This window comes from Arthrobacter sp. (genome assembly GCF_048266065.1).
In the GTDB taxonomy this organism is placed as follows: domain Bacteria; phylum Actinomycetota; class Actinomycetes; order Actinomycetales; family Micrococcaceae; genus Arthrobacter_H.
The window spans coordinates 54,192-98,083 of the sequence record NZ_JBLXAH010000011.1; the positions used below are offsets into that span (position 1 = coordinate 54,192).

A 43,892-nucleotide genomic window follows, 5' to 3' on the forward strand; every position below is an offset into this window, starting at 1 on the left:
TTGCGCTCGGCGACGCGTTCGGCGGTGAGCTTGGCCTTGACGGTGGAGGCATACGTGTCGACGTATTCCTGGCCGGAGAGGCGCATGAGGGCGTACATGATCTCGTCGGTGACCGAGCGCTGGACGAACCGGTCCTCCTCCATGCCGGCGTAGCGCGAGAAATCCAGTGGTTCGCCGATGATCATGCCCACCCGGCGGATGTTCGGGACGGTCTTGCCGATGGGCTGGACCTTGTCGGTGCCGATCATGGCCACGGGGATGACGGGCACCCCGGTCGACAGGGCCAGCTTGGCCACGCCGACCTTGCCGCGGTAGAGCCGGCCGTCGGGGCTGCGGGTTCCCTCCGGGTAGATGCCCAGCAGCTGGCCGTCCAGCAGGGCGCGTTCACCGGCGCCGAGCGAGTTCGCCGACGCGGCCCCGCCGGAGCGGTCCATCGGCAACTGGTTGGACAGCCGGAAGAACAGTGCGGTGGCCTTGCCCTTGAGCCCCTTGCCGGTGAAGTACTCCATCTTGGCCAGGAAGACCACCGGGCGCTCCACGGCCACGGGCAGGAAGATCGAATCGGAGACGGAGAGGTGGTTGCTGGCCAGGATGGCGCCGCCCTCGGCGGGGATGTTGGACATCCCCTTGACCCACGGCCGGAACAGCAGGTTGACCAGCGGCGCGATGAACAGCCGCTTCATGAACCAATAAAACACGTGTGGGAGCCTTCCGCCGGGCGGATCGTCGGGCGCCCGCATCTCACGGACCCCATGTCGGTTACGCTCTACTCTAGGCACATATCCATTCCGGGGCACCAACCCCGGCCTGCTTGGGAGCGGTATGGAATTCTCGACCCTGGCCCCGTCCGACGCCGCCGACGGCTTCCGGGTGCGCGGTCCCAACGGCGATGCCGTGCTGCTCATCCACGGTTTCACCTCGGGTCCGCGCAGCCTGCGCCCGTGGGCAGATGCCCTGCTGGCCGGCGGATACACCGTGTCGTTGCCGGTGCTCCCCGGGCATGGCACCCGGTGGGAGGATCTGGCCGCCACCGGACGCGAGGCCTGGACACGGGCCGTCGAGGACGAGTTCGATGCCCTCGCCACCACGCACCGCTTGGTCTTCGTCGCCGGGCTGTCCATGGGCGGCACACTCGCCCTGCATCTGGGCATCCGCCGCGACCCGGCGGGGATCGTGCTGGTCAACCCCGCCTTGAGCATGGTCGACCGGACCTCAATGCTGGCCGGTGTGCTGCGGCGCTTCATCCCCTCCGTACCGGCCATCGCGAACGACATCGCCCTCCCGGGCCAGGACGAGGGCGCCTATCCACGCACCCCCGTGGCTGCGGTGCACGAATTGCGCCGGCTCATCACCGCCACCCGCCGCCACCTGGACACCGTGCGCGCCCCCGTGCTCGCCTACCGTTCCCTGGTCGACCACGTGGTCTCCGAATCCGGGATCAATGCACTGCGCCGCGTCCTGGTCGGCATGCACCCCGCGGGCGTGCCGCGCCTCCAACTGACGTATCTGGAACGCAGCCTCCACGTGGCGACCTTGGATTACGACGCCGATGCCATCTTCGCCGGTTCCCTCGCCTTCTTCGACCGGCTGGGAGGGCATGGACATGGGTGAGGACGAACGCCATTCCCCCCGGGACAAGGCGGCCGACGAGGCCGCGTGGCAGGACCTGGTGAACCGGCTCGGAGACGTCGGGGCGGACGTGGAAGCCGAAGCGGCTGCTGCCGACCCGGCCCCGGGTGGACCCGATGCGCCGGCGGAACCGGAGGCACCACACCTCGGTGGCCCCCGTGACTACGTCGCGGCCGACGAGCCGGAGGAGGACTGGGCCCCGGAGGATCCCCCGGCCCTGGGCTCCGGCAACCCGGTGACGGTGCTGGCCTGGATCTGTGCCGCCGGCGGGCCGATCGCCCTGCTGCTGGTGGCGATCCTGTGGCGTTCGGCGCCGATGCCCGTGTGGATCGGGTTGTGCGTGGTGTTTGTCGCGGCGGCCGGCTACCTGGCGTTCAGGCTGCCCCGGCATCGCGCCGAGGGCGACGACGGCGCCCGGGTCTGATCCGCAGGATTCCGCACCCGGGGCCCCGGTTACCGTTGGGCGTCTGCCGCGTCGCGGCGGGCCAGGTCCGCGGCGCCGATGAGACCCGCGTCGGCGCCGAGCCCTGCCCGGCGGATCCGCGCGAAGGGCCGGTAGCCCCGGCCCGTGAGGTGGCGCCGGTAGGACAGTTCCGCCTCCTCCAGCAGCTGTGCCGATGCCGCGCCGAGTCCGCCGCCGATGACGAAGGTCCCGGGGTCCAGGGCGGCGGCCAGGTTGGCCAGTCCGAGCCCGAGCCAGCTGCCGGCCTCGGCGACCAGTTCCCGGCAGGCCGGATCGCCGGCGGCCGCCAATTCGGTGACCAGTGCCCCGTCGATTGCGTCGATGTCGCCGGCGGCGGCGTCGAGCAGCGTGTGGGCGACCGGGGAATGGGCGCGTGCCAGTTCGCGGCCCTCCCGGCCCAGCGCGTTGCCGGAGGCGTACTGTTCCCAGCAGCCGCGGTTGCCGCATTCGCACCGGTGGCCTCCGGGCATGATGACCTGGTGGCCGAACTCCCCCGCCACCCCGTACCGTCCCCGCCGCACCCGGCCTTCGGTGACCAGCGCCCCGCCGATGCCGGTCCCCAGCGTCAGGCACACCAGTGACGATTCGTCCCGCCCGGCGCCGAACCGGTATTCCGCCCACCCTGCGGCGTCGGCGTCGTTCACCACGGCCACGGGCGTTCCCAGCAGCTGCACCAGCCGGTCACGCAACGGTTCGTTGCGCCAGGCCAGGTGGGGGCTGAACAACACGGTCCCGGTCTCGGGGTTCATCCAGCCGGCGGCTCCGACGCCCACGGGTGCGTCAGGGGCCTCCCGGCGCAGCCCGGCCACCAGATCGGCGACGGTGCGTTCGACCAGTGCGGGGCTGGAACCCGGCGTTGCGGCGCGGTCCCGGCGCAGGATCCGTCCGGAGGCATCTACCAGTCCGGCGGAGATCTTCGTGCCGCCGATGTCCAGCCCGATGGATGGCCGGTCCTCGGATCCCGGGGCCATGGCACCGAACCTTTCATCGGTCCTGTTTGGACCATAAGTTACTAGCGAGTACGTTAGTGATGCGACCCACTATGCTTGGAGCAACGATCCAGATCGTCCGCCACCCACTGGTGAATAACTATTGAAGCAAGAGGAGCACACCGTGCGAGAGTTCAGCGTACCCCCGCTCGTGGTCAGCCCGCCGACGGCCAACACCACGGATTTCGTCCTGGAACAGGCCGCCGGGTCCAACCCCATGCTCTTCGCCCGCCCGGACGGGCACGGCGGCTGGATCGACGTCTCGGCCCGCGAATTCTCCGCCGACGCCAAGGCGCTGGCCAAGGGCCTCATCGCCTCTGGCCTTGAGGCGGGGGCACGCATCGGCATCATGTCCCGGACCCGGTACGAGTGGGCGCTGGTGGACTTCGCCGTCTGGTTTGCCGGGTGCATCTCCGTGCCGGTCTACGAGACCTCCTCCCCCAGCCAGGTCGCCTGGATCCTCGGCGATTCCGGTGCCACTGCCGTCATCGTGGAATCGCCGCACCACGAGAACGTCGTCCGCCAGGCGGCCATTCAGGAGCAGCTGGACCAGGTCACCTCGGTGTGGCAGCTCGACGGCACCGGCCTGGACACGCTGCGCGAGGCGGGCGCCGACGTCAGCGACGAACTGCTCGAGGAACGCCGCTCCTCGCTGAACCTGGAGAGCGTCGCGACCATCATCTATACCTCCGGGACCACCGGGAGGCCCAAGGGGTGCGAACTCACCCACCTGAATTTCGTCGAACTCAGCCGCAACGCCCAGGCGGCCCTGCCCGAGTGCGTGCACGAGGGCGCCGCGACGATCATGTTCCTCCCGCTGGCCCACGTCTTCGCGCGCTTCATCTCTGTGCTCTGCGTGGCCGGTGGCGCCAAGGTCGCCCACACCCCCGACATCAAGAACCTGCTCGATGACCTGCAGGGCTTCAAGCCCACGTTCATCCTCGCCGTGCCACGCGTGTTCGAAAAGGTGTACAACTCCTCGATGCTCAAGGCCGAGGACGGCGGCAACCTCAAGGCCAGGATCTTCCACGCCGCGGCGCGCACCGCAGTGGCCTGGTCCCGTGCGGAGCAGTCCGGCAGCGTCCCGCTGCCCCTGAAGCTGCGCTACAACCTCTTCGACAAGCTCGTCTACTCCAAGATCCGCGAGGCCATGGGCGGGCGGATCAAGTACGCCGTCTCCGGTGGCGGCCCGCTGGGTGAACGCCTGGGCCACTTCTTCCACGGCGCCGGGCTGACCATCCTGGAGGGCTACGGCCTCACCGAGACCACGGCGCCCATCACGGTCAACACGCCGAAGCGGATCAAGATCGGCTCGGTGGGCACCCCCCTGCCGGGCAACGCCGTCAAGATCGCGGACGACGGCGAGATCCTCACCCGTGGTGTCTGCGTGATGCGCGGCTACCACGAGCGCCCGGATCTGCGCGAGGAGGCCTTCGACGGCGACTGGTTCCGCACCGGGGACATCGGAGAGCTCGACGCCGACGGCTTCCTGCGCATCACCGGACGCAAGAAGGAGATCATCGTCACCGCCGGCGGCAAGAACGTCGTCCCCGGCCTGCTCGAGGACCAGATCCGGGCCGACGTGCTGGTCTCCCAGTGCCTGGTCATCGGGGACAACCGCCCGTTCATCGCGGCACTGGTCACCCTCGACGCCGAGGCGCTGCCCGGATGGCTGGCACGCAACCAGCTCAAGGGGCTCTCCATCGAGGAGGCCGCTGAGCGCCCCGAGGTCAGGGACGCGATCCAGGCGGTCATCGACAAGGCCAACCAGTCGGTCTCCCACGCCGAATCGATCAAGGCGTTCCGGATCGTGCCGACCGACTTCTCCGAGGCCTCGGGGCACCTCACCCCGTCGCTGAAGGTCAAGCGCGGCCAGGTGCTCAAGGACTTCGAGTCGGTCGTCGAGGAGATCTACTCCGCCCGGAAGCCCGCCTGAGCTAGAGCGGGGCGTCGGCGCCCTGCGGCAGGTCCAGTCCGAGCAGGGCGTTCTCCACGACCTCGGTCAACGCCGGGTGGATCCAGTATTGCCCGCGCGCCATGTCCACGACGCCGAGCCCGGTGGCCATCGCCTGGATCAGCGGCTGGATGAGCATTGAGGCCTCATGCCCCATGATGTGGGCCCCCAGCAGCCGGCCGGTGGAGCGGGAGGCGACGAGCTTCACCAGGCCCTCCTGGTCCTCCATGGCCCAGCCGTAGGCGGTGGAGCCGTACTCCTGCACGACGGCCACCACGTCGCTTTCGTCAGCTGCCTGCTCCCGGGCCTGCGCCTCGGTCAGCCCGACGGCTGCGATCTGCGGGTCGGAGAAGACGGCTGCCGGAACCGCCGTCCGGTCGGTGGCCCGCAGCGCCCGGGGATGCTCGAGGTTGTGGGCCACCACGCGCGCCTCCCGGTTGGCCACGTGCTTGAGCTGGTACTCGTTGGACGCGTCCCCCAGCGCATAGCACCCCTCCACGGGTACACCGCCGGAGAGCACCCGCTGGAAATCATCCACTGCCAGCCGGCCGTCTTCCTCCAGATCCAGCCCGGCGGCCGCGGCGTCGAGCCGATCGGAATTCGGGATGCGCCCCGTGGCCAGGAGCACGACGTCGGCCCGCACCTCGAGTGGCTGCCCCTCCTGCTCGAAGTGGCCGGTGACGGTCCCGTCGTCGTTCCCGGTGATCGAGGTCAGCGCGTGGTCGAGCACGACCTCCCACCGCTGCCCTGCGGCAGCGGTGAAGCGGCGCGAAATCTCCTCGTCGTGGTGGCGCAGCAGCGCACCGGAGCGGTTGACCTGCGTGACGGAGGATCCGAGCCCGTGGAAGACGTGGGCGAACTCGGCGGCGATGAACCCGCCGCCGATGACCAGCACGCGTTCGGGCAGGTCATCCAGGCGCATGATCGTATCCGAGGTGTGGACCTGCGGCAGTTCCACGCCCGGGACATCGGGCAGCACGGCACGCGAACCGGAGGCGAGGACCACCTGGTCGGCGGTGATGACCTCCCCGGAGCCGGTGACCAGTGTGTGCGGGTCGCGCAGCACCACACGCTCCTGGTACACGTCCACGTTGTCCAGTTCCTGGTCCCTGTAGCGCAGGCCGGCAGCGGAAATGGCGTCGATCCGCCCGAAGATCCGGTCGCGGATGCCACGCCAATTGGTGCTCCGGCGCTCCAGGTCGATCCCGAGCCGGCCCGCCTGCTGGGTGGAGGCCCCCAGCGTGGCCGGGTAGACGAACATCTTGGTGGGGATGCACCCGACATTCAGGCACGTCCCGCCGAAGATCCCGGCGTCGATGAGGGCGACCTTCTTGTCATCCCAGTACGGCGTGATCAACGAGTTGCCGGAACCGGAGCCGACGATGGCCAGGTCGTAGCGGGTCATGGGGTCACGCCTTCAGTTCATCGACGACCAGGGCCGCCAGCTCCAGGGCAGCATCCCGTGTTGCCGGCTTGAGCCTCTCCAGGTCCACACGCGATCCCTCGGCCAGATGCGGGTCGTGCGGCAGCCGGACGACCGTCGCCACGCGGCTGCGGAAGTGGGCCTCGATCTCCTCGACGTTCACGCCGCGTCCCTGCCCGGAGGACTGGTTGATGACCACGATGGCGTTCGAGGCCAGATCGGACCGGCCATGGGCCTCGAGCCACGACAACGTCTCGGAGGCCAGCCGGGCCTCGTCCACGCTCGCCCCTGAGACCAGGACGACGGCGTCGGCCTTCTCCAGTGTCCCCTTCATGACCGTATGGACCATGCCCGTTCCCGAGTCGGTCAGCACGATCGAGTAGTACTTGGAGAGCAGGTCGGTCACGGCCCGGTAGTCGGCGTCGTCAAACGCCTCGGCGACCCGGGGGTCGGTGTCGGAGGCGAGCACGTGCAGACGCGATCCCTCCCGGGCGGCATAGGCCGACAGCTTGGAAAACGAATCGACCATGAACCGGTTCTGCACCAGGTGCCGGGCCGTGAACGCCGATTTTCCCGGCGAGCGGTCGCTGAGCGTCCCACGGTCTGGGTTCGCGTCCAGGGCGATGATGCGGTCCTCCCGCAACTGGGCCAGTGACATGCCCAGCAGCGTCGTCACGGTGGTCTTGCCGACCCCGCCCTTGCGGGATAGGACGGGAACATAGCGGGTGGCGCCGCCCAGCGGTGCCGCGATGCGTCGTTCCGTCTGCCGGCGGATCCTCACGGCATCCGAATCCCCGACGTTCACCCGGCCGAAGGTCGCCCGGTACAGCAGCCGCCGCCAGCCACCGGCCGGCTCCCGGTCACGGGGTTCCAGCAATCGGTCGGCCGTCAGCTGGGCCGCACTTTCCGGGGTACCGGTTCCGGAGGGGGCATCCTGGCCGTGTGGCTCGGCGGTGCTGCCGGCCGCAACGGCCGGCTGCCCGACGGGAGCGGCGGGAATGACCTGGCCATCGCCCAGCGGACGCGCAGAGACCACGGCGGAGCCGTCCTCGTCCCCCGCCGGCTCCCAATCGGAGAGCTCGGGGACATCGGCGGCGCCGTGGCCCGCCGTTCCGACAGTGGGTTCTGCTGCCTCGTGGTCCGTCGACGGATCCGCGTCGGGCTCATGCTGCTCCGCCGCGTCGGCCCCGGGTTCCCCGGACCCGGTTTCCACGGCGTCGTCATCATGGTTCTGGTGGGGCTTGGTCATGGAATCCTCTGCACAAAAAATACTGTCAAACGGCTCGTCAGCACTCACCCTAGCGCACCGAGGGGGCGGCCACATGGTGCATGTGACCGCCCCCTCGGTGCGCCAAGGCGCTGGTTTCAGGCCTCGAGAACGACCAGCAGATCGCCGCCCTGGACCTGGGCCGTTCCATCGACCGCCACGCGGGCCACCGTGCCACCGGTGGACGAGGTGATCGCCGCCTCCATCTTCATGGCTTCGATCGTGGCGACGGTTCCGCCGGCTTCGACGGTGTCCCCCACCGCAACGGATGCGGTGACCGCACCGGCGAAGGGCGCCGCGACGTGGCCCGGATTGGCGGTGTCTGCCTTCTCGGCGGATTTCACCGTGGACTCCACGTTGCGGTCCCGCACGATGATCTGGCGCATCTGCCCGTTCAACGTGCACATCAGGGTCCGCATGCCCTTCTCGTCGGGTTCGGACACCGCCTGCAATGTCACCAGCAGGCGCACGCCCTTGCCGAGGGAGATCACGTGCTCGGCGTGCTGGACCAAACCGTAGAGGTAGTCGCGGGTGTGCAGCACCGAGACGTCTCCGTAGTCGGCCCGTGAGGCGGCGAAGTCGCGGGTCGGGCCGGGGAAGAGCAGCCGGTTCAGGGTCTCCCGGCGCGTCGCTGAATCGCCCTGCAGCGCCGCGGCGTCCTCCGGGTCCAGATCCTCCATCCGCACCTTGACGTTGCGGCCTTCCAGGGCCTTGGAACGGAACGGTTCGGGCCAGCCTCCGGGCGGATCACCCAACTCCCCGGAGAGGAAGGCGATGACCGAATCGGGAATGTCGAAGGCCTGCGGGTTCGCTTCGAATTCCTTCGGGTCGACGTTCATGCCGACCAGTTGAAGGGCCAGATCGCCCACGACCTTGGAGGACGGGGTGACCTTGACCAATCGGCCCAGGATCGCATTGGCCGCCGTGTACATGTCCTCGACGTCCTCGAACCGTTCGGCCAGGCCCAGGGCCTTGGCCTGCTGGCGCAGGTTCGAGAGCTGCCCACCGGGGATCTCGTGGCGGTAGACCCGTCCCGTCGGCCCCGGCAGCCCGGACTCGAAGGGGGCATACATGGCACGCACTGCCTCCCAGTATGGCTCCAGCGATGCCGCCGCCTCCAGTTCGATGCCGGTGTCGCGTGCGGTGTTCGCCAGCGCGGCGATCAGTGCGGACTCCGAGGGCTGGGAGGTGGTTCCTGCCATGGAGGCGACCGCGACGTCCACGGCGTCCACCCCGGCGTCGGCTGCTGCCAGCAACGTGGCCAACTGGCCACCGGCGGTGTCATGGGTGTGCAGGTGCACCGGCAGGTCGAACCGCTCGCGCAGGGCGGTGACGAGCTTCGCGGCGGCGGCGGGCCGCAGCAGTCCTGCCATGTCCTTGATCGCCAGGATGTGGGCTCCGGCGTCGACGATCTGCTGGGCCAGGTCCAGGTAGTAGTCCAGCGTGTAGAGGTCCTCGGCCGGGTCGAGCAGGTTCCCGGTGTAGCAGAGGGCCACTTCGGCGACGGCGGTGCCTGTCTCCCGGACGGCCTTGATGGCCGGTGCCATCTGCGAGACATCGTTGAGCGCGTCGAAGATGCGGAAGATGTCGATACCCGATGACGCGGCCTCCTGCACGAACGCGTCGGTGACCTCCGTCGGGTACGGCGTGTAGCCGACGGTGTTGCGCCCGCGCAGCAGCATCTGCAACGGGATGTTCGGCATCTCGGCGCGCAGGCGCTCCAACCGGTCCCAGGGGTCCTCACCGAGGAAGCGCAATGCCACATCGTAGGTTGCACCGCCCCAGACCTCCATGGAGAAGAGCTGCGGCAGCGTGTGGGCGTACGCCGGCGCCGCGGCCAGCAGGTCGCGGGTGCGGACCCGGGTGGCCAGCAGCGACTGGTGCGCGTCCCGGAAGGTGGTGTCGGTCAGTGCCAGCTCGGTGCGCGAACGCAATTCGGCGGCAAACCCCTCCGGGCCACGCTCCAGCAGGACCTTGCGCCAGCCGGCCGGGGGCTCATGCTCCGAGGGGCCGTCAAACGGGCTGCGCATCGGCTGGTCCGACTTGTCCCCGGGGTAGTACGGGAGCTTCTTACGCGGATCGATCCCCTCGATGCGCTCCCCGTTGGGCCGGTTCACCGTGACATCGGCCAGGTAGGTGATCGCCTTCGTGCCACGGTCCTGGCTGCGGTTGCCCTCCAACAGGTCCGGACGGGAGTCGATGAAGTCGGTGGCCACGTCCCCGGCGATGAATTGCGGGTCATCGAGCACATTCATCAGGAACGGGATGTTCGTCGCGACGCCACGCACGCGGAACTCCGCCAACGCCCGACGCGCCCTGCGCACCGCTGCCTCGTAGTCGCGGCCACGGCAGGTGAGCTTGACCAGCATGGAGTCGAAGTGCGGGGAAACCTCGGCACCGGCATAGATCGTTCCGCCGTCGAGCCTGACCCCGGAGCCACCGGCCGACCGGTAGACGGTGATGGTCCCGACGTCGGGCCGGAAGCCGTTGGAGGGATCCTCGGTGGTGATGCGGCACTGCATCGCTGCACCGCGGATCCGCAGGTCCTCCTGGTGGATGTCCAGGTCATCGAGGGTCTCCCCCGCCGCGATGCGCATCTGCGCCGAGACCAGGTCGATGTCGGTGATTTCCTCGGTCACCGTGTGCTCGACCTGGATGCGGGGGTTCATCTCGATGAAGACGTGCTCACCCGCCCGCTCTCCGACCGTGTCGACCAGGAACTCGACGGTTCCCGCGTTCTGGTACTTCAGCGCCTTGGCGAACTTCACCGCATCGGCGTAGAGGGCCTGGCGGATGTTCTCATCGAGGTTCGGGGCCGGGGCGATTTCCACGACCTTCTGGTGGCGGCGCTGCAAGGAGCAGTCACGCTCAAAGAGGTGGACCACGTTCCCCTCGCCGTCGGCGAGGATCTGGACCTCGATGTGCCGCGGGCGCAGGACTGCCATTTCCAGGAAGACCGTGGGGTCCCCGAAGGCCGTCCCGGCCTCACGCATCGCCGCATTGAGGGCGTCGGGCAGGTCCTCACGCTTGTCGACCCGGCGCATGCCGCGTCCGCCGCCACCGGCGACCGCCTTGACGAAGATGGGAAAACCGATCTTGTCCGCTTCGCCGATCAGCCACTCCGGGTCATCGCTGGGCTCGGAGGAGGCCAACGTGGGGATGCCTGCGGCCTTCGCTGCCTTGAGCGCCTGGACCTTGTTGCCGGCGAGTTCGAGCACGTCGGCCGGCGGGCCGATGAAGGTGATGCCGGCCTCATGCGCTGCACGGGCCAGGTCGGGGTTCTCGGAGAGGAAGCCGTATCCGGGGTAGATGGCATCCGCGCCGGCGTCCTTGGCGACACGGATGACCTCCTCGACGTCGAGGTAGGCACGGACCGGGTGGCCCTCTTCGCCGATCTGATAGGCCTCGTCGGCCTTCTGGCGATGGATGGAGCCGCGGTCCTCGTAGGGGAAGACCGCCACGGTCTTCGCCCCCAATTCGTAGCCGGCACGAAACGCGCGGATGGCGATTTCGCCGCGGTTGGCAACCAAAACCTTTGAAAACATGATGCTCCTGCAGGGTGTCTGTTGGTCAGGACGAACGCGACGGTACTCCCGGGTTTCGGGCGATGCTGCTTCCGTGCGCCAGGCGCGATGTGTAGATCCAAGCCTGCCGATACCCTACAGTGGCGCACCACACACCGGTAACTGTGTTTCGTTATGACGTGTGGCACACCGCCGCCGGTGGAGCGGCGAAGCGCGGGGCCACCTTATGATGGGTAGGAGCCGAAACAGCGCAACAACACAGTAAGGTCGTGGTCCGTTCCGTGCAGGTCGTGAGCATCAGCAGTCTCAAGGGTGGCGTCGGGAAGACGTCGGTCACCCTCGGTTTGGCGTCGGCGGCATTGGCCGCCGGCATTCCGACCTTGGTGGTGGACCTGGATCCACATGCCGATGCGAGCACCGGCCTGGGTGTGGAGCCCAATGGCGAGAACGACATCGGCCATCTGCTCAAGAACGCGCGACGTGCCGATATCGCAGCGGCCGCGGTATCCAGCCCCTGGACCTCCCGCGCATCGGCAGCCGAGGACGCCACGGGGCCAGCAGTGTTGGATGTGGCCGTGGGCGGTGCCTTCAGTGGTATCTATGACCGTCCCGACTTGAAGCTGCGCAACCTGCGCCGGCTCCAGACCATTCTGGCCCGCCAGGATCGGTACGAGCTGGTGCTCATCGACTGCCCACCGTCCCTGAACGGGCTGACGCGCATGGCCTGGACCGCCAGCCAGCGGGTGCTGCTGGTCGCCGAGCCCAGCCTGTTCTCCGTGGCGGGTACCGAGCGGACCCTGCGGGCCTTGGAGCTCTTCCGCCAGGAGTTCGTCCCCGGGCTGCAGACGGCCGGGGTGGTGGCCAACCGTTTCCGCGATTCCTCGTCCGAACAGCGCTTCCGGCTCGATGAAATGCGCACCATGTTCGGATCGTCGCTGCTCTCCCCCGTCCTGCCGGACCAGGCGAACTGGCAGCAGATCCAGGGCGCGGCCTACGCGGTGCACCAGTGGCCCGGCGACGCCGCACGACAGGCAGCGGCACGCTTCGACGAATTGCTGCGCGGCATCACGGCCCACTGACTTTCCGGCCATGGGAAGAGCGCGTGTCCCCGTCGGGGACACGCGCTCTGTGATTCCGGGTCAGGGGGCCAGTTCGTGGCTAGCTGGCCGACTTCTTGGCTGCCCGACGGCGGCCCAGTTCATCCCCGGGGAAGATCGCTTCCTCGTCCACCGCGTGCTCGCTCGGCAACTCGGACAGGCTGCCCTCGACTTCGCGCCAGACGCGCCCGACGGCGATGCCGAACACCCCCTGGCCTCCCTGGACCAAGTCGATGACCTCGTCGGCCGACGTGCACTCATAAACGGATGCGCCATCACTCATCAGGGTGATTTGCGCCAGGTCCTCGACACCGCGTTCGCGGAGGTGGACCACGGCCGTGCGGATCTGCTGCAGCGAGACCCCTGTATCCAGCAGCCGCTTGACGACCTTGAGCACGAGGATGTCCCGAAAGCTGTACAGGCGCTGGCTGCCCGAACCGGCGGCGCCCCGGACGGCCGGCTCGACCAATCCGGTGCGGGCCCAGTAATCGAGCTGACGGTAGGTAATGCCGGCCGCCTTGCAGACGACGGTACCGCGATAGCCCGCCCCCTCGTCGAGGACCGGCAGGTCCTCGGTGAAGAGCAGCCCCTGCGCATTCACAGCAGTGGTCGACCGGCCGACGCCGGACGACGCTCCGCTGTGCTCACCTATCGGACTCACGTGGACCCTCCTAGTCAAAAACTCCCCCCATAGGGAGCTTGCCGGCTGCCGGGAACCGTGGAGGCATCGAAGGCCGTCCACTGTGCCGAGTGATGGGACAGCGAAGCAATGGGATTCTTATGCTTTGACGGTACGGCCGAACGGGTCCCACGTCAAAGACCTTCAAGCTTAACTTGAGGGCGTGTCGCTATTCGCCAAAATCCTCGGGCTCGACATCGGCCAGGAATTCGCGGAACTGGCGGACCTGGTCCTCCGCGCCGTCGGCGGTGTTGCCGTCCTCGCTGACCATGACCCCGGCCTCCTCCAGCACCTCGTCGGAACAGGTGATCGGGCATCCTGCACGCAGGGCGAAGGCAATCGCGTCGGAGGCCCGCGAGTCGACACTGGCGCCGCCGTCGAATTCGAGTTCGGCGTAGAAGACGGTGTCCTTCACCGCCACGAGGCGCGCCTCCACCAGGGGATGCCCCAGGGCCGAGACCACTGCCTCGAGCAGGTCATGGGTCATCGGGCGCGGCGTGGCCATCCCCTGCTGGCTCATGGCAATGGCCGATGCCTCGGGAGCACCGATCCAGATGGGCAGATGGCGGGGCCCGTCGATTTCCTTGAGCAGGACCAGCGGCTGGTTGGAGGGCAGTTCGATCCGAACGCCGACGACCATGAGCTCTCGCATGGGTTCCTCCCGCTGTCCTAGTGGTCCATCCGGGCGATGGCTCCATTGACCAGCGCACTGTGCAGTGCCAGGCAGGCATCGCTGATCTCGCGTGCCGTCTCGGCCGCACGGGCGCGGGACGAGACATCCCGTCGGCTGGACAAGGGGGCCACGGCCCGTTCGACCAGTCCGAGTTCACGGTCGGCGGCGGCCCGGAAGCCACGCAGGTGGCGCGGTTCGATTCCGTGGGCGGCCAGCTTGGCGCTGGCCGTGGCAATGCGCACCGCATGCTCGTCGAACCGCTGGTCCTCTTCTGCGATGACGCCATAGGCCAGCAATTCGGAGATGAGTTCATCCGATGCCCCCGTGACACCCTGCAGTTCCGCTCGGGTCAGCGGACGCGTGTGACCTGCCAGCTCCTGGGCCAGTTGGTCGGTCACGCTGCGCGGGGCGAGCGTCAAGCCACCGGCCAGTTGTTCCGGGCGTTCGCCGCGGTCGACGGCGTCGAGGTAGTCCTTGATGACCTTCAACGGCAGGTACTGGTCGCGTTGGAGCGACAGGATGAACCGCAGCCGGTCGATGTCGCCGGCCGTGTATTTGCGGTATCCGGCGGCGGTGCGCTGCGGGGTGATGAGACCCTTCTCCTCGAGGAAGCGGATCTTCGAGGCGGTGGTCTGCGGGAAGTCTGCCGACAGTTCGGTCAGGACCTCGCCGATATTGAGCACGCTCGCCCGGGGGGCCTCAGCGCCCGCCCCGATGCCGCGTCGGGAATGCGCCGATGCAACCACAGAAATTACCGTCAGTCCTGCCGCGAGGCGGTCGTGGGGAGGGTGCCGGCGTAGAACGTCAACCGGAACTTGCCGATGCGTACTTCCGAACCGGTGCGCAGCCGGACCGCGTCGACGCGGTCGCCGTTGACATAGGTGCCGTTCAGGCTGCCGGAATCCACGATCTGGAATCCGGAGCCGTCACGGCGGAATTCTGCATGCTTGCGGGAGACGGTCACATCGTCCAGGAAGATATCCGCCTCGGGGTGGCGTCCGGCAGTGGACACTTCGCCGTCGAGCAGGAAGCGGGCACCACGGTTGGGGCCGGAATGGGCGATCAGCAGCGCGGAACCCTCGGGCAGCGCGTTGACGGAGGAGCGTTCCTCGGTCGACAGCGATGCCTCGGGAACGACCTCGTCCCGCATTGGAGGCAAGCTGATGTTGGTGGTCTCCGCCGCGGATTTCCTACGCTCCGTAGCGCCGTCCTCCCAACGGTGATCGCCACTCATATGCTTCCTCCCTGGAATGGTGAATGCTCGATGCCGGCCGTTTGGACAGTGGTCCAAATGACGCGCCGACTTTGTGTTTTATCCAGCCTAGCCTACCGGTTATCCCTGTTTGCAAGCCGGTTGGCGTCATGATCGCCGCATTGCCTGCGCAGGAGGGTCCGGAGCATGGAGAAGGGGCCCTGCGGAAACGGAATTCCGTTCCCGCAGGACCCCTTATCGCCGGTCGGGCTAGCGGGATTCGAACCCACGGCCTCCTGACCCCCAGTCAGGCGCGCTACCAAGCTGCGCCATAGCCCGGCGGTTCCGCAGCCGTTATCCCGTCCGTGAGGGCGGGTGCCGTCTGCGAAAAGCTCCTCAGCTACTCTACCGCATTTCCGGAGCTACTTTGACCGCCCACGCTTCTCACGCACGCGCATGCTGACCTCGATGGGCGTTCCGGTGAAACTGAACGTCTCCCGCAGGCGGCGGGTGATGAACCTGCGGTACCCGGGGTCCAGGAACCCCGTGGTGAAGAGCACGAAACGCGGTGGGCGTGACGATGCCTGGGTGGCGAAGAGGATGCGCGGTTGCTTGCCTCCACGGACCGGGTGCGGGTGCGCCGCCACCAGTTCGCCCAGGAAGGCATTGAGCTTGCCCGTCGGGATGCGCCGGTCCCACGACTCCAGGGCCAGGTCCAGGGCGGGAACGAGCTTTTCCTTGTGCCAACCGGTGGCCGCTGACATGTTCACGCGCGGGGCCCAGGCCACGTGGGCCAGGTCCTGCTCGATTTCACGTTCCAGGTAGCGTCGGCGTTCGTCGTCGAGCAGATCCCATTTGTTGAAGGCCAGCACCAGGGCGCGGCCCGAGTCGATGCTCGTCTGCAGGATCCGCACGTCCTGTTCGCTGAGCACCTCGTCCACTGCCAGGAGCACGACGGCGACCTCTGCCTTTTCCAGCGCCGACTGCGTGCGCAGGGAGGCGTAGTAGTCCGAGCCCTGGGCCATGTGCTGACGGCGCCGGATGCCTGCCGTGTCCACGAAGCGCCAGGTCCGTCCGCCGAGTTCGACGAGTTCGTCCACGGGGTCGCGCGTGGTGCCCGCCGTGTTGTCGACGACGACGCGTTCGGCGCCGGCGAGCTTGTTCAGCAGCGAGGACTTGCCGACGTTGGGGCGCCCGATGAGGGCGACGCGGCGCGGACCGCCACGCGGGACCATGCCGCCGAAGGCCGAGTAGGCGGGAAGCTTCTCGAGCAGGTCGTCCAGCAGGTCGGCGGTGCCGCGGCCGTGCAGTGCCGAGACCGGGTAGGGCTGGCCGAAACCGAGACTCCACAGCGACGCGGCATCGGCTTCCTGCGCTTCCCCGTCGACCTTGTTGGCGACCAGGAACACCGGCTTCTTCTGCCGGCGCAGCATCTTGACGACGAGTTCGTCGGTGGCCGTGGCCCCGACGGCGGAGTCGACGACGAAGATGACGGCGTCGGCCAGGTCCGCGGCGACCTCGGCCTGCTCGGCCACGCGGGCGTGGATGCCCTTGGCATCGTGTTCCCAGCCGCCGGTGTCCACGAGCGTGAAGTCACGCCCGCTCCATTCGGCGCTGTAGGTCACCCGGTCCCGGGTGACGCCCGGGACGTCCTCGACGACTGCCTCGCGGCGGCCGATGATGCGGTTGACCAGGGTCGACTTGCCGACATTGGGGCGTCCGATGATGGCCACCACCGGGGGGACCCGATCGTCCTCGTCCTCGAAGTCGTCGTCATCGACATGCGAGAGCAGCCGGGTGTCCTCGTCGTCGAGGTCGTAGTCGGCGAGTCCTTCGCGCAGCGAGGCGGCGCGTTGCTCGGCCTCCTCGTCGGTGATCTGGTTGAGTCGTTCGGCGACGTGGTCCTCTCCCGAGGGGACGTATTCGTCTCCGTCGCCGGGAACGGCGGCGTGATCGGTCATGTTCAGGGATTCCTTTGTTCGCCGCTTCCGCCGTACGCGGAAGCACTTACCATTTTTGCATGCCGTGGGCTGCCCGGCCTTCAGGCCGGGGCGTCGGCTGCTTCCACGACGGAGAGCACTGCCTGGACCGTCTGCTCAAAATCCAGGTCAGAGGAATCGACGGTGACGACGCCGTCGGCAGCAGTGGTGAAACTGGTGACCGTTGAGTCCTTGGCGTCGCGGGCCACGACCTGGCGTTGCAGGTCCTCGCTGGTCTGGGTCCCGCCGAGTTGCAGCCCGCGCCGGGCCATGCGGACCTCCTCGCGGGCGGTCAGCAGGATACGCGCCGGTGCCTCGGGGGCGACGACGGTGGTGATGTCCCGTCCCTCGGCGACGATGCGTGCGTGTCCGGCGATGATCTCCTGTTGACGGCGAACCAGTTCGGCGCGGACATCGAGGATGACTGCCACCGTGGACACCGCCTCGGAGACATAGGGCTTGCGGATCTCCGCCGTGACGTCCGCCCCGTTGACCAGGACCTGTTCGAGGTCGGGGTCGACGCCGATCTGCACGTTGGCTTCCCGGACGGCAGCGGTCACCGCGGCCGTGTCGGAGAGATCGGTCCGCGCATCCAGGCACGCGAACGTCAACGCCCGGTACATGGCCCCGGTGTCGAGGTAGGCGGCGCCGATCCGTCGGGCGACCTCCTTGGAGATCGAGGATTTTCCGCTGCCGGAGGGGCCGTCGATGGCCACCACGAGGTTCTTCACTTACTGCACTACCTTCCATGAGCGTTCGGTGAGGGCTTCCATCAATTCCTGGCTTCGCCCGGGCAGGACCGATACTTCGACCATTCCGACCTTGTGGCCGGAGGAGTGTTCCATACGCAGGTCCTCGAGGTTCACCCCGATGTCCGCGACGTCGGCGAGCAGCTGGGCGATCTGGCCGGGACGGTCATCGACGATGACGGTGACGACGGCGAAGGCCTGCGGGGGTGCCCCGTGCTTTCCAGGGATGCGCGCCTGTCCTGCGTTGCCCTCCCCCATCAGTTCCGCCAGATCCAGCAGGGCACCGGGTGCCGCGGGGTCCTCGAGGGTGGAGATGAGCCGGTTGAGGTCCTCCCGCAACCCGTGCAGGATGCCCACGAGCTCCGGGGCGTTGTGGCTGAGGATCTGGATCCACAGTCGTGGGTCCGAGGCGGCGATGCGCGTGGTGTCGCGCAGGCCGTTGCCCGCGAGCCCGAGGGCATGGGCCGGTGCGTTGAGCAGCCGGGAGGCCAGCAGCGACGAGGCGATCTGGGGGAAGTGCGAGACCAGGGCGACGGCGGCGTCGTGCTCGCCGGCGTCCATCCGGTGCACGGTGGCACCGAGGTCGATGGCCAGGGCCTCGGCGGTCCGCACACTGTGCTCGCCGGTTCCGGGGTGCGCACAGATCACCCAGGGCATGGCGGTGAACAGCTCTCCGCGGGCCGCGGCAGGACCCGACTTCTCGCGGCCGGCCATCGGGTGGGTGCCCACGTAGCGGGAGAGTTCGCCATGGCCGAGCTCCGGGTCCGTCTCGAGCGCACGCAGGATCGAGGTCTTGACGCTGGCGATGTCCACCACAGTGGCCGTGGGGTGTTCGCGCAGGGCACGGGAGACCACGGCGGCGGTGACATCCGGGGGCGCGGCCACCACGACCAGCGCCGGTTCCGGCGATGAGGCGGGGTCGAAGACCGTGCCCGCACCGATGTCCTGGGCGACCTGCTGGGCCGTCGGCGAGGTGTCGGAGAGCAGGACCGGGATGCCCAGCCGGCTCAGCCCCAATCCGACGCTGGCGCCCAGCAGGCCGGTGCCGATGACCAGGACCGGCCCGGTGAGATGTGTGGCAGCCACCGGCTACATGCCCACGCCGGCCAGCAGGTGGCCGACTTCGTGGTGGCCGAGCTGGCGGATGGTCCCCTGCTTCTGGGCCCCGAGCTTGATCGGGCCCATCTGCACGCGGACCAGGCGCTTGACCGGGTGGCCGACGGCGTCAAAGAGCCGGCGGACGATGCGGTTCTTTCCCGAGTGCAGGATGACCTCGACGAGGACCTTGCCCGGGGTGGAGTCCACGAGCTTGAACGAGTCGACCTTGGCCATGCCGTCCTCGAGGGCGATGCCCGCCTTCATCTGCGCCCCGATGCCGTGGGCCATCGGGCCGGGCACCTGGACGAGGTAGGTCTTGGGGACCTCGTAGGAGGGGTGGGTCAGGCGGTTGGCCAGCTCGCCGTCGTTGGTGAGCAGCAGCAGCCCCTCGGTGTTCACGTCCAGGCGCCCGACGTGGAAGAGCCGCTCGCTCTTCTTGCGCAGGTAGTCCGCAATGCAGGGACGGCCTTCGGGGTCCTCCATGGTGGAGACCACGCCGCGGGGTTTGTTGAAGGCGTAGTAGCGCATGGTTTCGTTCAGCTGGATGCGCATGCCGTCCACGTGGATGCTCGTGGTGGCCGGGTCCACGCGGATGCCGAGCTCGGTGACGATCTCGCCGTTGACCTCGACGCGTCCGGCGGTGATCATCTCCTCGCTGACGCGGCGGGAGGCCACCCCGGCATTGGCCAGCACCTTTTGCAGGCGCACTCCATCGTGATCCTGGTCCTCGGCGGGCCGCTGCGCCGGACGCTGGGATGGGGCGGGGCGGTTCTTCTTGACAGGACCCAGGTTGCGTCCGAATCGTTCGCCGCCGAAAGCCTGCGGGCCGCGCGGGGTGCCGCCGGGTTGGCCCTTCTTGGCCGGGCCCTGCTTCTTGGCGCCGTAGCTGCCGCCCGACTTGCCGCCTGATGCCCCACGGCCCGAGCCGGCCGCACCGCGTCCGCCACCCTGGCCGGGCGTTGACCGGCGTTGGTTGCCGCGGCCTGCGCCTGAATTGGATCCCTGGGTCATGTTGATTCCTTCGTTGCTGCTGGGTGTGGTGGCCTAGAAAGGGACGTCGTCGTACTGGTCAAGATCGTCCAGCCCAGGCAAGTGGGGAGCGAGCTGCGGTAGATCCGCCACGCTGTCTATCCCCAATCTTTCCAGAAAATATGGGGTGGTCCGATACAGCATGGCCCCGGACTGCGGATCGGTGCCTTCTTCGGCGAGCAGTCCGCGCAGTGTCAGGGTGCGTACCACCGAGTCTACGTTGACCCCCCGGATGGCCGCGATCCGGGCGCGGGAGACGGGTTGGCGGTAGGCAACGACCGCCAGGGTTTCCAGGGCCGCCTGGGATAGCCGGGACGTGGCACCGTCCAGGACGAAGCGGGAGACAACGGGAGCAAAGTCACGTTTGGAGTAGACCCGCCAGCCGCCGGCCAGCTCCCGCAGCTCGAACCCGTGGTTCGCCGCATAGTCGTCCTGCAGTTCCCCCAGCAGCGTCCTGACCTGCCCCGCGTCGATCTCCAGCACCTCGGCGAACCGCTGGACGGTGACCGGTTCGTCGGCAACCATCAACACGGCTTCCAGGGCCATCCGGGGATCGGGGGCACCGTCGTCGTGCTGGCTCATTCGTTCTCCTCCTGGCGTTGACCCGCCGCGGCCGCGGGCACCGGTGTGCCGTCGTATTCCCCGGCGATCCGGTCGGGATGCCAGGGGCCCGCGTCCTCGTTCCAGCCCACCAGCAGTTCGCCGAGCGGCCCGTCCTGTTCGAATCCAACATATTTGTCCCGGAACATCTCCAGCAAGGCCAGGAACCGGGCGATCACCACCATGGTCTCCCCCGCATCGGCGATGAGCTCGGAGAAGCTGGTGAACCGGTCGGCATCGAGCCGTTCGGCAATGAGGTCGGCCTGCGCGCGCACGCTGACCGTGGGCGCGTGCAGGTGGGCGACGCCGACCTCCGTCGGTTCCGCCGGGCGGGGTTCCATGGCCTTGCGGGCCAGCTCGGCCAGCTGCTCCGGGGTCGTGGTGAAGACCAGCTCCGGGAGCAGTGCTGCAAAACCGGGCTCCAGCGCGACGCGGCGTGGATGCATCTCCCCCTGGTCGGCGAGCCGCTCGGACAGCTGTCCGGCGATGGCCTTGAACGCCCGGTACTGCAGCAGCCGGGCGAAGAGCAGGTCACGTGCCTCCAGCAGCGCGATGTCCTCGTCCGACTCCACCTCGCCGGTGGGCAGCAGCCGCGCCGCCTTCAGGTCCAGCAGGGTGGAGGCCACGACCAGGAAGGAGGTGGTCTCCTCCAGGGCGCGGTCCCCGGAGCGCTCCCGCAAGTCCCGCAGGTAGGCGATGAACTCGTCGGTGACCCGGGCCAAGGCGACCTCGGTGATGTCCAGCTGGTGCTTGCCGATGAGGTTCAGCAGCACGTCGAACGGCCCGGAGAAATTCTCCAGGGCGACCGCGAATCCCGCGACCGGGTCGGGCTCCGTCTCCGGCGCCGGTGCGGCGGATGGCGACCCGGTATCCGCCCGGCCCGCCGCGGTCATTACGGGGCGCCGCCGCGGCTGATGAGCTCCCGGGCCAGCATCCTGTAGGACTCGGCGCCGGGGTGGTTCCCCGCGTAGCTGGTGATCGGTTCCGCTGCGACGTTGGCGTCGGCGAACTTGATCGTGCGCTTGATGACCGTCTCGAAGACCTGGTCCCCGAAGGCCTCGATGAGCCGTCCGATGACCTCGCGGGAGTGCAGGGTCCGCGCGTCGTACATGGTGGCCAGGACGCCGTCGACCTGCAGGGAGGGGTTGAGCCGGTCCTGGACCTTGTCGATGGTCTCGACCAGCAGGGCCACCGCACGCAGGGCGAAGAATTCGGCGGTCAGCGGGATGATCACGCCGTGGGCGGCGGTCAGGGCGTTGACGGTCAGCAGGCCCAGGGACGGCTGGCAGTCGATGAGGATGACATCGTAGTCGTCGGAGACCTTGCGCAGGGCACGCTCGAGCACCTGTTCGCGGGCCACCTCGTTGACGAGCTGGACCTCGGCGGCGGACAGGTCGATGTTGGCCGGCAGCAGGTCGATGTTCTCGATATCGGTGTGCAGGATCGCATCGTGGATGCTGGTCTTGCGTTCCATCAAGACGTTGTAGACCGTGATGTCCAGCTCGTGCGGGTTGGTGCCGAAGCCCGCGCTGAGTGCCCCCTGCGGGTCGAAGTCGACCAGCAGGACCTTGCGTCCGTACTCGGCGAGCGCGGCGGCCAGGTTGATGGTGGAGGTGGTCTTGCCGACCCCGCCCTTCTGGTTGACCATGGCGATCACGCGTGCCGGACCGTGGCCTTCCAGCGGCTGTGGTTCGGGGAAGACCGTCAGGGGTCGACCGGTCGGCCCGAGGGCCGGCGGCTCTTTCAGCAATCCGGCCGTACGAGTCCTCGAACCCTTTTCCTCGCTCACGGTATGAACCACGCTTCCGTTCGTTGCTTGTCACTCACTACTAGCCCCAAGGCTATCGCCGCACGACGCCGGATTCCCGGATGTTTGGCCGGTCGCGGCGAGCCTTTACCTTGAAGCTGAACTCGAGGGTTGGTCGGGTGGCGGCACCCTGATTCCCCCCACCACGGCGTCGGCCGCCCCTCCCCCGCAGGGGATGGACGGCCGACACCGCAGGGACGGAGGGGACGGGGCCCCGCCGGTTCAGGTGCTACCGGAGGGCCGCCGCCTCGGGGACCTCGGTGGCCGGTGCAGCGGCATGGGCATCGGGCTCCAGCGAGAGTTCGTCGAAGGGGCGCTGGCCGGACAGCACGGCCCGGGTCTGCTCCATGTCGATCTCACGCGTCCACTTGCCGATCAGCAAGGTGGCGACGGCGTTGCCGGTGAAGTTGGTCAGGGCGCGGCACTCGGACATGAACTTGTCGATGCCCACGATCACTCCCATGCCATCGAGCAGCTCCGGGCGGTGGGACTGCAGGCCCGCTGCCAGCGTGGCCAGGCCGGCACCGGTGACGCCTGCGGCACCCTTGGAGGCGATGATCATGAAGACCAGCAGGGAGATCTGCTCGCCGAGGTTCATCGGCATGCCCATGGCGGTGGAGACGAACAGCGAGGCCATCGTCAGGTAGATGGCGGTGCCATCGAGGTTGAAGGAGTAGCCGGTCGGCACGGTGATGCCCACGACGGGCTTGGAGACCCCTGCGTGTTCCATCTTGGCGATCAGCCGCGGCAGCGCCGACTCCGAGGACGACGTCGAGAAGATCAGCAGGTATTCGCGGGCCAGGTACTTCAGCAGCGCGAAGATGTTCAGGCCGGTCACTGCCTTGAGGATGCCGCCCAGGACGACCACGATGAACAGCGCGCAGGTCAGGTAGAAGGAACCCATGAGGATGGCCATGGATCCGATGGCCGCCCAGCCGGTGGCGCCGACGACGGCGGCGATGGCACCGAAGGCGCCGATGGGGGCCGCCCACATGATCATCATCATCAGCTTGAAGACCACCGCCTGGATGTTCTGGATCCCGTGCAGGACCGGCTCGCCGGCCTTGCCCATGGACTGCAGCGCGAACCCGACGAGCAAGGCCAGAACCAGGGTCGGCAGCACCGGGATGTCCCCGGGGATCAGGCTCATCAGGAACTCGACCATGCCGCCTTCACTGCCGCCGGCCGCCGCCTTGTAGGGCTGCAGGTGCAGGCCCGCGCCGGGGTGGATCAGGTTGCCCACGACCAGGCCGATCGCCAGCGCGAAGGTCGACATGATGATGAAGTAGGCCAGTGCCAGGCCACCGACCTTGCCGACGGTCGCGGCACGGGCCACGGAGCCGACGCCCAGGACGATGGTGCAGAAGATCACCGGGGCGATGATCATCTTGATCAGGGCGACGAAGGCCGTGCCCAGCGGTTTGAGCGATTTGCCGACCTCGGGGAAGACCAGGCCGATCGCCGCGCCGAGGACGACGGCGATGATGACCATGATGTACAGCCAGTGGGTCCTGTCCTTCTTGCGCTGTGGCGGGGTTGCCGCCGTCGTGCCGCCCAAGGCGGGTTCGTTTTCTCCAGGCCTCGTTGCCATGTCGACTCCTTGTGGTGTTCAGGTTCTGCTTCCACTCCATGGTGGGCTTCGACGTGACCACGCTCACGCTTGCGTTCATATTGTTCACACCGGGTTCCGCCGTGGGAAACTGTCCTTTGGATTCCGAGGAGGACCGCCATGGCAGCGAGGGCACATCCGGCGACGGCGCCGCGCGGCACCTATTCGCTGGCCACCCGATTGTTCCTCGCCCAGCTGCTGCTGGTCGCCCTGGTGACTGCGGCCCTGAGCATGACCAGCTACGCCACGGCGCAGTCCCGCGCCCAAGAGGCCACGGGCGCCCGGGTGCTGAGCATCGCCGAGACCCTGGCCAACGACCCGTTCGTGGTCCAGGCGGTGGTCTCCTCCGACCCCTCCGCCCGGTTGCAGCCCTACGCCCGGAAGATCACCGCGATGGCGCCGGTGGATTTCGTGACCATCATGGCCCCGGACAGGACCCGCTACACGCACCCCAATCCGCGGGAACTGGGACGGCACTACATCGGCAGCATCGACAGCGCGCTGGCCGGACACAGCCAGATCGAGGAGTACGTCGGGACCCTGGGGCCCTCGGTGCGCGCCATCGCCCCCGTCTTCGACGACGGCGGAACGGTGGTGGCCATGGTCGCCGTCGGCGTCACCCTCCAGACCCTGTCGCTGACCCAGGCGGCGGCCCTGCCGGCGATCCTCTGGGTGGCGTTCGGCGCCGTCGTGCTCGGGGGCATCGGGTCCTGGATGCTCAGCCGCTACCTGCGCCGGGTGACCCTGGGTTTCGGGCCGGAGGAGTTGCGGAGCCTGTTCGCCTACTACGACTCGGCGTTGCATTCGCTGCGCGAGGGGCTGGTGCTGGTCGACGAGAAGGCCCGGCTGGTGCTCTACAACGACCAGGCGGCCGACCTGTTGGGCCTGCCGCCGGCCGGGGCGTTGAAGCCGGCACCGGTGGCGTCGCTGGGACTGCCGGAGACCGTGGCGGAACTCTTTGCCTCGGGTCGCCGCGCCGCCGATGAGATCCACCTGACGCGGGACCGCATACTGGTGATCAGCCAGCAGCGCGCCGCCCAGCCGGACACCGGCCCCACGGCCCGCTTCCCGTTCCGTTGGGCGCCGGCCCTGCGCCGCGGGGCCTCCAACGCCCGGGCGGCCTCTGCCTATCTGGGCACGGTGGCAACGCTGCGTGACCATACCGAGCTGCAGGCGCTCACCGGCGAACTGGAATCGATGAAGACCCTCTCCGAGGCGTTGCGCGCGCAAACCCACGAACATGCCAACCGGCTGCACACCGTGGCGACGATGATCGAGCTGGGCCGCGAGCGCGAGGCGCTGGACTTCGCGGTCCAGGACCGGCAGGAGTCCCAGCGGCTGACCGATGAGTTCGTGCAGTCCATCGACGAGCCGTTCCTGACAGCCCTGATGATCGGCAAGGCAGCCCAGGCCCACGAACGCGGGATCCGGCTGACCATGACGGCCAGCGGCGAGCTGCCCCCCGGGTCCCTGGATGCCCGCGACCTGGTCACCGTGACCGGGAACCTGCTGGACAACGCATTCGACGCCGCGGCCACCTCGGAGCTGCGCAGCGTGTGGGCTGACTTCTCGGCCGCCGACGGGGTGCTGATCATCTCCGTCGCCGATTCCGGCCCCGGGGTGGACACCGAACACCTGGAGGAGATCTTCCGGTTGGGGGGTTCGTCCAAGACCGGAGGGCCCGCGGGCGGGCGGGGCCTGGGCCTGGCCCTGGTGCGGCAGGCGGTGGCGCGGCTGGACGGTACGCTCGACGTTGAATCCGACGGTGGGGCGATCTTCACCGTCACGCTGCCGCTGCTGCCCCAGCTGCCCGGCGCCGACCCGTCAGGAGCACCCCATGGCCGCTGAACGTGATCTGCGCGTGCTGATCGTCGACGACGAGCCACTCACCGCCCAGGCCCACGCCGACTACGTGCGGCGGGTGCCCGGCTATGCCGTCGACGCCGTCGTGGCCACCGGCGGCGAGGCCCTGGCCCGGCTGGACGAGGCGGCCACCAGCGGGGTCCCGGTGGACCTGGTCCTGCTGGACATGAACCTGGCGGACCTGCACGGGCTCGATGTCGCCCGGCGGCTCCGCGGCCGCGGCCACCCGGTGGACATCATGGCGATCACCGCGGTGCGGGACCTGTACGTGGTGAAATCGGCGTTGGCCGCCGGGGTGAGCCAGTACCTGATCAAGCCGTTCACCTTCGCGGTCTTCCGCGAGAAGCTGGAGAACCACCGCAGGTTCCGGCTCAACCTGGCCGACGACGGCGGCACCGCCACCCAGGCCACGATCGACAGCGCGTTGGCGGCGCTGCGCACCGTGGGGCAGTCCCGTTTGCCCAAGGGGCTGCTCGAGGCGACCCTGGCGGCGATCTCCAGCGAACTGCGCGATACCGGGGACGCCCTCTCGGCCACCGAGGTGGCAGAGCGGCTGGAACTCTCCCGGGTGACGGCCCGGCGCTACCTGGAGTACCTGGCGGGGCAAGACCAGGCGGTGAAGACCCCGCGGCATGGGACGCCCGGGCGGCCCGAGTACGAATACCGCTGGCGGTAGGTCCCCGTCCGGGTCAGAGCCGCAGGAACGGCACCAGGGCCTCCAGCACCGCGGGGTCCTCGATCGTGGAGGGCACTGAGTAGGCCTTGCCGTCGGCGATCTGGCGCATGGTCTTGCGCAGGATCTTGCCCGACCGGGTCTTGGGCAGGCCCTCGACGACCCTGACCTGGCGGAAGTCGGCCACCGCTCCGATCGTCTCGCGCACCGAGGCCACGAGTTCGGCACCGAGCTGCTCGGCCGTCGTCTCGACGCCTGACTTCAACACCACGAACCCGCAGGCCCGCTGGCCCTTGAGTTCGTCGGCGACGCCGATGACGGCGCATTCGGCCACTGCGGGGTGGGATCCGAGCACCTGTTCGATCGCCCCGGTGGAGAGCCGGTGCCCTGCCACGTTGATCACGTCGTCGGTGCGGCCCATGACGAACAGGTAGCCGTCCTCGTCCAGGTAGCCGGAGTCGCCGGTGGCGTAGTAGCCGGGGAACTGCTCAAGGTAGGCGCTGCGATAGCGCTCGTCATTGCCCCACAGGGTCCGCAGCGTCCCGGGCGGCAGCGGCAGCTCCAGGGCGATGTTCCCCTCCTCCCCCGCACCCACCGGTTCGCCGAGCCCGTCCAGGATCCTCACGTGGTAACCCGGCACCGGGACGGTGGGGGATCCCGCCTTGATCGGCAGGGCCTGCAGTCCCAACGGGTTGGCGGCGATCGGCCAACCGGTTTCGGTCTGCCACCAGTTGTCCACCACCGGAACCCCGAGCACCCGGCCGGCCCAGTCGAAGGTGTCCGGATCCAGGCGCTCGCCGGCGACGAACAGGGCCCGCAACGACGAGGTGTCGTACCCGGCCAGCAATCCGGCCTCGGGGTCTGCCTTGCGGATGGCGCGCAACGCCGTCGGGGCAGTGAACATGACATCGACGTCGTGCTCGGCCACCACCCGCCAGAAGGCTCCGGCGTCGGGGGTCCCCACGGGCTTGCCCTCGTAGAGCACCGTCGTCGCCCCAGCGATCAGCGGCCCGTAGACGATGTAGGAATGGCCCACGACCCAGCCGACGTCCGACGCGGTGAACATGGTGTCCCCGGGAAGGACCCCGTAGATGTTGCGCATCGACCAGGCCATGGCCACCGCGTACCCGCCGATGTCGCGGACCACTCCCTTGGGCGAACCGGTGGTCCCGGAGGTGTAGAGCACGTAGAGCGGGTCCCCGGCCGCCAGGTCGACGGCTCCTGCCGGTTCGGCCCCGGCGGCCAGCTCGTCCCAGTCATGCCAGCCCGCGGCCGACCCGCCGAATTCGGAGCGGTCGTGTTCGAAGCCGTCGCGGTGATGCACGACGACGGTGTCCACCTGGTGCGAGGCGGTCGTCACCGCCTCGGCCACCGCTGGCAGGTACTCGACCCTGCGGGCCGGTTCCACCCCACCGGTGGCGGTGACGATCGCCTTCGGCCGGCAATCGTTGATCCGGGCAGCCAGTTCCTTCGCGGCGAATCCCCCGAAGACCACCGAGTGCACCGCGCCGATCCGGGCGCAGGCCAGCATGGCGATCGCTGCCTGCGGGATCATCGGCAGGTACACGATGACCCGGTCCCCGGTCCCCACCCCGAGATCCCGCAGGACCCCGGCGAAGCGGGAGACCTCGTCCAGCAGCTCGGAGTAGGTGTAGCTGCGCTGGATGCCCAGCACCGCCGAATCGTAGAGAAGTGCCCTCTGGTCGCCACGGCCGGCGGCCACATGCCGGTCCAGGGCGTTGACCGTGATGTTCATCCGCCCGTCGGGGTACCACCCGTACAACGGTGCCCGGGAGTCGTCGATCCCGCGCGTCGGCTCGGCGCTCCATTGCACCAGGCGCGCGGCGTCGAGCCAGAACCCGGCGGGGTCCTCGGTGCTGGCTGCGTAGGCTTCTCGGTATTGCGCTGTCATGGCCACTCCCACTTCGTCGGGCAAGTACAGGGCCACTCTATGGTCCAGGTCACGATCCCTCAAGCAGTTTGTATACATAAATCTGAGTATTTCGACGTACCTGCCCGATTTTCGGGGTGGTCTGGCATCGGCCATCGGCTTCTGTATACACTGATGGCATGAAGGCAAGCGACAAGGCCTACACGGCGCTGCGACGGGACATCGTCTCGTGGGCCCTGCCCCCGGGCACCGTGCTGGGCGAAGTCGAGCAGTCCGAGCGCCTGGGCGTTTCGCGCACCCCGCTGCGCGAGGCCCTGTCCCGGCTCACCGCCGAGGGCCTCGCCGTCGCCCAGCGCGGACGCGGCGTCGTCGTCTCCGATGTGTCCCTGGACCACGTCGACGACCTGTTCTCCCTGCGCCGGGCCCTGGAGACCGAGGCGGCCCGCAGCGCCGCCCGGGCCGGGCACCCTTCGCGTTTCCTCCACCTGGCGGAGCGCTTCGACGACGCGGCGGCCACCCTCGATGCCACCGCTGACCGCAATGCCTACTACCTGCTGGCCGGCGAATTGGATGAGGCCATCGACGAGACCGCCGCCAACCCGTACCTCCGCCAGGCGCTCACGGGGTTGCGCGTCCACCTCGCCCGGCTGCGCCGGCTCTCGCACGACGATCCGCAGCGGCTGCGCGCCTCCGCCAGGGAACACGCCCAGCTGGCCCGGGCCATCGCCTCCGGGGATCCCGGCCTCGCAGCGGCGGCCACCCTGCTCCACCTGCACAACAGCCTTGACCACATCAGCAGCCACGCCCTACCGAAAGAGGCCACCGCATGATCAACCACCACGTCCGCGTCTACCGCTCCGAGGAAAACCTCCCCCGCGAGGAGCAGCTCGCCCACAAGATCGCCACCGTTGCCGCCGACCCCGTGGAGGTCTCCGCCGAGGTCACCGACATGGTGGTCAACCGCGTGATCGACAACGCCTCAGTGGCCATCGCGTCGCTGAACCGCGGGCCCATCGTCGCCGCCCGCTCCCAGGCCCTCACCCACGCCCCGAGCTCCGGCGGCTCCGGGGCCTCGGTCTTCGGCATCACCGAAAAGGTCTCCCCCGAGTGGGCGGCCTGGGCCAACGGGGTGGCCGTGCGCGAACTGGACTACCACGACACGTTCCTGGCCGCCGAGTACTCGCACCCGGGAGACAACATCCCCCCGATCCTCGCCGTCGCCCAGCACACCGGGGCCTCCGGCGCCGACCTGGTGCGCGCCATCGCCACCGGCTACGAGATCCAGGTGGACCTGGTGAAGGCCATCTGCCTGCACGCCCACAAGATCGACCACGTCGCCCACCTGGGCCCCTCAGCCGCCGCCGGCATCGGGACCCTGCTGGGCCTGGACGTCGAAACCATCTTCCAGGCCGTCGGCCAGGGACTGCACACCACCACCGCAACGCGCCAGTCGCGCAAGGGCGAGATCTCCACCTGGAAGGCGCACGCCCCGGCCTTCGCCGGCAAGATGGCCGTCGAGGCCGCCGACCGCGCCATGCGCGGACAGACCTCCCCCGTGCCGATCTACGAGGGCGAGGACGGCGTCATCGCCTGGATGCTCGATGGCCCCGAGGCCTCCTACGAGGTCCCGCTCCCGGAGCCCGGTGAGGCCAAGCGGGCCATCCTGGACACCTACACCAAGGAGCACTCGGCCGAATACCAGGCCCAGGCGTGGATCGACCTGGCCCGCAAGCTGCACGGCGAGCACCCCGAGGCCACCGACCCGGCCAACGTCCAAAGCGTGCGCATCAAGACCAGCCACCACACCCACTTCGTCATCGGCTCCGGCGCCAACGACCCGCAGAAGTACGATCCCACCGCTTCGCGCGAAACGCTGGACCACTCCATTCCCTACATCTTCACCGTGGCCCTGCAGGACGGGTCCTGGCACCACGTGGATTCCTACTCCCCCGAGCGGGCCGGCCGCGCCGACACCGTGGAGCTGTGGCACAAGGTCACCACCGAGGAGGACGCCGAATGGACCCGGCGCTACCACTCGCTGGACATCGCCGAGAAGGCCTTCGGCGGTTCCGTGGAGATCACCCTGAAGGACGGCACGGTCATCACCGACGAGATCGCCGTCGCCGACGCCCACCCGCTCGGTGCCCGCCCCTTCGCCCGCGAGCAGTACATCAACAAGTTCCGCACCCTGGCCCAGGGCCTGGTCGCCCCCGAGGAGATCGACCGCTTCATCGCCGCGGCGGAACGCCTGCCCGAGCTGGCCACCGGGGAACTGGACCAGCTGAACATCATCGCCGCACCGGGCGTCATCGACACGGCCGCCGCACCGAAGGGACTGTTCTAGATGTTGTATTCGACCACCACCCCCGAGGCCAAGCGCCGCTCCCTGCGCGAGCTGCTGGTCCCGGGCACCGCACGCCAGTTCCCCGGTGCCTTCAACCCGCTCTCGGCCCGCCTGATCGGCGAAAAGGGGTTCGACGGCGTCTACATCTCCGGTGCGGTGCTCGCCAACGACCTCGGCCTGCCCGACATCGGGCTCACGACCCTGACCGAGGTCGCCACCCGCGCCGGACAGATTGCCCGGATGACCGACCTGCCGGCCATCGTCGACGCGGACACCGGCTTCGGCGAACCGATGAACGTGGCCCGCACCATCCAGGAGCTGGAGAACGCGGGACTGGCCGGATGCCATATCGAGGACCAGTTCAACCCCAAGCGGTGCGGGCACCTCGACGGCAAGAACGTCGTGGACCTGGACACCATGCTCAAGCGCATTGCCGCGGCCGCCGATGCCCGCCGGGATCCGAACTTCCTGATCATGGCGCGCACCGACATCCGGGCGGTCGACGGGCTCGACGCCGCCATCGACCGGGCCAAGGCGCTCGTGGACGCCGGGGCCGACGCCATCTTCCCCGAGGCCATGCGCGACGTCTCCGAATTCGAGGCCGTCTGCAGTGCCGTCGACGTCCCGGTGCTGGCCAACATGACCGAGTTCGGCAAGTCCGAGCTCTTCACCCGCCAGGCCCTGGCCGATGCCGGCGTCGCGCTGGTGATCTACCCGGTGACCCTGCTGCGCAGCGCCATGGGGGCCGCCGAGCGGGTGCTGGAGGCGATCGCCGCCGACGGCACCCAGCAAAGCCAGGTCCCGCAGATGCTGACGCGGGCCCGGTTGTATGATCTGGTGGACTACGAGGCCTACAACCGCTTCGACACCGGGATCTTCAACTTCCAGGTCCCCGGCCTCGACATCGACGGCAACAACGCACACCTGGCAACGGGTTCAAAGGAGCACCAATCATGAGCGAGAACGAGACCGAGATCAAGAAGGGCCTGGCCGGCGTCGTCGTCGACTACACCGCCGTGTCCATGGTCAACTCCGACACCAATTCGCTGCTCTACCGCGGCTACCCGGTCCAGGACCTCGCCGCCTCCAGGAGCTTCGAGGAAGTGGCGCTGCTCTTGTGGACCGGCGAGCTGCCCACCGCCGGGGAGCTGGAGGAATTCGTGGCCTACGAGCGGGCCAACCGCGCGTTGGAGGACAACGTGAAGGCCGCGGTGGACCTGCTGCCGCTGGACTGCCACCCCATGGATGTCGCCCGGACCGCCGTCTCGGTGCTCGGCGCCAACCATCGGCTGGCCGAGGACTCCTCCCCGGAGGCGGAACTGGAGAAGGCCAAGTCGCTGCTGGCCCGCTTCCCGGCGATCGTCGCCTACGACCAGCGCCGCCGCCGCAAGCAGGAGCCCGTGGCACCGCGTGATGACCTGGACTACTCGCAGAACTTCCTGTGGATGACCCACGGCGAGGAAGCCGCCCCCGAGGTCGTCGATGCCTTCCGCGTGTCGATGGTGCTCTACGCCGAGCACTCCTTCAACGCCTCCACATTCACCGCCCGCGTCATCACCTCGACCCTGTCCGACCTGCACTCGGCAGTGGTCGGGGCCATCGGCGCCCTGAAGGGCCCGTTGCACGGCGGCGCGAACGAGGCGGTCATGCACACGTTCGAGGAGATCGGCATCCGCACTGACGAATCCCGCGAGGATGCCGCGGCCCGCGCCAAGACGTGGATGGAGGAGGCACTGGCCGCAAAGAAGAAGGTCATGGGCTTCGGCCACCGCGTCTACAAGAACGGCGACTCCCGCGTGCCCACCATGAAGGGTGCCCTGGATGCGATGATCAAGCACTTCGGCCGCGACGAGATCCTGGGGCTGTACGACGGGCTCGAGACGGCCATGGCCGAGGCGAAGAACATCAAGCCGAACCTGGACTACCCGGCCGGCCCGACGTACCACCTGATGGGCTTCGACACCCAGATGTTCACCCCGCTGTTCATCGCCTCGCGGATTTCCGGTTGGACGGCGCACATCATGGAGCAGCGCGCCAACAACTCGCTGATCCGCCCGCTCTCGGCCTACAACGGTCCGCAGCAGCGCGAACTCTGACCCGCTCCGGGCCCGGCCCGGTGAGGCGGCAACGGCGTCCACGGCTTCGGCCGGGGGCGCCGTTGGCGTTCAGGGGCCCGCGTTCATGGACGCTGTATCGCGCGGTAGCTGGCTACTGCCAGGTTGTCATCGGCGAGCACGACCTCGGCGTCCAGTTCCGCGCCGCGCAGCAGCGGGATGAGCCAGCGCGGGGAATCATCCCACATGCGTGCCGTGGGCAGCTGGTCCACCGGATGCCAGGCCGGGGAGAGTTCGGCGGTCCTGCGGGGCGTGCCGCTGAAATCCGCGACCCGGAACACCGTGCAGTGCATGTCAGAGGCCGGGCTCGCGGGGAACGTGAAGCGGATGGTCGCGATGTCCTGCAGGGCCTCCGGGGCGGCGGCCAGGCCGGTTTCCTCGGCCAGTTCCCGGGCCGCGGCCTCGGCCGCCGACTCCCCCGGTTCCAGTTTTCCGCCGGGCAGCACGAACTTTCCCTGGCCGAACCCCCGCAGCTTGCATCCCAGCAGCACCTCCCGGCGCGGGGCCGGCCCGCGTTGGAGCAGGCACAGCACGACGGCGGTGGCCCGGGTCCCGGTATCGGCTGGCTCAGCCACGGGCCCGGGGATGCGCGGAGGCGTAGACCTCGCGCAGGGTCTGCGCATTGAGCATGGTGTACACCTGCGTGGTGGTCACCGAGGCATGGCCCAGCAGCTCCTGGACGACGCGGACGTCGGCACCGCCCTCGAGCAGGTGGGTGGCGAAGGAGTGGCGCAGCGTATGCGGGGAGACGTCCTTGTCAATGCCCGAACGGGCAGCGGCTGCCTTGAGCACCGACCAGGCGGACTGCCGGCTCAACCGCCCGCCGCGCAGGTTCAGGAACAGTGCCGGGGTCCCCTGGCCCTTGGCTGCCATGCCCGGACGGCCCCGGACCAGATAGGCCTGAAGCGCGGTGGCCGCATAGGATCCCAGCGGCACGATGCGTTCCTTGGAGCCCTTGCCGAACAAGCGGACGACGGCCGGTCCGTCGGCCGGTCGTTCCAGATGCAGGTCATCGACATCGAGCCCGACGGCTTCGCTGATGCGCGCCCCGGTGGAATAGAGGAATTCGAGCAGGGCCCGATCGCGGATTCCGGCGTTGGTATCGGTGGGCACTGATTCCAGCAGTGCGGTGACCTCGTCGATGCTGATGGCCTTGGGCAGGCGTTGCCCGGCAGCCGGCGGGTGCAGGTCGGCTGCCGGATTGTCGGTGGTGACCCCCTCGAGGGCCCAGAACCGGTGCAGGCCGCGCACTGCAACGATGCAGCGGGCGGCGGAGCGGGCGCTGAGGGCTGCGCCCCCGTCGGAGCCGTCGCGCAGGGACTGCGCGAAGGCGGTGAGGTGGTGGCGGGTGATGCCGGTGGCCGTGGTGACGTCGCGGGCCGCCAGGAACTGCGCGTAGCGTTGCAGGTCCCGCCGATAGGCGGCGACCGTGTTGGGGGCCATGCCCCGTTCGACGGCGACATGCTGGAGGTAGCCGGCCAGCTGCCGCGCCAGCTCCCGGGGGACCTCCCGGTCCCGGGTGGAGGGGGGATCCGGTGTCACTGCAGTGGACATGCGCTCACCGCTGCCTATCCCCCGGACGCCCGGAAACGGGGGTGCGCATTCCAGGGGGTGTCGGCGGGACGCAGATCGCTGAACCCGTTGGCCCGGGCCGCCGCGGCGGCCAGCACCCCGGCGACGGCGGACACGTTGTGGATGCGTCCGGCCAGGACGGCCTGTACGGCTTCCTGCAGCGGAACCCAGGCCCACTGCATCTCCGCTTCCTCTTCGGTGCGTTCGAAGCGCTCGTGCTCGGGGACGGCCTGCGGATCGCGGGCCAGGTAGATGCGCAACGCCTCGCTGGAGGAGCCGGGGGTGTTGAAGATCTCCGCCAGCACCGCCCAGCGCCCCGCCCGCAGATCGGCCTCTTCGGCCAGTTCACGGGCTGCGGCGTCGAGTGGGTCCTCGCCGGCGATATCGAGCAGGCCTGCGGGGATCTCCCATAGCGCCATGCCCACCGGGTGGCGGTACTGGCGCACCAGCAGGACCCGGTCCTCCTCGTCCATCACCAGGATCGCGACGGCTCCGGGGTGGTCGATGTAGTCGCGCACGAGCGGCTCGGCGCCGTCGGACAACTCGAAGGTGTCCTGGACGACGTCCCAGATCCTCCCGGTGTACACCGACTCGGAGTGGATCACACGGCGCGCACTGGGCTCATCGCCCAGCGCGGCGCCGTGGTGACCGTGGTGTCCCATGGACTACCGTCCGGCCTTCTGGTGTTCCAGCCCCGCCTTGATCAGTCCCGCGAAGAGCGGGTGCGGGCGGGTCGGGCGCGAGCTGAGCTCCGGGTGCGCCTGGGTGGAGACGTAGTACGGGTGCTTCGCTGCGGGGAGCTCGACGAACTCGACGAGCTTGCCATCCGGAGAGGTACCGGAGAAGACCAGTCCGGCCTCTTGGAGCTGGGCACGGTAGGCGTTGTTGACCTCGTAGCGGTGGCGGTGGCGTTCGGCGACCTGGGTGGTGCCATAGGTCTGCGCCACGACGCTCCCCTCGGTGAGGGTTGCATCGTAGAGGCCCAGGCGCATGGTGCCGCCCAAGTCCCCCTTGCCGGCGACGATGTCCTCCTGCTCGGCCATCGTGGCGATGACCGGGTTCTGGGAGTCCGGCTCGAACTCGGTGGACGAGGCATCGTCCAGGCCTGCCACGTTGCGGGCGTACTCGATGACCATCGACTGCAGGCCCAGGCACAGGCCCAGCGTTGGCAGGCCGGTTTCCCGGGCGAATTTCAGGGCGCCGAGCTTGCCGTCCAGGCCGCGGATCCCGAAGCCGCCCGGAACGCAGATCGCGTCCACGCCCTGCAGGGCCTTCTTCGCCCCGGCCTCGGTGGCGCAATCGTCGGAGGGGACCCACCGGATCGAGACCCGGGTCTCGTTCGCGAATCCACCGGCCCGCAGGGCCTCGGTGACCGAGAGGTAGGCGTCGGGCAGGTCGATGTACTTGCCGACCAGCGCGACCTCGAGCTCATGGTCGGGGTGGTGAACCGCATGCAGCAGACGGGTCCACTGGGTCCAGTCCACGTCCTTGAACTTCAGGCCCAGCGACTGCACGATGTGTGCGTCCAGGCCCTGGTCGTGGATGATGACCGGGATGTCGTAGATGCTCGGGGCATCGGCGCAGTTGATGACCGCCTCGGGGTCGACGTCGCAGGTCCGGCCGAGCTTTTCGCGCATCTCATCGGGGATCTCCCGGTCCGAGCGGATCACCAGGGCGTCCGGCTGGATGCCGATGGAGCGCAGTGCCGCCACGGAGTGCTGGGTCGGCTTGGTCTTCAGCTCGTGCGAGGGCCCGATGTAGGGGACCAGGGAGACGTGGACGAAGAACACGTTGCCGCGTCCGACGTCCTGGCGGACCTGGCGTGCCGATTCCAGGAACGGCTGCGATTCGATGTCGCCGACGGTTCCGCCGATTTCGGTGATGATGACATCGGGGGCGTTCTCCGATTCGGAGGGCAGGCGCATCCGGCGCTTGATCTCGTCGGTGATATGCGGGATGACCTGGACGGTGTCGCCCAGGTAGTCGCCGCGGCGTTCCTTCTCGATGACCCGGGAGTAGACCTGGCCGGTCGTCACGTTGGCCGAGCCGTCCAGGTTCTCATCCAGGAAGCGCTCGTAGTGGCCGATGTCGAGGTCGGTTTCCGAGCCGTCGTCGGTCACGAAGACCTCGCCGTGCTGGAAGGGGTTCATCGTGCCGGGATCCACATTCAGATAGGGATCCAGTTTTTGCATCGTCACCGTGAGACCACGGGCCCGCAGAAGGTGACCGAGGCTGGAGGCCGTCAGTCCCTTCCCCAGGGACGAGGCCACACCGCCGGTGACAAAGATCTGCTTGGTAGTTTCGGACCGGGACTTGGAATTTGTTCGCTGCACCACGGAATTCGAGCCTATCATCTATTTGCCGGACGGGTTGTGGCCACTCTACTGCCCGAACCGTGCCGGTGCCGTCGTCTCCGACGGCGCGGTCACGGCCCGGCACCACCTAGGTTGCCAGCCCCGACAGGGCCTGGCGAGCTCCTTCGAGCAGTTCCTCGGCATGGGCCTGGGCCGTGTCGGAATGTTCCTGGCCGGCCAGCATGCGAGCCAACTCACGGACACGGTCGGCGTCGTCGAGGGTCACGACGTCGCTGGCTGTGAAACCGGCTCCTTCGCGTGCCTGGGCGTCGGAGTTCTTGATGACCCGGATGTGGCGTTGGGCGTAGGCGGCGACCTGCGGCAGGTGGGTCACCACGATCACCTGGACATGCCGGGCGAGCATGGCCAGCCGCTTGCCGATCTCCACCGCCGCCTTGCCGCCGACCCCTGAATCGACCTCGTCGAACACGAAGGTCGGCACGGGATCCGTTTCGGCCAGCACGACTTCGATGGCCAGCATCACCCGGGACAGCTCGCCGCCGGAGGCGCCCTTGCCCAGCGGCCGCGGTGCACTGCCGGCATGGGGTTGGAGCAGCATCGCGATGCTGTCCGCGCCGTGGCGGGCCGGCTCCTCGAGCGTGCCGACCTCCACCACGAAGCGCGCATCCGGCATGGCCAACGCCGCCAGTTCCGCGCTGACGCGTTCCGAGAGCCGTTCCGCCGCCGCCACGCGCAGGGCGCTCAACGTCCTGGCCTGTTCGCCGAGCCGGTCCCGCAGGCCGCCCAGCTGGGCCGTGAGGGCCTCGATGCGCCCTGAGTCGTCCTGGAGGTCCATATGGCGTTGCCGGGCCGTCTGCGTCCAGCTGATGACCTCGTCGATGGTCGGGGCGTATTTGCGGATGAGCTGGTTCAACGCCGCCCGGCGTTCCTCGACCTCGGCCAACCGGCCGGGGCCGTCGCCGTCCAGCCGCGCCAGGTAGCTGCCCAATTCCATGCTCACATCGGCCACGAGGATGCCGATCTCGTTGACCCGGGCGCCCAGGGCCTGCAGTTCGGGGTCGTCATCGGCGACCATCTCGAGTGCGCGCTTGGCCACGTCAACCAGGCCGACGGCGTTGGGCTCCTCGCTGAACTCGTCTCCGGTCAGGGCACCGTGGGCGGTCACCGCCGCGGAACGCAGTCCCTCGACGTTGGCCAGTTTCTGTGCCTCGATCTTCAGTTCGTCGTCTTCGCCGGGCCGGGGGTCGACGGCGTCGATCTCCTCCAGTGCGACCTGCAGCGACTCTGCTTCCCTGACGCGTTCACGCGCCGCCGAGGTGATCTCCTCCAGTTCGGTGGCCACGGCCTGCCAGGTGTCGAAGGTCTCCTGGTAGGCACGGAGCGCGTCGGCCAGTTCGCGGCCGCCGAACTTGTCCAGTGATTCGCGTTGGGCGATGGCGCTGCGCAGGCGCAGCTGGTCGCTCTGGCCATGCACGGCGACCAGGTGGTTTCCGAGCTCGGAGAGCAGTCCCACGGGCGCCGAGGTCCCGCCGACGGCGGCCCGGCTGCGCCCCTCGGCGCTGAGGATGCGGGCCAGGATCAACTCGGCACCGCCGTCGTGCTCCTCGATGATCGCCCCGCTGTCCTCGGCGCGGGCCAGCGCTGGACTGCCGGAGGGAAGGTTCAGCGTCGCCTCGGCGACAGCCTGCTTGGCGCCGTGGCGGACCGCGCCGGCATCGGCCCGGTTGCCCAGCAGCAGGCCCAAGGCCGTGACGACCATGGTCTTGCCGGCACCGGTTTCGCCGGTCACCACCGTGAAGCCCGGGTCCAGCTCCAGGGTGGCCCGCGTGATGACGCCGAGGTCCGATATCCGGATCTCCTCGATCATGGGTGCTGCTCCGTTTCGGGACGCGGCTGGTAGTGGCGGGGTTCGACGACCTGCAGCGGTGGACTGACGATCGGCAGCGCCGACGTCTCGGTCCCCCGGTGGACCTCCGAGACGGGGCCGCGCCAGCCGCTGGTGGGCAGTTCGAACTTGCGCACCAGCCGCTCGCTGAACGGGGTGCGGTTCACCCGGGCCAGGCGGACGGGTTTGGAGGAGCGGGTGACCTCGACGCGGGCACCGGGGGGCAGGTCAAGCGTGCGGCGTCCGTCGCACCACAGCACTCCCTGGGCGTCGGTGCGCGAGAGCAGTTCAATGGCCATGGTGGAGGTCGGGGCCACGACCAGGGGCTTGGCGAAGAGGGCGTGGGCGGAGATGGGCACCATGATCAGGGCCTCGACCCCGGGCCATACGACGGGCCCTCCCGCCGAAAAGGCGTAGGCCGTGGAGCCGGTGGGGGTGGCCATGACCATTCCGTCGCAGCCGAAGGTGCTGATGGGGCGCCCGTCGACCTCCATGACGACCTCGATCATGCGTTCGCGGTTGGCCTTCTCCACGGCTGCCTCGTTCAGCGCCCAGGTGTGTGCGATGCGGCGGTTGCCCAGCCAGACCTGGACGTCGATGGCCATGCGCTCCTCGACGACGTAGTGCCGGTTCACGACCCAGTCGACGGTTTGGCGCAGGTCGGCCCGTTCGCTTTCGGCCAGGAACCCGACGTGGCCCAGGTTCACGCCCAGCAGGGGAACCGCCGAGTCGCGCACCATTTCGGCGGCACGCAGCACCGTGCCGTCCCCGCCCAGGACCATGCCCAGGTCGATGTCGCTCAAGGAGACGTCCTCGTCCAGGATCTGCACTTCGATGCTGCGGCCGTCGGGGGCGTTGCGCAGGTTGCGCACCTCTTCGCGGCGCATGACGGGGACCAGCCCGGAATCGCGCAGCCGAAGGCAGGTGTCCAGCGCTGCGCGGAGGGCGTCTTCCCGTCCGGTGTGCGCCAGAACCAGTATTCGTCTCATGCGTTCCTTCCCTAGTGGACCTACTTCACCGTAGACGAAGGTATGTTCGATCGCCGTGCCTGACACGGACCCAACGGGCGAACCGGATCATCTTCAAGAATAGTCAACATCGGCCCATTCGGAGGCGGAGAGGTCAGCTTGTGGGTAGCCGGGGGCTCCCCCGGCCCGCAGGCGCAGGAAGAATTCGACGTTTCCGTCCTGCCCGGGCAGCGGGCTGCGGGCCAGCCCCGCCAGCTCCAGGCCGGCTTCGGCGGCCGCCCGCACCACACCGGCCACGGCGGAGCGGCGCAGCTGAGCGCTGCCGACGACGCCGGTGCGTGCGAGGTTGTCCCGGCCCACCTCGAACTGGGGCTTGACCATCAGGACCAGGTCCCCGGAGGCCCGGGTGACGCCGGCCAGGGCGCCGACCACCAGGCGCAGGGAGATGAAGGACAGATCGGCCACCACCAGATCGACCGGGCCGCCGATCATCTCGGCGTCCAGGTGGCGAACGTTCATCCCCTCGTGCACCACGACGCGGGGATCGGTGCGGATCGACTCCACCAGTTGGCCGTGTCCGACATCGACGGCGACCACCTCTGCGGCACCCCGACGCAGCAGCACGTCGGTGAATCCGCCGGTGGAGGCACCGGCGTCCAGACAGCGCCTCCCGGACACGTCGATGTCAGTGAACACGTCCAACGCACCGGCCAGCTTGTGCCCGGCCCGGCTGACGAATTCCACCCCGGTGCCCGCCGCTACCACCAGCTGCTGGGCGGGGCCCACCTGTTTTGAGGCCCGGGCGGTCGCGCTGCCGTCGACGCTGACCCGCCCGTCGGCGATGAGCTTGGCGGCATGGGTCCGCGAGCGGGCCAGCCCGCGTGCGACGAGTTCCTGGTCCAGCCTGCTCATGCGTCCGTGGGTTCCTCGTCGAGGACCTGGCGCAATCCAGCGTGGAGCGCCGCGTACACGTCCTGGTGTTCGGAGACGGGCAGCTGGTCAAGCGCATCGAGCGCCTCAAGCTGTGCGTCCACTGCCGCATCACCGGTGGATTCGGTTCCGGGCTGGTGGTCTTGGGGCTGCTGCTGGTGGTCCACGATGTTCCTCCTCGCTGTGATGCCGCGGCGATCATGCCGCGTGGTGGGCTACGAGCTGAAGTTGATCTCCGGCGTCGTGCGCTCCGCGGTGCGGGGATTGGCGTACCACCAGGCGCAGCAGGCGGCCCGCCAGGCATCAAGGTCACCGCGTTCGCCGGTCACAGAGATGATCCCCTCGACGACCGCGGCACGTGCACTTCCGCAGACGATCTGCTTGCCGGTGGCGCGCACCACGGGATAGTCGGAGAAGAGTTCTGCCAGCGTCGCCAGGAGGTACCGCGGGCGCTGGTCGGCTGGCGCCCCCAGGACCGACGCGGCGTCGTCGACTCCGGTGAGGACGACGGCGGTGGCGAAGCCGGCACGGTTGCCTCCGAGGATGTCGGTATCCAGGCGATCCCCGATGACCAGTGGCCGGGAGGCCTCGAGTTGTTCGGCGGCGATCTGGAAGAGCCGCGGCTCGGGTTTGCCCGCCACCACCGGCGTGGTTCCCGTAGCCGTGGAGACGGCCTGCACCAGTGACCCGTTTCCCGGGGCGATGCCGCGGGCCCGCGGAATGGTCATGTCGGTGTTCGTCGCCACCCAGATCGCCCCGCCGTTCACGGCATGGGCCGCCTCGGCCAGGTCCCGCCAGTTGACCTCCGGATCGAATCCCTGGATGACGGCAGCCGGCGACTCGTCGGCCGACTCTGCGAGGGCCAGGCCGCGGGCGACGACGCAGTCCCGGAGGTAGGCACTACCCACCACGAGGACCTTGCTCTTCGCGGGTATCCGCTCCGCCAGCAGGTCGGCGCCGGCATCGGCCGAACCGAACACGTTGCCGGCGCTGGCCGGTGCCCCGAGCTGGCGGATATGCCGGGCGACGACGTCCGGGGAGCGGGAGGCATTGTTGGTGATGTATGCCAGCTCAACGCCGACGCCGGCCAGACGCCCCAGGGCCTCGGGGGCCCCGGAAATGGCGTCCGGGCCGGCGTAGACGACGCCGTCCAAGTCGGAGAGGACGGCGTCGAAGGCGGAAATCAGCATGGTGGAGCCCGCTCCTACTTTTCCGGGTCGAACGGGTCCGAAACGGCATCCGCATCGCCGTCGGTCGCCGATTCGCTGTCGTCATTGGATCCACCGGGTACGTCCTCGGTGGTGACAACGGCTTCTGCCGGCTCCTCGGCCGCTTCGGCGTCGTGATCGGGCTCCGACTCCGACTCATCAGTTTCGGAATCAGCCCCGGCCTGCCCCTCGGCGGGCTCCGTGCCGGCGTCGTTGACCAGGTCCCGGGCGCGCGGCCGGCCGCTGGGGGCATCCTCGTCTTCGTCGTCGTCCTCGCCCAGATCCATGATGTCCGGATCGGAGAATTCGCCGACGCCCAGGGCCCGCTCGGCCAGGGAAATCTGACGACGCCAGAGCTCTGCCTCGCCGTTCTTCCCCAACGCCTCAAGCGCGATGGCGTAGGCCTCGAACAGCCGCGGGCTGAACGAGAAGGCCCGGTTGATGTCCAGCTGCGGGATCTGCAGCTCGGCCAGGGCAGCCTCGCGGTTGCCCAGATCCGATTGTGCGCCAGAGGCGACAATAGCCATCTCGACGCGGCCCGGGGTGTCGAGGGTTTCCGCTTCGTCGCTGTGCGCCGTCTCGAGCGCCTTCTCCGGCTTGCCCAGACCGCGTTCGCAGTCGGCCATGACCGGCAGGTGGATGTTCGACCCGCTGATGCGACGGAAGGTACGGAATTCCCGCAGCGCTTCGGCATAGTTGCCGGCTGTATATGCGGTCAGTCCTACCGCCTCACGCACCACGGCGACACGTCCGCCGCGGCGGCTGGCAGCCATGGCGTGCTCGTAGGCGACATCGGGATCGATATCGATCAGTCGACCGGCCATGACCAGGTGCTTGGCCACCCAATCGAAGTTCTTCTCGTCCAGGTAGCGCAGCTCGGCGCGGGTGATGCGATCGAGTTCCTTGCCCGTGACGTCCGGGTCGATCTCGGGTGAGCGCGGCCGGTCAGCGCGATTCGAAACGCGCAAGTCGGCAGGGTTGTGCGCGGGGCGCTCCCCCTCATCCAGCCCGGGGAAATTGCGGCGGGTATCGTCCCCGCGGTTCAGCTCCCGAGGCGGCCGGCTGGAGGCGCTGCCACGGAACGAACCATCATTGCGCTGGGGCTTCCCACGGAAGCCGCCCTCACGACGGTCACCGCCGCCCTGGTAGCCACCTTCACGACGGTCGTTACCACCACGGTAACCGCCCTCGGAACGCTCAGGCTTCCCACGGAAGCCACCTTCACGACGATCATTGCCGCCACGGAAACCACCCTCGGAACGCTCGGGCTTCCCACGGAAGCCACCTTCACGACGATCATTGCCACCGCGGAAACCACCTTCACGGCGATCATTGCCGCCACGGAAACCACCCTCGGAACGCTCGGGCTTCCCACGGAAGCCACCCTCGCGGCGATCATTACCGCCGCGGAAACCGCCCTCGCGGCGATCATTACCGCCGCGGAAACCCCCCTCGCGGCGATCGTTACCACCCTGGTAACCACCTTCACGGCGATCACTGCCACCACGGAAACCGCCTTCGGAACGCTCGGGCTTCCCACGGAAGCCACCCTCGCGGCGATCATTACCGCCGCGGAAACCGCCCTCGCGGCGATCGTTACCACCCTGGTAACCACCTTCACGGCGATCACTGCCACCACGGAAACCGCCCTCGCGGCGATCGTTGCCACCGCGGAAACCGCCCTCGGAACGCTCGGGCTTCCCACGGAAGCCGCCTTCACGACGATCATTGCCGCCGCGGAAACCACCCTCGCGGCGATCGTTGCCACCGCGGTAACCACCCTCGGAACGCTCGGGCTTCCCACGGAAGCCGCCTTCACGACGATCATTGCCGCCGCGGAAACCGCCTTCGGAACGCTCGGGCTTCCCACGGTAGCCACCCTCGCGGCGGTCATTGCCGCCCTGGTAACCACCTTCACGACGATCACTTCCACCACGGAAGCCACCGTCGTTACGGTTTCGGTCAGTCGATCCGGTGCGCTTGGACTTATCGTCCCGCGGCCCCCGGAAATTGTTGCGTTCGTCAGCCACGGTGGCCGTTCCTCTCTGAGATCCGGCCGGGCCGCATCTGGGTTACATCTCTTGCGCCCCGGAAAAGTCCGAGGGCTTCTTAAGCTCATTCAATCTTAGACGAGTCAACACATTCATCGTTGCCGCGTCGACTATGCGCCAACGCTAATGCAATGCGCGTTAACGAGTTGAGGCCCTCAACCAAGGGCTGAGGGCCTCAACTTCAAAGATGGTCCGGCGGCGTCCTACTCTCCCACACCCTCCCGAGTGCAGTACCATCGGCGCAGTGGGTCTTAGCTTCCGGGTTCGGTATGGGACCGGGCGTTTCCCCCACGCTATGACCGCCGTAACTCTTCCAC

Annotated in this window: 39 protein-coding genes, 1 tRNA gene and 1 rRNA gene (1 of these 41 only partly in view); 11 read left to right on the forward strand and 30 right to left on the reverse strand. The window is 68.6% G+C overall.

The window, feature by feature from the left end:
- On the reverse strand, positions 1-698 hold the 5' portion of the coding sequence (locus tag ACN0TP_RS16060) for a lysophospholipid acyltransferase family protein (protein ID WP_417220584.1). 214 nt of this gene lie to the left of the window's left edge; only the first 698 of its 912 coding nucleotides appear in the window; the start codon lies at positions 696-698; the stop codon falls past the left edge of the window.
- 124 nt (positions 699-822) lie between these two features.
- Between ACN0TP_RS16060 and ACN0TP_RS16065 the strand changes: the two genes are divergently transcribed.
- Positions 823-1,611 (forward strand): alpha/beta hydrolase, encoded by a 789-nt coding sequence (locus ACN0TP_RS16065; protein WP_417220587.1) that lies wholly within the window; start codon positions 823-825, stop codon positions 1,609-1,611.
- Positions 1,604-2,053 carry a hypothetical protein gene (locus tag ACN0TP_RS16070; RefSeq protein WP_417220589.1) on the forward strand — a complete coding sequence of 150 codons (450 nt, stop codon included), beginning with the start codon at positions 1,604-1,606 and terminating at the stop codon, positions 2,051-2,053. Before ACN0TP_RS16065 ends, ACN0TP_RS16070 begins: the two co-directional genes overlap by 8 nt.
- Before the next feature lie 29 nt (positions 2,054-2,082).
- Here ACN0TP_RS16070 and ACN0TP_RS16075 read toward each other — a convergent pair whose 3' ends face one another.
- Complete coding sequence (locus tag ACN0TP_RS16075; RefSeq protein WP_417220591.1) at positions 2,083-3,063, reverse strand: ROK family protein; 981 nt, start codon at positions 3,061-3,063, stop codon at positions 2,083-2,085.
- Between the two features lie 142 nt (positions 3,064-3,205).
- Here ACN0TP_RS16075 and ACN0TP_RS16080 point away from each other — a divergent pair, with 142 nt between their 5' ends.
- Entirely contained in the window at positions 3,206-5,017 is a 1,812-nt protein-coding gene (locus ACN0TP_RS16080; protein WP_417220593.1) for an AMP-dependent synthetase/ligase, read from the forward strand.
- Position 5,018: 1 nt separating this feature from the next.
- On the opposite strand, the gene ACN0TP_RS16085 is transcribed toward ACN0TP_RS16080, so the two are convergent.
- The 3 genes from ACN0TP_RS16085 to ACN0TP_RS16095 form a co-directional block, all read right to left on the reverse strand.
- Complete coding sequence (locus tag ACN0TP_RS16085) at positions 5,019-6,440, reverse strand: mycothione reductase (RefSeq protein ID WP_417220594.1); 1,422 nt, start codon at positions 6,438-6,440, stop codon at positions 5,019-5,021.
- 4 nt (positions 6,441-6,444) lie between these two features.
- Entirely contained in the window at positions 6,445-7,707 is a 1,263-nt protein-coding gene (locus ACN0TP_RS16090; protein ID WP_417220595.1) for a MinD/ParA family ATP-binding protein, read from the reverse strand.
- 116 nt (positions 7,708-7,823) lie between these two features.
- Positions 7,824-11,270, reverse strand: a complete 3,447-nt coding sequence (locus ACN0TP_RS16095) for a pyruvate carboxylase (RefSeq protein ID WP_417220596.1) — start codon at positions 11,268-11,270, stop codon at positions 7,824-7,826.
- Between the two features lie 260 nt (positions 11,271-11,530).
- Here ACN0TP_RS16095 and ACN0TP_RS16100 point away from each other — a divergent pair, with 260 nt between their 5' ends.
- Positions 11,531-12,328: a ParA family protein gene (locus ACN0TP_RS16100; RefSeq protein ID WP_417220651.1), complete on the forward strand. Its 798-nt coding sequence runs from the start codon at positions 11,531-11,533 to the stop codon at positions 12,326-12,328.
- Between the two features lie 79 nt (positions 12,329-12,407).
- Here ACN0TP_RS16100 and ACN0TP_RS16105 read toward each other — a convergent pair whose 3' ends face one another.
- From ACN0TP_RS16105 to ACN0TP_RS16165, 13 genes are all read right to left on the reverse strand, one after another.
- Entirely contained in the window at positions 12,408-12,998 is a 591-nt protein-coding gene (locus tag ACN0TP_RS16105) for a MerR family transcriptional regulator (RefSeq protein ID WP_417220654.1), read from the reverse strand.
- 196 nt (positions 12,999-13,194) lie between these two features.
- Positions 13,195-13,677, reverse strand: coding sequence for a bifunctional nuclease family protein (locus ACN0TP_RS16110; protein ID WP_417220597.1), 483 nt, complete (start codon positions 13,675-13,677; stop codon positions 13,195-13,197).
- Positions 13,678-13,694: 17 nt separating this feature from the next.
- Positions 13,695-14,381, reverse strand: a complete 687-nt coding sequence (locus ACN0TP_RS16115) for a MerR family transcriptional regulator (RefSeq protein WP_417220599.1) — start codon at positions 14,379-14,381, stop codon at positions 13,695-13,697.
- Positions 14,382-14,455: 74 nt separating this feature from the next.
- Entirely contained in the window at positions 14,456-14,932 is a 477-nt protein-coding gene (locus tag ACN0TP_RS16120) for an FHA domain-containing protein (protein ID WP_417220602.1), read from the reverse strand.
- Positions 14,933-15,155: 223 nt separating this feature from the next.
- Positions 15,156-15,229, reverse strand: a tRNA-Pro gene (locus ACN0TP_RS16125).
- An 83-nt stretch (positions 15,230-15,312) separates the two neighbouring features.
- Complete coding sequence (gene der / locus ACN0TP_RS16130) at positions 15,313-16,851, reverse strand: ribosome biogenesis GTPase Der (protein WP_417220604.1); 1,539 nt, start codon at positions 16,849-16,851, stop codon at positions 15,313-15,315.
- A gap of 80 nt (positions 16,852-16,931) precedes the next feature.
- The gene (gene cmk, locus ACN0TP_RS16135; protein ID WP_417220606.1) at positions 16,932-17,600 is read right to left on the reverse strand and encodes a (d)CMP kinase; all 669 of its coding nucleotides are present in this window, start codon (positions 17,598-17,600) and stop codon (positions 16,932-16,934) included.
- On the reverse strand, positions 17,601-18,704 hold the full coding sequence (locus ACN0TP_RS16140) for a prephenate dehydrogenase (RefSeq protein ID WP_417220608.1): 1,104 nt from the start codon (positions 18,702-18,704) through the stop codon (positions 17,601-17,603).
- 3 nt (positions 18,705-18,707) lie between these two features.
- Positions 18,708-19,727, reverse strand: coding sequence for a pseudouridine synthase (locus ACN0TP_RS16145; RefSeq protein ID WP_417220610.1), 1,020 nt, complete (start codon positions 19,725-19,727; stop codon positions 18,708-18,710).
- A 33-nt stretch (positions 19,728-19,760) separates the two neighbouring features.
- Positions 19,761-20,327, reverse strand: coding sequence for an SMC-Scp complex subunit ScpB (gene scpB, locus ACN0TP_RS16150; protein ID WP_417220612.1), 567 nt, complete (start codon positions 20,325-20,327; stop codon positions 19,761-19,763).
- Positions 20,324-21,238, reverse strand: a complete 915-nt coding sequence (locus ACN0TP_RS16155) for a segregation and condensation protein A (RefSeq protein ID WP_417220613.1) — start codon at positions 21,236-21,238, stop codon at positions 20,324-20,326. Before ACN0TP_RS16155 ends, scpB begins: the two co-directional genes overlap by 4 nt.
- Positions 21,238-22,134, reverse strand: a complete 897-nt coding sequence (locus ACN0TP_RS16160) for a ParA family protein (protein ID WP_417220616.1) — start codon at positions 22,132-22,134, stop codon at positions 21,238-21,240. The genes ACN0TP_RS16155 and ACN0TP_RS16160 overlap by 1 nt, the downstream gene beginning before the upstream one ends.
- Before the next feature lie 247 nt (positions 22,135-22,381).
- Positions 22,382-23,743, reverse strand: a complete 1,362-nt coding sequence (locus ACN0TP_RS16165; protein WP_417220619.1) for a cation:dicarboxylate symporter family transporter — start codon at positions 23,741-23,743, stop codon at positions 22,382-22,384.
- Positions 23,744-23,881: 138 nt separating this feature from the next.
- Here ACN0TP_RS16165 and ACN0TP_RS16170 point away from each other — a divergent pair, with 138 nt between their 5' ends.
- Positions 23,882-25,609, forward strand: coding sequence for an ATP-binding protein (locus ACN0TP_RS16170; protein ID WP_417220620.1), 1,728 nt, complete (start codon positions 23,882-23,884; stop codon positions 25,607-25,609).
- The gene (locus tag ACN0TP_RS16175) at positions 25,599-26,300 is read left to right on the forward strand and encodes a response regulator (RefSeq protein WP_417220623.1); all 702 of its coding nucleotides are present in this window, start codon (positions 25,599-25,601) and stop codon (positions 26,298-26,300) included. The genes ACN0TP_RS16170 and ACN0TP_RS16175 overlap by 11 nt, the downstream gene beginning before the upstream one ends.
- Positions 26,301-26,313: 13 nt before the next feature.
- Here the strand turns inward: ACN0TP_RS16175 and ACN0TP_RS16180 are convergent, their stop codons facing one another.
- Positions 26,314-28,209, reverse strand: a complete 1,896-nt coding sequence (locus ACN0TP_RS16180) for an AMP-binding protein (RefSeq protein ID WP_417220624.1) — start codon at positions 28,207-28,209, stop codon at positions 26,314-26,316.
- A 158-nt stretch (positions 28,210-28,367) separates the two neighbouring features.
- Between ACN0TP_RS16180 and ACN0TP_RS16185 the strand changes: the two genes are divergently transcribed.
- Genes ACN0TP_RS16185 through ACN0TP_RS16200 form a run of 4 tightly spaced genes read left to right on the forward strand, consistent with a single transcriptional unit; the run spans position 28,368 to position 32,628 of the window.
- Positions 28,368-29,018, forward strand: a complete 651-nt coding sequence (locus ACN0TP_RS16185; RefSeq protein WP_417220626.1) for a GntR family transcriptional regulator — start codon at positions 28,368-28,370, stop codon at positions 29,016-29,018.
- Positions 29,015-30,532, forward strand: a complete 1,518-nt coding sequence (locus ACN0TP_RS16190) for an MmgE/PrpD family protein (protein ID WP_417220628.1) — start codon at positions 29,015-29,017, stop codon at positions 30,530-30,532. The genes ACN0TP_RS16185 and ACN0TP_RS16190 overlap by 4 nt, the downstream gene beginning before the upstream one ends.
- The gene (gene prpB, locus ACN0TP_RS16195; protein WP_417220629.1) at positions 30,533-31,489 is read left to right on the forward strand and encodes a methylisocitrate lyase; all 957 of its coding nucleotides are present in this window, start codon (positions 30,533-30,535) and stop codon (positions 31,487-31,489) included. It abuts the gene before it with no gap.
- A complete protein-coding gene (locus ACN0TP_RS16200) occupies positions 31,486-32,628 on the forward strand; it encodes a bifunctional 2-methylcitrate synthase/citrate synthase (protein ID WP_417220631.1) in 1,143 nt (380 codons plus the stop codon). The genes prpB and ACN0TP_RS16200 overlap by 4 nt, the downstream gene beginning before the upstream one ends.
- Before the next feature lie 83 nt (positions 32,629-32,711).
- Here ACN0TP_RS16200 and ACN0TP_RS16205 read toward each other — a convergent pair whose 3' ends face one another.
- The 10 genes from ACN0TP_RS16205 to ACN0TP_RS16250 all read right to left on the reverse strand — a co-directional run bounded on the left by ACN0TP_RS16205 (position 32,712) and on the right by ACN0TP_RS16250 (position 42,492).
- Positions 32,712-33,221, reverse strand: a complete 510-nt coding sequence (locus ACN0TP_RS16205; RefSeq protein ID WP_417220632.1) for an NUDIX domain-containing protein — start codon at positions 33,219-33,221, stop codon at positions 32,712-32,714.
- Positions 33,214-34,200: a site-specific tyrosine recombinase XerD gene (xerD, locus tag ACN0TP_RS16210; protein ID WP_417220633.1), complete on the reverse strand. Its 987-nt coding sequence runs from the start codon at positions 34,198-34,200 to the stop codon at positions 33,214-33,216. The genes ACN0TP_RS16205 and xerD overlap by 8 nt, the downstream gene beginning before the upstream one ends.
- A 14-nt stretch (positions 34,201-34,214) precedes the next feature.
- Positions 34,215-34,880, reverse strand: a complete 666-nt coding sequence (locus ACN0TP_RS16215) for an NUDIX domain-containing protein (protein ID WP_417220635.1) — start codon at positions 34,878-34,880, stop codon at positions 34,215-34,217.
- Positions 34,881-34,883: 3 nt separating this feature from the next.
- The gene (locus tag ACN0TP_RS16220) at positions 34,884-36,572 is read right to left on the reverse strand and encodes a CTP synthase (RefSeq protein ID WP_417220638.1); all 1,689 of its coding nucleotides are present in this window, start codon (positions 36,570-36,572) and stop codon (positions 34,884-34,886) included.
- An 88-nt stretch (positions 36,573-36,660) separates the two neighbouring features.
- On the reverse strand, positions 36,661-38,400 hold the full coding sequence (gene recN / locus ACN0TP_RS16225) for a DNA repair protein RecN (RefSeq protein ID WP_417220639.1): 1,740 nt from the start codon (positions 38,398-38,400) through the stop codon (positions 36,661-36,663).
- Positions 38,397-39,407: an NAD kinase gene (locus ACN0TP_RS16230; RefSeq protein ID WP_417220641.1), complete on the reverse strand. Its 1,011-nt coding sequence runs from the start codon at positions 39,405-39,407 to the stop codon at positions 38,397-38,399. The genes recN and ACN0TP_RS16230 overlap by 4 nt, the downstream gene beginning before the upstream one ends.
- A 93-nt stretch (positions 39,408-39,500) precedes the next feature.
- Positions 39,501-40,298 (reverse strand): TlyA family RNA methyltransferase, encoded by a 798-nt coding sequence (locus tag ACN0TP_RS16235; RefSeq protein ID WP_417220642.1) that lies wholly within the window; start codon positions 40,296-40,298, stop codon positions 39,501-39,503.
- Complete coding sequence (locus tag ACN0TP_RS16240) at positions 40,295-40,483, reverse strand: hypothetical protein (RefSeq protein WP_417220644.1); 189 nt, start codon at positions 40,481-40,483, stop codon at positions 40,295-40,297. Before ACN0TP_RS16240 ends, ACN0TP_RS16235 begins: the two co-directional genes overlap by 4 nt.
- 48 nt (positions 40,484-40,531) lie before the next feature.
- Positions 40,532-41,506 (reverse strand): HAD-IIA family hydrolase, encoded by a 975-nt coding sequence (locus ACN0TP_RS16245; RefSeq protein ID WP_417220646.1) that lies wholly within the window; start codon positions 41,504-41,506, stop codon positions 40,532-40,534.
- Between the two features lie 14 nt (positions 41,507-41,520).
- A complete protein-coding gene (locus ACN0TP_RS16250; RefSeq protein ID WP_417220647.1) occupies positions 41,521-42,492 on the reverse strand; it encodes a hypothetical protein in 972 nt (323 codons plus the stop codon).
- A gap of 12 nt (positions 42,493-42,504) precedes the next feature.
- Here ACN0TP_RS16250 and ACN0TP_RS16255 point away from each other — a divergent pair, with 12 nt between their 5' ends.
- Positions 42,505-43,653, forward strand: coding sequence for a hypothetical protein (locus tag ACN0TP_RS16255; protein WP_417220649.1), 1,149 nt, complete (start codon positions 42,505-42,507; stop codon positions 43,651-43,653).
- A gap of 112 nt (positions 43,654-43,765) precedes the next feature.
- On the opposite strand, the gene rrf is transcribed toward ACN0TP_RS16255, so the two are convergent.
- Positions 43,766-43,882: ribosomal RNA gene (rrf, locus tag ACN0TP_RS16260) — 5S ribosomal RNA — on the reverse strand.
- Between the last annotated feature and the right edge of the window lie 10 nt (positions 43,883-43,892).

What these genes read in the sequence shown, in the direction of transcription:
- ACN0TP_RS16190 (WP_417220628.1), top strand. Translation starts at nt 29,015, where the DNA reads ATGATCAACCACCACGTCCGCGTCTACCGCTCCGAGGAAAACCTCCCC.
- ACN0TP_RS16070 (WP_417220589.1), top strand. Translation starts at nt 1,604, where the DNA reads ATGGGTGAGGACGAACGCCATTCCCCCCGGGACAAGGCGGCCGACGAG.
- ACN0TP_RS16215 (WP_417220635.1), bottom strand. Translation starts at nt 34,880, where the DNA reads ATGGGACACCACGGTCACCACGGCGCCGCGCTGGGCGATGAGCCCAGT.
- ACN0TP_RS16180 (WP_417220624.1), bottom strand. Translation starts at nt 28,209, where the DNA reads ATGACAGCGCAATACCGAGAAGCCTACGCAGCCAGCACCGAGGACCCC.
- scpB (WP_417220612.1), bottom strand. Translation starts at nt 20,327, where the DNA reads ATGAGCCAGCACGACGACGGTGCCCCCGATCCCCGGATGGCCCTGGAA.
- ACN0TP_RS16120 (WP_417220602.1), bottom strand. Translation starts at nt 14,932, where the DNA reads ATGAGTGGCGATCACCGTTGGGAGGACGGCGCTACGGAGCGTAGGAAA.
- ACN0TP_RS16090 (WP_417220595.1), bottom strand. Translation starts at nt 7,707, where the DNA reads ATGACCAAGCCCCACCAGAACCATGATGACGACGCCGTGGAAACCGGG.
- ACN0TP_RS16155 (WP_417220613.1), bottom strand. Translation starts at nt 21,238, where the DNA reads ATGACCGCGGCGGGCCGGGCGGATACCGGGTCGCCATCCGCCGCACCG.
- prpB (WP_417220629.1), top strand. Translation starts at nt 30,533, where the DNA reads ATGTTGTATTCGACCACCACCCCCGAGGCCAAGCGCCGCTCCCTGCGC.
- ACN0TP_RS16170 (WP_417220620.1), top strand. Translation starts at nt 23,882, where the DNA reads ATGGCAGCGAGGGCACATCCGGCGACGGCGCCGCGCGGCACCTATTCG.
- recN (WP_417220639.1), bottom strand. Translation starts at nt 38,400, where the DNA reads ATGATCGAGGAGATCCGGATATCGGACCTCGGCGTCATCACGCGGGCC.
- ACN0TP_RS16065 (WP_417220587.1), top strand. Translation starts at nt 823, where the DNA reads ATGGAATTCTCGACCCTGGCCCCGTCCGACGCCGCCGACGGCTTCCGG.
- xerD (WP_417220633.1), bottom strand. Translation starts at nt 34,200, where the DNA reads ATGTCCACTGCAGTGACACCGGATCCCCCCTCCACCCGGGACCGGGAG.
- ACN0TP_RS16110 (WP_417220597.1), bottom strand. Translation starts at nt 13,677, where the DNA reads ATGCGAGAGCTCATGGTCGTCGGCGTTCGGATCGAACTGCCCTCCAAC.
- ACN0TP_RS16185 (WP_417220626.1), top strand. Translation starts at nt 28,368, where the DNA reads ATGAAGGCAAGCGACAAGGCCTACACGGCGCTGCGACGGGACATCGTC.
- ACN0TP_RS16145 (WP_417220610.1), bottom strand. Translation starts at nt 19,727, where the DNA reads ATGACCCAGGGATCCAATTCAGGCGCAGGCCGCGGCAACCAACGCCGG.
- ACN0TP_RS16175 (WP_417220623.1), top strand. Translation starts at nt 25,599, where the DNA reads ATGGCCGCTGAACGTGATCTGCGCGTGCTGATCGTCGACGACGAGCCA.
- ACN0TP_RS16220 (WP_417220638.1), bottom strand. Translation starts at nt 36,572, where the DNA reads ATGATAGGCTCGAATTCCGTGGTGCAGCGAACAAATTCCAAGTCCCGG.
- ACN0TP_RS16245 (WP_417220646.1), bottom strand. Translation starts at nt 41,506, where the DNA reads ATGCTGATTTCCGCCTTCGACGCCGTCCTCTCCGACTTGGACGGCGTC.
- ACN0TP_RS16085 (WP_417220594.1), bottom strand. Translation starts at nt 6,440, where the DNA reads ATGACCCGCTACGACCTGGCCATCGTCGGCTCCGGTTCCGGCAACTCG.
- ACN0TP_RS16165 (WP_417220619.1), bottom strand. Translation starts at nt 23,743, where the DNA reads ATGGCAACGAGGCCTGGAGAAAACGAACCCGCCTTGGGCGGCACGACG.
- ACN0TP_RS16095 (WP_417220596.1), bottom strand. Translation starts at nt 11,270, where the DNA reads ATGTTTTCAAAGGTTTTGGTTGCCAACCGCGGCGAAATCGCCATCCGC.
- ACN0TP_RS16235 (WP_417220642.1), bottom strand. Translation starts at nt 40,298, where the DNA reads ATGAGCAGGCTGGACCAGGAACTCGTCGCACGCGGGCTGGCCCGCTCG.
- ACN0TP_RS16075 (WP_417220591.1), bottom strand. Translation starts at nt 3,063, where the DNA reads ATGGCCCCGGGATCCGAGGACCGGCCATCCATCGGGCTGGACATCGGC.
- ACN0TP_RS16230 (WP_417220641.1), bottom strand. Translation starts at nt 39,407, where the DNA reads ATGAGACGAATACTGGTTCTGGCGCACACCGGACGGGAAGACGCCCTC.
- ACN0TP_RS16200 (WP_417220631.1), top strand. Translation starts at nt 31,486, where the DNA reads ATGAGCGAGAACGAGACCGAGATCAAGAAGGGCCTGGCCGGCGTCGTC.
- der (WP_417220604.1), bottom strand. Translation starts at nt 16,851, where the DNA reads ATGACCGATCACGCCGCCGTTCCCGGCGACGGAGACGAATACGTCCCC.